53 protein-coding genes and 2 tRNA genes (1 of these 55 running past the window's edge) are annotated in these 56996 nt (G+C 62.3%); 25 read left to right on the top strand and 30 right to left on the bottom strand.

Annotated features, from left to right (window positions below; genetic code table 11):
- The 7 genes from Q8R81_RS01265 to infA form a co-directional block, all read right to left on the bottom strand.
- Positions 1-236, bottom strand: the start of a protein-coding gene (locus Q8R81_RS01265; protein ID WP_305615387.1) for a nucleotidyltransferase and HEPN domain-containing protein. The gene continues 712 nt to the left of window position 1, outside the view; only the first 236 of its 948 coding nucleotides appear in the window; it begins with the start codon at positions 234-236; its stop codon lies off the left edge, out of view.
- A gap of 95 nt (positions 237-331) precedes the next feature.
- Positions 332-1558, bottom strand: a complete 1227-nt coding sequence (locus Q8R81_RS01260) for an integrase arm-type DNA-binding domain-containing protein (RefSeq protein WP_305615385.1) — start codon at positions 1556-1558, stop codon at positions 332-334.
- 164 nt (positions 1559-1722) lie between these two features.
- Positions 1723-1798: transfer RNA gene (locus Q8R81_RS01255), tRNA-Phe, on the bottom strand.
- A gap of 218 nt (positions 1799-2016) precedes the next feature.
- Positions 2017-2181, bottom strand: coding sequence for a DNA gyrase inhibitor YacG (yacG, locus tag Q8R81_RS01250; RefSeq protein WP_305615384.1), 165 nt, complete (start codon positions 2179-2181; stop codon positions 2017-2019).
- The gene (locus tag Q8R81_RS01245) at positions 2178-3170 is read right to left on the bottom strand and encodes a ribonuclease E/G (protein ID WP_305615383.1); all 993 of its coding nucleotides are present in this window, start codon (positions 3168-3170) and stop codon (positions 2178-2180) included. The genes yacG and Q8R81_RS01245 overlap by 4 nt, the downstream gene beginning before the upstream one ends.
- Positions 3171-3173: 3 nt before the next feature.
- Complete coding sequence (locus Q8R81_RS01240; protein ID WP_305615382.1) at positions 3174-3782, bottom strand: nucleoside triphosphate pyrophosphatase; 609 nt, start codon at positions 3780-3782, stop codon at positions 3174-3176.
- Positions 3782-4027, bottom strand: coding sequence for a translation initiation factor IF-1 (gene infA / locus Q8R81_RS01235; RefSeq protein WP_039338683.1), 246 nt, complete (start codon positions 4025-4027; stop codon positions 3782-3784). The genes Q8R81_RS01240 and infA overlap by 1 nt, the downstream gene beginning before the upstream one ends.
- 308 nt (positions 4028-4335) lie before the next feature.
- Here infA and Q8R81_RS01230 point away from each other — a divergent pair, with 308 nt between their 5' ends.
- Both Q8R81_RS01230 and Q8R81_RS01225 read left to right on the top strand, forming a co-directional pair.
- Complete coding sequence (locus tag Q8R81_RS01230) at positions 4336-6879, top strand: TonB-dependent receptor domain-containing protein (protein WP_305615397.1); 2544 nt, start codon at positions 4336-4338, stop codon at positions 6877-6879.
- Between the two features lie 127 nt (positions 6880-7006).
- Positions 7007-7408: a hypothetical protein gene (locus Q8R81_RS01225; protein WP_305615381.1), complete on the top strand. Its 402-nt coding sequence runs from the start codon at positions 7007-7009 to the stop codon at positions 7406-7408.
- Positions 7409-7583: 175 nt separating this feature from the next.
- Here Q8R81_RS01225 and Q8R81_RS01220 read toward each other — a convergent pair whose 3' ends face one another.
- On the bottom strand, positions 7584-7991 hold the full coding sequence (locus tag Q8R81_RS01220) for a PilZ domain-containing protein (protein WP_305615380.1): 408 nt from the start codon (positions 7989-7991) through the stop codon (positions 7584-7586).
- 125 nt (positions 7992-8116) lie between these two features.
- Here Q8R81_RS01220 and uvrC point away from each other — a divergent pair, with 125 nt between their 5' ends.
- The 3 genes from uvrC (at position 8117) to Q8R81_RS01205 (ending at position 11483) form a co-directional block, all read left to right on the top strand.
- On the top strand, positions 8117-10054 hold the full coding sequence (gene uvrC, locus Q8R81_RS01215; protein ID WP_305615378.1) for an excinuclease ABC subunit UvrC: 1938 nt from the start codon (positions 8117-8119) through the stop codon (positions 10052-10054).
- Positions 10055-10248: 194 nt separating this feature from the next.
- Positions 10249-11034: a hypothetical protein gene (locus Q8R81_RS01210; RefSeq protein WP_305615377.1), complete on the top strand. Its 786-nt coding sequence runs from the start codon at positions 10249-10251 to the stop codon at positions 11032-11034.
- Complete coding sequence (locus Q8R81_RS01205) at positions 11031-11483, top strand: hypothetical protein (RefSeq protein ID WP_305615375.1); 453 nt, start codon at positions 11031-11033, stop codon at positions 11481-11483. The genes Q8R81_RS01210 and Q8R81_RS01205 overlap by 4 nt, the downstream gene beginning before the upstream one ends.
- On the opposite strand, the gene Q8R81_RS01200 is transcribed toward Q8R81_RS01205, so the two are convergent.
- The 5 genes from Q8R81_RS01200 to thiL form a co-directional block, all read right to left on the bottom strand.
- Positions 11484-12383: an acyl-CoA thioesterase II gene (locus Q8R81_RS01200; RefSeq protein WP_305615373.1), complete on the bottom strand. Its 900-nt coding sequence runs from the start codon at positions 12381-12383 to the stop codon at positions 11484-11486.
- A gap of 54 nt (positions 12384-12437) precedes the next feature.
- Entirely contained in the window at positions 12438-13313 is an 876-nt protein-coding gene (locus Q8R81_RS01195) for a transcriptional regulator (protein WP_305615371.1), read from the bottom strand.
- Entirely contained in the window at positions 13310-14479 is a 1170-nt protein-coding gene (locus tag Q8R81_RS01190; RefSeq protein WP_305615369.1) for a GNAT family N-acetyltransferase, read from the bottom strand. The genes Q8R81_RS01195 and Q8R81_RS01190 overlap by 4 nt, the downstream gene beginning before the upstream one ends.
- Before the next feature lie 129 nt (positions 14480-14608).
- Positions 14609-16732, bottom strand: a complete 2124-nt coding sequence (locus tag Q8R81_RS01185; RefSeq protein WP_305615367.1) for a sodium-translocating pyrophosphatase — start codon at positions 16730-16732, stop codon at positions 14609-14611.
- 121 nt (positions 16733-16853) lie between these two features.
- Positions 16854-17729 (bottom strand): thiamine-phosphate kinase, encoded by an 876-nt coding sequence (gene thiL, locus Q8R81_RS01180; protein WP_305615365.1) that lies wholly within the window; start codon positions 17727-17729, stop codon positions 16854-16856.
- Positions 17730-17833: 104 nt separating this feature from the next.
- Here thiL and Q8R81_RS01175 point away from each other — a divergent pair, with 104 nt between their 5' ends.
- From Q8R81_RS01175 to Q8R81_RS01150, 6 genes are all read left to right on the top strand, one after another.
- Complete coding sequence (locus Q8R81_RS01175) at positions 17834-19006, top strand: acetyl-CoA C-acetyltransferase (protein ID WP_305615363.1); 1173 nt, start codon at positions 17834-17836, stop codon at positions 19004-19006.
- A gap of 31 nt (positions 19007-19037) precedes the next feature.
- A complete protein-coding gene (locus Q8R81_RS01170; protein ID WP_305615361.1) occupies positions 19038-19823 on the top strand; it encodes an SDR family NAD(P)-dependent oxidoreductase in 786 nt (261 codons plus the stop codon).
- 96 nt (positions 19824-19919) lie between these two features.
- Positions 19920-20792 carry a crotonase/enoyl-CoA hydratase family protein gene (locus Q8R81_RS01165; RefSeq protein WP_305615359.1) on the top strand — a complete coding sequence of 291 codons (873 nt, stop codon included), beginning with the start codon at positions 19920-19922 and terminating at the stop codon, positions 20790-20792.
- A complete protein-coding gene (locus tag Q8R81_RS01160) occupies positions 20789-21427 on the top strand; it encodes a TetR family transcriptional regulator (protein WP_305615357.1) in 639 nt (212 codons plus the stop codon). Before Q8R81_RS01165 ends, Q8R81_RS01160 begins: the two co-directional genes overlap by 4 nt.
- A 203-nt stretch (positions 21428-21630) precedes the next feature.
- Positions 21631-22089: a MarR family winged helix-turn-helix transcriptional regulator gene (locus Q8R81_RS01155; protein ID WP_305615355.1), complete on the top strand. Its 459-nt coding sequence runs from the start codon at positions 21631-21633 to the stop codon at positions 22087-22089.
- A complete protein-coding gene (locus Q8R81_RS01150) occupies positions 22086-23093 on the top strand; it encodes a fumarylacetoacetate hydrolase family protein (protein WP_305615353.1) in 1008 nt (335 codons plus the stop codon). Before Q8R81_RS01155 ends, Q8R81_RS01150 begins: the two co-directional genes overlap by 4 nt.
- 82 nt (positions 23094-23175) lie before the next feature.
- Here Q8R81_RS01150 and Q8R81_RS01145 read toward each other — a convergent pair whose 3' ends face one another.
- The 7 genes from Q8R81_RS01145 to Q8R81_RS01115 form a co-directional block, all read right to left on the bottom strand.
- On the bottom strand, positions 23176-24180 hold the full coding sequence (locus Q8R81_RS01145; RefSeq protein WP_305615351.1) for a type II secretion system F family protein: 1005 nt from the start codon (positions 24178-24180) through the stop codon (positions 23176-23178).
- Between the two features lie 16 nt (positions 24181-24196).
- Entirely contained in the window at positions 24197-25171 is a 975-nt protein-coding gene (locus Q8R81_RS01140; RefSeq protein ID WP_305615349.1) for a type II secretion system F family protein, read from the bottom strand.
- 66 nt (positions 25172-25237) lie between these two features.
- On the bottom strand, positions 25238-26515 hold the full coding sequence (locus Q8R81_RS01135; protein ID WP_305615347.1) for a pilus assembly protein CpaE: 1278 nt from the start codon (positions 26513-26515) through the stop codon (positions 25238-25240).
- 3 nt (positions 26516-26518) lie between these two features.
- Positions 26519-27178, bottom strand: a complete 660-nt coding sequence (locus Q8R81_RS01130) for a CpaD family pilus assembly protein (protein WP_305615345.1) — start codon at positions 27176-27178, stop codon at positions 26519-26521.
- Between the two features lie 14 nt (positions 27179-27192).
- Positions 27193-28773 (bottom strand): type II and III secretion system protein family protein, encoded by a 1581-nt coding sequence (locus Q8R81_RS01125; RefSeq protein WP_305615343.1) that lies wholly within the window; start codon positions 28771-28773, stop codon positions 27193-27195.
- A 44-nt stretch (positions 28774-28817) separates the two neighbouring features.
- Positions 28818-29831, bottom strand: coding sequence for a Flp pilus assembly protein CpaB (gene cpaB, locus Q8R81_RS01120; protein ID WP_305615341.1), 1014 nt, complete (start codon positions 29829-29831; stop codon positions 28818-28820).
- A 73-nt stretch (positions 29832-29904) separates the two neighbouring features.
- Positions 29905-30393 (bottom strand): prepilin peptidase, encoded by a 489-nt coding sequence (locus tag Q8R81_RS01115; RefSeq protein WP_305615340.1) that lies wholly within the window; start codon positions 30391-30393, stop codon positions 29905-29907.
- A gap of 75 nt (positions 30394-30468) precedes the next feature.
- Here Q8R81_RS01115 and Q8R81_RS01110 point away from each other — a divergent pair, with 75 nt between their 5' ends.
- From Q8R81_RS01110 to Q8R81_RS01100, 3 genes are all read left to right on the top strand, one after another.
- On the top strand, positions 30469-31467 hold the full coding sequence (locus Q8R81_RS01110; protein WP_305615338.1) for an alpha/beta fold hydrolase: 999 nt from the start codon (positions 30469-30471) through the stop codon (positions 31465-31467).
- A gap of 44 nt (positions 31468-31511) precedes the next feature.
- The gene (locus tag Q8R81_RS01105) at positions 31512-32573 is read left to right on the top strand and encodes an NAD(P)/FAD-dependent oxidoreductase (RefSeq protein WP_371135279.1); all 1062 of its coding nucleotides are present in this window, start codon (positions 31512-31514) and stop codon (positions 32571-32573) included.
- A 71-nt stretch (positions 32574-32644) separates the two neighbouring features.
- Positions 32645-32827 carry a DUF1508 domain-containing protein gene (locus Q8R81_RS01100; RefSeq protein ID WP_305615334.1) on the top strand — a complete coding sequence of 61 codons (183 nt, stop codon included), beginning with the start codon at positions 32645-32647 and terminating at the stop codon, positions 32825-32827.
- 120 nt (positions 32828-32947) lie between these two features.
- On the opposite strand, the gene Q8R81_RS01095 is transcribed toward Q8R81_RS01100, so the two are convergent.
- Complete coding sequence (locus tag Q8R81_RS01095) at positions 32948-33565, bottom strand: hypothetical protein (RefSeq protein WP_305615332.1); 618 nt, start codon at positions 33563-33565, stop codon at positions 32948-32950.
- A 427-nt stretch (positions 33566-33992) separates the two neighbouring features.
- On the opposite strand from Q8R81_RS01095, the gene Q8R81_RS01090 reads away from it, so the two are divergent.
- From Q8R81_RS01090 to Q8R81_RS01070, 5 genes are all read left to right on the top strand, one after another.
- Positions 33993-35426: a circularly permuted type 2 ATP-grasp protein gene (locus tag Q8R81_RS01090; RefSeq protein WP_305615330.1), complete on the top strand. Its 1434-nt coding sequence runs from the start codon at positions 33993-33995 to the stop codon at positions 35424-35426.
- Positions 35426-36373, top strand: coding sequence for an alpha-E domain-containing protein (locus Q8R81_RS01085; RefSeq protein WP_305615328.1), 948 nt, complete (start codon positions 35426-35428; stop codon positions 36371-36373). Before Q8R81_RS01090 ends, Q8R81_RS01085 begins: the two co-directional genes overlap by 1 nt.
- A gap of 11 nt (positions 36374-36384) precedes the next feature.
- On the top strand, positions 36385-37197 hold the full coding sequence (locus tag Q8R81_RS01080) for a transglutaminase family protein (protein WP_305615326.1): 813 nt from the start codon (positions 36385-36387) through the stop codon (positions 37195-37197).
- A gap of 83 nt (positions 37198-37280) precedes the next feature.
- Entirely contained in the window at positions 37281-38045 is a 765-nt protein-coding gene (locus tag Q8R81_RS01075; protein WP_305615324.1) for a proteasome-type protease, read from the top strand.
- Between the two features lie 263 nt (positions 38046-38308).
- Positions 38309-38929, top strand: a complete 621-nt coding sequence (locus tag Q8R81_RS01070) for a response regulator transcription factor (protein WP_305615322.1) — start codon at positions 38309-38311, stop codon at positions 38927-38929.
- 9 nt (positions 38930-38938) lie between these two features.
- Here Q8R81_RS01070 and Q8R81_RS01065 read toward each other — a convergent pair whose 3' ends face one another.
- The 3 genes from Q8R81_RS01065 to Q8R81_RS01055 form a co-directional block, all read right to left on the bottom strand.
- Complete coding sequence (locus Q8R81_RS01065; protein ID WP_305615320.1) at positions 38939-39625, bottom strand: extensin family protein; 687 nt, start codon at positions 39623-39625, stop codon at positions 38939-38941.
- A 114-nt stretch (positions 39626-39739) separates the two neighbouring features.
- Positions 39740-39815, bottom strand: a tRNA-Val gene (locus Q8R81_RS01060).
- Between the two features lie 46 nt (positions 39816-39861).
- Positions 39862-41613: a cation:proton antiporter gene (locus Q8R81_RS01055; protein WP_305615318.1), complete on the bottom strand. Its 1752-nt coding sequence runs from the start codon at positions 41611-41613 to the stop codon at positions 39862-39864.
- Positions 41614-41821: 208 nt separating this feature from the next.
- On the opposite strand from Q8R81_RS01055, the gene Q8R81_RS01050 reads away from it, so the two are divergent.
- The 4 genes from Q8R81_RS01050 to Q8R81_RS01035 all read left to right on the top strand — a co-directional run bounded on the left by Q8R81_RS01050 (position 41822) and on the right by Q8R81_RS01035 (position 47326).
- Positions 41822-43297, top strand: a complete 1476-nt coding sequence (locus Q8R81_RS01050) for a DUF4139 domain-containing protein (protein WP_305615316.1) — start codon at positions 41822-41824, stop codon at positions 43295-43297.
- An 8-nt stretch (positions 43298-43305) separates the two neighbouring features.
- Positions 43306-44838 (top strand): DUF4139 domain-containing protein, encoded by a 1533-nt coding sequence (locus Q8R81_RS01045; protein ID WP_305615314.1) that lies wholly within the window; start codon positions 43306-43308, stop codon positions 44836-44838.
- A gap of 179 nt (positions 44839-45017) precedes the next feature.
- Positions 45018-46583 carry a hypothetical protein gene (locus Q8R81_RS01040; protein WP_305615312.1) on the top strand — a complete coding sequence of 522 codons (1566 nt, stop codon included), beginning with the start codon at positions 45018-45020 and terminating at the stop codon, positions 46581-46583.
- A 56-nt stretch (positions 46584-46639) separates the two neighbouring features.
- Complete coding sequence (locus tag Q8R81_RS01035) at positions 46640-47326, top strand: SCO family protein (RefSeq protein WP_305615310.1); 687 nt, start codon at positions 46640-46642, stop codon at positions 47324-47326.
- A gap of 85 nt (positions 47327-47411) precedes the next feature.
- Here Q8R81_RS01035 and Q8R81_RS01030 read toward each other — a convergent pair whose 3' ends face one another.
- Both Q8R81_RS01030 and Q8R81_RS01025 read right to left on the bottom strand, forming a co-directional pair.
- Positions 47412-48455 carry a MarR family transcriptional regulator gene (locus tag Q8R81_RS01030; protein ID WP_305615308.1) on the bottom strand — a complete coding sequence of 348 codons (1044 nt, stop codon included), beginning with the start codon at positions 48453-48455 and terminating at the stop codon, positions 47412-47414.
- An 84-nt stretch (positions 48456-48539) separates the two neighbouring features.
- Positions 48540-49070: a murein L,D-transpeptidase family protein gene (locus tag Q8R81_RS01025; RefSeq protein ID WP_305615306.1), complete on the bottom strand. Its 531-nt coding sequence runs from the start codon at positions 49068-49070 to the stop codon at positions 48540-48542.
- Positions 49071-49133: 63 nt separating this feature from the next.
- On the opposite strand from Q8R81_RS01025, the gene Q8R81_RS01020 reads away from it, so the two are divergent.
- Positions 49134-49682 (top strand): hypothetical protein, encoded by a 549-nt coding sequence (locus Q8R81_RS01020; protein ID WP_305615305.1) that lies wholly within the window; start codon positions 49134-49136, stop codon positions 49680-49682.
- Between the two features lie 4 nt (positions 49683-49686).
- Here the strand turns inward: Q8R81_RS01020 and Q8R81_RS01015 are convergent, their stop codons facing one another.
- On the bottom strand, positions 49687-50976 hold the full coding sequence (locus Q8R81_RS01015) for an adenylosuccinate synthase (protein WP_305615303.1): 1290 nt from the start codon (positions 50974-50976) through the stop codon (positions 49687-49689).
- A 388-nt stretch (positions 50977-51364) separates the two neighbouring features.
- Here Q8R81_RS01015 and Q8R81_RS01010 point away from each other — a divergent pair, with 388 nt between their 5' ends.
- The gene (locus Q8R81_RS01010; RefSeq protein ID WP_305615301.1) at positions 51365-53104 is read left to right on the top strand and encodes a methyl-accepting chemotaxis protein; all 1740 of its coding nucleotides are present in this window, start codon (positions 51365-51367) and stop codon (positions 53102-53104) included.
- An 8-nt stretch (positions 53105-53112) separates the two neighbouring features.
- Here the strand turns inward: Q8R81_RS01010 and Q8R81_RS01005 are convergent, their stop codons facing one another.
- The 3 genes from Q8R81_RS01005 to Q8R81_RS00995 form a co-directional block, all read right to left on the bottom strand.
- Positions 53113-53568, bottom strand: coding sequence for a cytochrome c (locus tag Q8R81_RS01005; RefSeq protein ID WP_305615299.1), 456 nt, complete (start codon positions 53566-53568; stop codon positions 53113-53115).
- A gap of 13 nt (positions 53569-53581) precedes the next feature.
- Entirely contained in the window at positions 53582-55174 is a 1593-nt protein-coding gene (locus Q8R81_RS01000; RefSeq protein WP_305615296.1) for an NAD(P)/FAD-dependent oxidoreductase, read from the bottom strand.
- 967 nt (positions 55175-56141) lie between these two features.
- Positions 56142-56642, bottom strand: coding sequence for a hypothetical protein (locus Q8R81_RS00995; RefSeq protein WP_305615294.1), 501 nt, complete (start codon positions 56640-56642; stop codon positions 56142-56144).
- Positions 56643-56996: the final 354 nt, after the last annotated feature.

Below are 56996 nucleotides of genomic sequence, written 5' to 3'. Positions count from 1 at the left end.
TTGACGATGATCAGCAGGTCAAAATCAGACTTGTAGCCCTTTGCGGTGTGCGGCTCGTCGATCCAGCCACCACGCGCGTAGCTTCCGTATAGAATAACCTTGAGAACGCGCCCGGCCTTCTTCCGGCCTGCGGTTGCGCAGGCGGTAACGTCCTCGAATTCCTCGAAAATCAGTTGGACCACGCGCTCCAGTTCGCGCTGCTTGTTTGCTGGAAGATGATCGAGGTCGCGTCGCATCAGGCAATTACCCTGTCCCGCGCTCGCGGGGAACGCAAGCTTATACACCATCGCCGACCGGCACAGGAGGCAGTCGCGGCCCATCTCTGGCCCTGCTATGCGCGTTGGCCAGCTGAGAACGCAACGACGTCTGCTCCTACCCTCAACTGGTCGAGATAATCGGCCCACCATTGCGCCATTTCTACGCGCTCGTTCCAATGCGTGCCGCGATGATAGGCAGCTCGCACGGCGTCCCGGTCCTTGTGCGCTAGAGCTCGCTCGATGGCATCTGGAGACCATTTGCCTGATTCGTTGAGCAGCGTGCTTGCCATCGCCCGGAAGCCGTGGCCGGTCATCTCGTCATTCGAGTATCCCAAGCGGCGGAGAGCTGCGTTGACGGTGTTCTCCGACATCGGGCGCAGGTGCGTGCGGATCGACGGAAAGACGTACTGTCCTTCCCCTGTCAGCGCTCGCGTCTCGGACAAGACCGAGAGTGCCTGGCGAGAGAGTGGCACGACATGTTCCGCCCGAGCCTTCATCTTTTCTGCGGGAATGCGCCAGACCTTGGCGTCAAAGTCGACTTCCGACCAATCGGCGTAGCGAAGCTCGCCGGGGCGGACGAAGAGCAGGGCAGCCAGCTGAAGCGCACAGCGGGTCACCGGGTGCCCGTCGTACCCTTGGATTGCTCGAAGAAGCTGTCCGGCCTTCTGAGGCTCCAAAATCGCGGCGTGGTGCTTTGCTTTGTGACTTGTCAGCGCCCCGCGAAGATCGCGGGTCGGATCCGACGCCGCCAACTGATTCGCGATAGCGAACCTGAATACCTGGCTGGCGAACTGGATGGCGCGACGGGCGGCTTCGGTCCGGCCCGACGTTTCGTACTTGCGAACGGCTTCCAGCATTTCGAAGGGCTGGATCTCGGCGACAGGTCGTTGGCCGATCGTTCGTTCCAGAAGCTTGAGCAGCCACTGCTGCTTGTCGGTGGTGCGTTCCGACCTGCCTTCGCGCTTGCACTTCTCGATGTAGCTTTGCGCAACGGCTGCGAATGAGTTCGCAGCACTGATCTTCGCGGCGTGGCGGTCCTGCTTCTTCTTCTCGGCAGGGTCGATGCCGGTTGCCAACAGCTTACGGGCATTGTCGCGAAGCTCGCGAGCAGCTTTCAGAGACACGTCCGGGTAAGCGCCGAATGCCAGCTTCTTCTCCGTGCCAGCAGCGTTGCGGTACTTCAGGCGCCAGAGGCGCCCGCCAGCTGGCGTGATCTGGAGGTAAAGGCCCTTTTCGTCAGCGACGCGATAATCCTTGTCGCGCGGCTTCAAAGCTCTGATCGCAGTGTCGGAAAGGGGCATCTGGGGGCCTTTTTTTGGGGGCATTTCGAAAGGCCCCCGCAAAGGCCCCCAAGAGCGCCCGGCTATAGGCGAACAAGGGCGAGCATCGACGATCAGGCCGACGCTAAACATGGCAGATTTCTGCCGTTTTTTCAACTCTTGGCGGGTGGTGGCGGATAGGGAAATGGTGCCCGGGGACGGATTCGAACCGCCGACACGCGGATTTTCAATCCGCTGCTCTACCAACTGAGCTACCCGGGCATCGCCGCTGCTGCGGTGCCTTGCGGGACCGGCTAGCGATGGGAAGCGCGCCTATGGCGAAGCGGGGCGGGCTTGGCAAGTCCTGAGGCGCGAAAATTTTTCCCAAGTCCGCTCCCCCGCGAAGGCGGGGGCCTCAGGAGATTCGCGCGAGGGTTCCGTAAAACGCCTGAGGCCCCCGCCTTCGTGGGGGAGCGGGATGTTGGCAATTGCGGCGGCGGTCACTCTTCGGGGTCTTGCTCTGCCGCGCGGCCGGGCAGGGCATAGCCATCGTCCAGCCAGCGCAGCAGATCGCGGTCGCGGCAGCGGGTGGAGCAGAACGGGGTGTGTTCTTCCACGCGCGGTTTGCGGCAGATCGGGCAGCGGCGGATGGTGGGCGTATTCATGCGGGCACTGCCTGTGCGAATGCGCCATGCAGGGCCAGCGCCGCATCGGCCTTGCGCTGCACCGTGCGTCCGGTGCGCCGGGCCAGTTCCGCTTCCCACGCAGGCGTCAATGCATCCAGCACGCGGGGATGCGCGGTCAGCAGCAGCACGCCGGGTTCGGTCACCCGCTCCGCCTGCCGCAACAGCACGCGCGCCGCAGCAGCAGCGGGATGGCGGGCAAAGCGCGCAACCATCGAGGGCCGTTCCAGCCGGGCGACCAGTTGCACAAAGCCGAAGCCGTTCATACCGGTGCGCTCACCCGTCCAGTCGATCAGCGCGTCGGCCAGCGCCTTGTCCACGTGCTGGCGGTCCTTCTTGTCGGCCAATGTGGGGAAATCGATGCCGATGTTGCCGCCAATGTCCATGCGGTGCAGCGCATCGGCAATCGCGTCCACCGCCGCCAGCGCCAGCTTCAACGGAGGCAGCGCGCCGTCCACGTCGATCAGCGTCATCGCGGGTGTGGGGCTGACGATGATGGCGCCGCCGGGAAAGGCGATCTCGCCGGTCTGCGCCTGCTCCACCAGTTCGTCCCAGCCATTGGCGGCAAAGGCCTTGCTGGTGGCAGGCAGCACGCGCACGGTGGCGCCACTGGCCTCAATGTCTTCGCGCAGGCTCAGCGCATCGCGCGCAGCCTCGCCGGGGGCGGGCTTTGCCACGGGCAGTTTGGTGCGGCCCCGTTCGGCAATGGCCGCGCGCGTCACGCGCACCATCATGCGCACCCCTTCGGTGGCTTCCCGCGCAAGCTGGTCGATCAGCGCCTCTGCCCCATCGTCAAAGCGGACCAGGCCGCGCCTGCCACCGGCATGGCGCTTCACCAGCTTGGCTTCGGCAACAAGGCCGGGGCGCAAACCCTCGCCCCATTCGACGCGCGCGGACAGGATGCTGCCGCCGGACACCAGAATCGCGCGCTCTTCGCCGATCCCGTCTTCGTAAAGCCATTCAGCCGACATGCGCTATTTAACCTTCAGGCCAGCCGCTTTCAGCAACCGGCGCGTTTCATAAAGCGGCAAGCCGACCACGCCCGAATGGCTGCCCGAAAGCCAGTCGCAGAACCCTTCGGCGCTGCCCTGGATGGCATAGCCCCCGGCCTTGCCGTGCCATTCGCCGCCCGCGATGTAATCGTCCATCTCTTCAGGCGAGAGGCGTTTGAACCGCACGATCGTTTCCGACAGCGCCTCACGCAAGGTTCCGTCCGGCGTCATCACCGCAACGGCAGAGAACACGCGGTGGCGGCGGCCGGAAAGCAGCGCAAGGCAGGCCCGCGCGGTGGCCTCGTCTTCCGCCTTGGGCAGGATGCGCGCGCCAGCGCCCACCACGGTATCGCCCGCAAGGATCAGGCAGCCGGGGGCCAGCGCCGCCGCAGCGCGCGCTTTTTCAGCGGCCAGACGCACCGCATGGGCGCGGGGGCGCTCAGCCTTCAGTGGCGATTCGTCGATGTCCGTGGCAACGACACGATCAGGCGTCACGCCCAACCGGCCCAGCAGTTCAAGCCTGCGCGGGCTGGCCGATGCCAGAACCAGTGCCGGAGAATTTTGGAGGGCGGGCGAAATGTCGCCCACCATCAGAAGCCGCCGGGGCCGCCGCGACCGGGCATGAAGCGGTAGGTGATACGACCCTTGGTGAGGTCGTAAGGGGTCAGTTCGACCAGCACTTCATCGCCCACCAGCACGCGGATGCGGTTCTTGCGCATCTTGCCGGCGGTGTGGCCGAGGATTTCGTGGTCGTTTTCCAGACGGACGCGGAACATCGCGTTGGGCAGGAGTTCAACCACCTGTCCGCGCATTTCGAGGAGTTCTTCTTTCGCCATCGGCGGTTTCAGATGCCTTTTATCAGAGTGTGTCAGAGTATTCTGGGAAAGCGCAGGGACCACCGGGTGCGGTTCCATGCGCGCAAGGATTCTCGCCGCCCTTAGCCTTGCTTGCCGCAAAAGGGAAGGGGGCGCGCAGTTGGGCCATCTTTGGTTCAGGTGGTCACCGCCATGTCGCCAACTATGTTGCAGTGCGACAAACTGTTACCAAATGCGGATTGTTCCGCATGGACCGCTTCGCCAACACAAGCGTTGCAAAGGCCGGGCAAGTATCCGGCGCATAATAATCAAGGGTAGTGATCGTGAACATGAGAGCGGCGACATCGCTGGCAACACTGGCTTTTTGCCTTGTCGTAACCAACCCGGCGCGGGCGCAGGACGTGACCACCGGGACCGATGCCGAGGCTGAGGCCGAAGAGGAAATCGTGGGCGAACCCGGCCAGATCCTCGTCATCGCCACCCGCATCAAGGGCCAGGTCGACACCACGCAGCCACCCATCGCCGTGCTGGATGAAGAGGCCATCGCGTCCTACGGCGCAGGCTCGTTGCAGGAACTGCTCGCCTCACTCGCCCCGCAGACCGGCTCTGGCCGCGGGCGCGGCAGCGGCGGTCCTGTGGTGCTGCTGAACGGTATGCGCATTTCCGGCTTTCGTGAACTGCGCGGCATTCCGCCAGAAGCGATCCGCCGGGTCGAAGTGCTGCCCGAGGAAGTTGCACTGCAATATGGCTACCGCCCCGATCAGCGCGTGGTCAACTTCATCCTCAAGGACAGTTTCAGCAGCTTCGGCAGCGAAACCGAATTCCGCTTCCCCATCGACGGCGGCTTTACCGAACTGGAGCAGGAATTCACGCTGACCAAGATTGCGGGCGGCAATCGCATCAACGTGACCGGCAAGCTGGAAGACGCCAGCCCGCTGACCGAGGGCGAGCGCGGCATCGTGCAGCCAGCGTCAGCGGCTCCGCTGGTGGCAGGTGATCCCTTGGCTGCAGATTACCGCACGCTGATTGCTGACAGCAAATCGGCCCAGCTCAACGCCACCCTCGCCCGCGCACTGGGCGCAGGCGCGGGCCTCAGCGTTAACCTACTGGCGCAGCGTGACAATTCACGTTCGCTCAACGGGCTGAACGCGATCACGCTGACCGATACTACCGGCAGCTTCAGCCGCACCACGCTCGATCCCGCAGCGATTACCACTCGGCGGCAGACCACCACGTTGCAGGCAGGCGTTGCGCTCAACAAGCCGCTGGGCGCTTGGAACCTCGCCATCACCGGTGATGGCGGCCATGTCGAAACGAAAAGCACCATCGACAACCGCGCCGACCTTTCCGGCCTGCAGGCACTGATCGATGCCGGATCACTCACCGCATCGGGCAACTTGCCGGTCAGCGCGATCATCCCCGGTGTGGCCGACCGCGCCCTGTCCAAGACGGACTCGCTCACCAGCCTTGCCACGCTCAGCGGCAGGCCCCTGCGCCTGCCCGGCGGTGAAGTGGCGCTGACGGTCAAGGCCGGGTTCGATTATTCCGGCATCGAAAGCACCGACACCCGCAGCGCCGCTGGCACGATCAACCTGAAGCGCGGCGATGCGCAAGGCGGCTTCAGCCTCGATCTGCCGATTACCAGCCGCAAGGAAGGCTTCGGCGCAGGCGTGGGTGACCTGTCGATCAACGCCAATGCCGAAGTGCATCACCTGTCGGATTTCGGCACGCTCTATAACTGGGGCGGCGGCCTCACCTACAGCCCCACCGATAAGCTGACGCTGCAGGCCAGCTATGTGGCGGCGGACAAGGCCCCTGCGCTGACCGCGCTGGGCGGGCCGACCACCGTCACACAAAACGTCTCGATCTTCGATTTTTCGCGCGGGGAAACGGTGCTGGCCACGGTCATTTCCGGCGGCAATCCCAACCTGTTGAAGGAACGCCAGCGTGACTGGAAATTCGGCCTGAACTGGAGCCTGCCGTTCCTCAAGGACTCCAGCTTCATCGCCGAATACTTCCGCAACAACTCCACCAATACCACCAACGGCTTTCCGTTGCTCACCCCCGAAGTGGAAGCCGCTTTTCCCGGCCGCGTGATCCGTGATGCCGATGGGCGGATCATATCGGTGGATCAAAGCTCGGTCACTTTCGCCGAGGAAAAAGGCTCGCGCTTGCGCTATGGCCTCAACCTTTCCGGCAATTTCGGCACGCCTGATCCGGCTGCGGCGCAGCGTGGACCGATGGGCCGAATGATGGGCGCAGCCGGTGGCAGGCCACCCGGCGCTCCGGCGGGCGGACCTCCGGGTGCCGGTGCTGGTGGACCTCCCGTAGGCGCAGGTGGCCCTCCGGCAGGCGGCGGCGGGCCGCGGGGAGGCCCGGGCGGCTTCGATGGACGCGGTCGCTGGAACCTGTCGCTGTTCCACACCGTCCAGTTCCAGCAATCGGTGCAGATCGCTGCGGGCGGCCAGGTTCTCGATCTGCTTGATGGTCAGGCGCTTGATGGCACCGTGGCACGCCATTCGATAGAGATGGAAGGCGGCGGCTTCTATCGCGGCTTCGGCCTGCGCATGAGCGGCAGCTACACCGGCGGCTCGCGCGTCGACGCCAGCGGCCTGCCGGGATCGACCACCCTGCGCTTCGCTCCCATCGCCAAGTTCAACTTGCGCGTCTTCGCCGATCTGGGCCGCAAGGAAAAGCTGGTGGAAAAAGTCCCCTTCCTCAAAGGCTCCCGCGTTTCGTTCGCAGTCGACAACGTCTTCAACGCCCAACAGCGCGTCACCGACGATACCGGCGCCGTCCCCCTGCGCTACCAACCCGGCTACCTCGACCCGCGCGGCACCGTGTTCGAAGTGGAGTTCCGCAAGCAGTTTTGAGCGGTGGGGCGATGGCGCTTTGCGCCAAAACCTGCCGTTCAGGACACGACGCCGTTTCGGACGTGTCGTTTACTGGCGCTTCTGTTTAAGGTTAAGGCGATAGCCGCCGACTGGCAGAGTAAGAAATATGCAGACAATCACGATTCACGATTTACATGATGAGCGCAACGTCCTCGCTTTCGACCTGCGCGACCTTCTGGCGCTTCTTGCCCCCACATCATTGGAAGCAGAATGGACAGTGGCAGATCCTGCTTGCCAGGAGTTCTTCGCGACAGGTGAGGGCGGAGCGGCCCTTGAGAAGCTCGCTGCGGAAACAGCGATGGTCAGTGGCAAGGATCTTCTGGCGCTGGCAAATGAGACCCAACAAGTCATTTGGGGTGACTTCAGGGGAGCCTTCGAAAACAGGCCGGGACAGATTTGGACAATTATTCGTGCGGTCGATAGTTCATTTTATGAAATCACGACTTCCGACGGTGAGGTGATCGAAAAGGTGCAGGGTCACTTCAATGACGTTCGATTTGCTGAATGAACGATCAAAAGCCGACATTCAGCAATCCACCTAAATCCAGCCGTAGCTGCCAAACTTTCCATAGTCCAAAACCTGCCATCACCCACCACAACATTCACTGCGCTGGCTTTCGGCCTGCCCCAAGCTTGACCGGCGAAAGCATGGCGGGTGTGCGAACGCAGTACCGCTCGTCCCCTTAAAGCGTCTTCGACCGCCCCTGAACCCACGCCCGTGCGCGTTCCATGTTGCGTTCGCGTTCGTTGGTTTCAAAGCTGTCGGCGATGTGGCGTAGCGATACGACTTGCGCCAGCGGCAGCTTTTCATCGAACATCAGCCCGCAGCGGCCGTGCCGTGCCCAGCGGATTATGCCGAAGGCTTCGACGTGTTCGCACATCAGGATGCCGGAAGTGCCGGCCTCGGGCAGACCGTCCTGCGGGATGATCGCTGCGCCGGTCACCGAAAGGTCTTCCAGAAAGCAGTGCTGCGTACCCGATAGCAGCACAAGGCGCGCCGGTATGTGCAGGCGCACGCGCGCATCGGCGCGGCGGCCGGGCACGACGGCGCTGCTGCGCGTTCCAAAGGTTCCTGATGGTTGCCCGATCATTCACCAATTGTCGCGCAACCGGACTAAAACCCCCGAAACGGACCATGCGGGAAAACCCTGATAGAGCCGGGGAAACAGGCCCTTGGGCCATTGCCTCAGCCGTGGAAGCAACTATCTGCGGAAGCATGGCCCGCAAGCCCTCCGCCCCGCCCGACCGCGAAACTGACCGCTTTCAGGAGGAGCGCGCCTCCACCACGCTGCGCGGATCGGAAAAGCCGGACATCGAACTGGGCGTCTCGGTCATCCGCGATACGGTGAACACGCTGAAGCCCAAGCCCGGCGTGTACCGCATGCAGGATGCCAAGGGCGATGTGCTCTATGTGGGCAAGGCGCGCGCGCTGAAAAACCGCGTGGCCAATTATACGCAAGTCGATCGCCTGCCCAATCGCCTGCGCCGCATGGTCAGCCAGACGCGGTCCATGACCATCGTCACCACCAATTCCGAGGCCGAGGCGCTGCTGCTGGAAGCGCAACTGATCAAGCGCTTCCGCCCGCCCTACAACGTGCTGCTGCGCGATGATAAATCGTTTCCGTTCATCCTGTTGCGCGGCGATCATGCCTACCCGCGCATCCAGAAACATCGCGGCGCGCGCAAAGCCAAGGGCAATTACTATGGCCCCTTCGCCAGCGCAGGCAGCGTCAACACCACGATCAACGCGCTGCAGAAGCTGTTCCTGCTGCGCAGTTGCAACGATGGCTTCATGTCGCGGCGGGACCGGCCCTGCCTGCTCTACCAGATCAAGCGCTGCTCGGCCCCGTGCGTGGATCGCATAACGCCTGAGGACTATGGCGAACTGGTGCGGCAGGCCAAGGATTTCCTCGGCGGCAAATCGGGCGCGGTGCAGCGCGAGATCGAAGTGCAGATGCAGGCCGCCGCTGAAGCACTGGACTTCGAACGCGCTGCCATGCTGCGTGACCGCTTGCGCGCGGCCACGTTCATCCAGGGCAGCCAGGCCATCAATGCCGAGGGCGTGGGCAATGCCGATGTCTTTGCGATGGCGGTGAAGGGCGGGCAGGTGGCGGTGCAGGCCTTCTTCATCCGCGGCGGCCAGAACTGGGGCCACCGCGCCTTCTTCCCCAGCCACACCGAGGGTCTGGAAGAGGCCGAGGTGATGACCGCCTTCCTTGCGCAGTTCTATGAAGAAGTGCCCCCGGCGCGGCTCATTCTGGTGGACCGTGAACTGCCCGAGGCCGAGCTTCTGGCCGAGGCGCTGTGCGAAGGGGCGGGCGGCAAGGTGGAAGTCTCCGTCCCCCAGCGTGGCGACCGGCGTCGGCTGATGGAACAGGCGCAACGCAATGCGGTGGAATCGCTCGACCGGCGGCTGGCCGAAAGCGGCACCAAGGCGCGCACGATGCGTGAACTGGCGGAATTCCTTGAACTTTCCGAAGTGCCGCAGCGGATCGAGGTTTACGACAACAGCCACATTCAGGGCACCAATGCTCTGGGCGCGATGATCGTGGCGGGGCCGGAAGGCTTCATCAAAGCGCAGTACCGCAAGTGGAACATCAAGACCGCGCAGACCAACGACGATTTCGGCATGATGCGCGAAGTGATGACGCGCCGCTTCGGCAAAGTGCAGGAGGATGATCCTGACCGCGAAAGCGGCATGTGGCCCGACCTTGTGCTGATCGATGGCGGCAAGGGGCAGATGTCGTCGGTGAAGGAGGCTTTGGGCGAGCTCGGCATCGAGGACGTGCCGCTCATCGCCATCGCCAAGGGTCCGCATCACGGGCGTGATGGGCGCGAGGTTTTCCATTTTCCTGATGGGCGCGAAAAGATGCTCCCCGTGAATTCGCCGCTGCTGTTCCACTTGCAGAACCTGCGCGACGAGGTCCACCGCTTCGCCATCGGCGCGCACCGGGCCAAGCGCAGCCGGGCGATTACGGCCAGTCCGCTTGACGAGATTCCCGGCATTGGTCCGGCGCGCAAAAGGGCGCTGTTGCTGCACTTTGGCACCGCCGGAAAAGTGCGTGCGGCGAGCCTTGAAGACCTCCAGCGGTCACCGGGAGTCAGTTCGGCGGTGGCGCAGACGGTCTATGATTTTTACCATCCGAACGGGTGAAACGAGGGCATTCCTGAAGTGCACCTAGATGCACCTAGGCGCACCTGACTGCACCAAGCGGTGCCCAAAGGCCGCAGGGAAAAGGGTTTCTGGCCCTTTAACCGCACTTGTTTGCGGCTCCTTCAAACTCCTCCTGTCTGATGGATGACGGGACATTCCCCGCGCTTGGGAACGCGGGGTTGGAGACGGGATTTATGACTTCAGGAACCGGTCGGAAGACCGCAAGGATCGCGTTTGCCGCATGCCTGCTGCTGGCCGGCGGCCCGCTGTGTGCGCAAAGTTCGAACGGTGTCGGGACGCCGTTCGAGCTGACGTTCTGGCAATCAGTGGCAGGCAGCGATGATCCGGCGGTTTACGAGGCCTATCTTGCGCAATATCCGGCGGGCACGTTCAGCGGACTGGCGAAGGCGAAGGTCATGACCTTGCGCCGCGCGGTGCCGGTGCCGGTGGTAGCGGTTCCGGCTCCGGCGGTTGTTCAGCCCGCCGTGGCGGCGGCGCAACCCGTTGTTGCAAAAGCGGAAAGCGTTACTCCGCCAGCGAGCGATGCCGCGTTGTTGAGCGAATTGGCGAAATCGCAGGAAGCGGGTGCCGGGACGACGAAAGTCTTGGCAGCGCAAGGGTTTGCGCTTCCTGCGCGGCCCGCGTTGCAGGACGTTGCCGATCTGCCGCTGCCCACCACGTTCTGCTCAGCCGACCAGCGTAATGCCTTTTACGAGACCCGGTACAAGCCGGTGCTGGAACTGGCGCGGACCAACAATGCCGCCGCGATTGCGCACATGCAGGCCTTGCAGCAGGCCTATGACAGCCATCAGCTTTCGCGCGATCCGACGCCGATGAACGCGTTGGCATCCGAAGCGCGCGATTATCAGCAGCAGGTGGCGGCGGTGACATACAGCCGTCAGGCGGCGGTGGTGCGACAGTTCGATGCGGTGATGGCGGTTCCGGTCACATCATGCCAGCTTGCAGAGGCTTCGAAGTGAAGCGCCTGGCGGCGGCCATCGCCCTGATTTCACTGCCATTTGCGCAGAGCGCGCAGGCGCAGGGTTGCCTTGATGGACAGACGCTGGCGGCGGCGCGGTTGCACGAATTCGAAGCGATGATGATGACGGTAAGCCTCCGCTGTCGCGCCATCGGCGTGGATATTTCCGCGGGTTATGAGGCGATGGGAACTGCTCACCGGCCAGTATTCGCCGCGGCTGGGCGGCATTTGCGCACGTTCTTTGGCGATGAACGGCATGCCTATGATGCCTATGCCACACGGCTGGGCAATCGTTACGGCGGCGGGGCGACCGATCCGGCCAACTGCCACCGGTTCGAGGCCGTAGCGCGCGATCTGGCAGCGGCGCCGGGCGTGGCGGCGCTGGGCAAGGTGGCTTTCGCGATGGTGGCAGAGCCCCGCATCACCGGCGCGGCTTGCACAAAACCCTGATCAGGAAGGCTTTTTTGGCACGAGCGGGCGGATCAACCCCTCTTGCGCAACACTTGCCACCAGACGCCCATCGCGCGTGTAGATCCGTCCGCGATTGAAACCGCGCGCACGGCCCGCCCAAGGGCTGTCGCAAGCGTAAAGCAGCCATTCGTCGGCGCGGAAATCATCGTGAAACCAGATCGCGTGATCAAGGCTGGCAATCATCATGTTGCCGCCGGCCCAGCCTGCGGCGTGGGGCATGGTGGAAGTGCCAAGCAGCGTCATGTCGCTGGCATAGGCCAGGACGGCGCGGTGGATACGCGGATCGTCGGGCAGAGTTGATACTGCGCGGAACCAGCTGTGGGCCACCGGCGGCTGCGGTTCTGACCCCATCCAGTGTCGCGGTTCGAGCGGGCGCAGTTCTATTGGCCGGCGTTCGAGCATGAGATGGCGACGCTTTTCAGGTATGCGATCGGCATATTTGAGGCGCAGGTCACGCTCGGTGGCAAGGCCTTCCGGCCCGACAACATCGGGCATTTCTGCCGCATGTTCAAAGCCTTCTTCACGCTTGTGGAACGACGCCGCCATGTTGAGGATCGGTTTGCCAAGCTGGCTGGCAACCACGCGGCGGTTGGAGAACGATCCGCCATCCAGATCGCGCTCCACCTTGAAATCAGTCTCATGATCCTCGCTGCCGCCGCGAAGGAAATAGGCGTGGAGTGAGTGGACCGGGCGATCATCGGCAACGGTCCGTTCGGCACTGGCGAGCGCCTGTCCGATCACCTGACCGCCGAATACGCGGCCCACCCCGCCGATCTTGCGGCGGCCCTCGAAGCGGTCACCGCCGTGGTCTTTTACGTCGAGCAGGTCGAGCAGCCGGGTGACAAGTTCCTGCGGCGTCGGGTCTTCATGGTCGGTCATGGCAGAGCCGATGAACCGAGTTTCCGTTTGCGTCAACGGGTTGGCTTTTGACGTTTAACCCCGGACCCGCCGCACCAGCCGCCATGCAAAGGCCTTGGCGCGGTTGGCAGCAGGCCAGCGTCCGGGCGCGCGGGGTTTGAGACCCAGTTTGCGCAGCACGCTGTTGAAGGCGCGGGCGTCAGCTTCGGCAAAGCTCCATTCGGACCGCCACGTGATCGACAGCGACACCGAGGGGGCGGGGCCGTTCTGCACGAAATGGGGCGACATGACAGGGACGTAAAGCGCCTCTGCGGGTGACAGCGACCAGACTTTGCCGTGGGGACGCAAATCATCGTGCCAGAACAGATCGCGCGGGCCGCCGGTGTGATAGCTTTCGTGGGTTTCGTCGGGGGCAAAGCGGGTATCACCTCCGGGAAACATCGTCAGCTGTTTTGATCCCATGATCTGCAACAGGATATTGTGTTCAGGATCAAAGTGATAGGGCGTGACGCCATCGGGGCTGGTGACGAAGACAAAGCCCTGCGGTTTCAGCATCGCGCCGGTGCGCGCCTCTATGGTCGGACGCAGTTCTTCCAGCAGTTCCATCAGGAGGTCGGCATAGACCGGGCATTGTTCGATGTTCTTGAGCGCGGCCCAGCTGCCTGTGGTGGCGATGTGCCGGATTGTTTCTCCGATACCGATGCCGTTGGCGGGGGCTTTTTCACCATTGAGGCCGAGCGGCAGTGCGGCGCGGTTATATTCGACAGACGCATCGGGAAGCATTTCGGCCAATGTCGCCAGCGCATCGAGTTGCATTAGTGGATGCTGGCCGAGCCGGTGGACCAGTTTGTGCGGCTTTTCCGGGTAGCAAACGGCAAAGTTTGCGCGCGAGGTCTCGTCGAACGTATCGAGCGGTAAAGCGCCTGAAAAGGCTGGGTTGTGCTGATTCATCTGCCTAATCCTGTTGGATTCCGCCGAAGTTCAATGGCGAGGAGTGTTTCGAAGATCGTGCGGCGCAACCGTCCGCCAAGCGCCACGGAAATGCGGCCGATGGGGCGGCGTTCAGTCCACAGGCTGTCGATCATGGGATGATCGGGCGCGGCGCAGCTATCGCACCATGCAATGCCGGGGCGTGAGAGCAGCGCCAGATTTTCGCGCTGGAGCAGCACGCCCGGTGAGAAGCGGGAATAGGCTTCATCGAACGCGGTCTTGAAGGAAAAGCTGCCCGGAGCGGTGAGGAAATTGGCGAGCATGGCGATGGGCTGGCCATCGAGGTTGAGCGAGAGCCGCTCAAGCTTGCCAAGCGCAGCGGCGCTGGCGAGCGACTGGCGAAACAGCGCTGCTGTGCCGGGGGCGCAGGCCATTGCGCTGTCGCTTTTGCCTTTCCAGCCGCGTTGTTCAAGGGAGAGAAAGGCTTCGGTCCATTCGGCAATGGCATTTGCATCATCATTGCGCTCAAAGGTGAGTTCGCCCTGTTCGCCCAGCCGGGTATGCTGCCGACGCAGTTCCTTGCGCTTCTTTCCGGGCAATGCGCGTTCGAGATAGAGTTCCGGCGTGAGCGGTGAATGCAGCAGCGCGCGCTGTTCGCGCATGACCAGCGCGGCAGTGCGGTGTTCGCGGTCCGCCACATCGAACAGGGCCTGCGTCAGCGGTTGTTCAAGCGGCATGGCGGGTAGGTGGAGGAACAGTGCGCGTGATGCAGAGCTGTCTTCGTCGGCCCAATCGAACAGGGCCTGCCAGAACAGCGTCTCGCACCCCGCTCGGACCAATGGTGCGCCGAGGAAGGCGTTGGGGTGGAGCCACGTGGCAAGGTGCGGCAATGGCCAGCGACCATAGCGTTTGGGCGACGTGAGCGGCAGGAGGCCGATGAGTTCTTTGCCAATTTCGAGCGTGAGGATTCGCGTTGCGCCTTGCGTATCAAAGGCTTCGCAGGCGGGAAGGAGATACCACGGTTCGAAGAACGGGTTGGGCGTGGTGGCTGCTTCGGCCAGTTCCTGCCAGCGCGTGCGGGGGTCGCCCGATGCCCATTTGCGCCACGGATCGAGGCGTGTGCGCACGGTCCCGCCGGGGACGGTCGGCAGCAGGCCAGTCAGCGATGGGAAGGGCGGCGCGTTCAAAATCTGGTTCTCCGCCTTCAGCCCTAAACGGCAAGGCGCGAAAACTCGGTTAACGTGAGGGCAAAAGAAAAACCCCGCCCGGATTGCGCCGGGCGGGGTCTCCTCTCCCCAACTTGTGGGTTGCGCCAGTTATCCGGCTGCGTTGCTTGCCAGCGCGGCCAGAAGCAGCAGCGCGACGATATTGGTAATCTTGATCATCGGATTGACGGCAGGTCCGGCGGTGTCCTTGTAGGGATCGCCCACGGTGTCACCCGTGACGGCAGCCTTGTGGGCTTCGCTGCCCTTGCCGCCGTGGTGGCCGTCTTCAATGTACTTCTTGGCATTGTCCCATGCGCCGCCGCCCGAGGTCATCGAGATGGCGACGAACAGCCCGCCGACGATCACGCCGAGCAGGAGTGCGCCAAGGGCCGCAAAGCCGTTGGCCTGGCCTGCGACGGCGGTGATGACGAAATATACCACAATCGGCGCAAGCACCGGCAGCAGCGATGGCACGATCATTTCCTTGATTGCAGCCTTGGTGACGAGATCTACGGTGCGGGCGTAGTCGGGCTTGGATGTGCCCGCCATGATGCCCGGATTTTCGCGGAACTGGGTGCGTACGTCGATCACCACGTCTCCGGCGGCGCGGCCCACGGCGGTCATGCCCATCGCCCCGAACAGATACGGCAGGAGCGCGCCGAGCAGCAGCCCGACGATGACGTAGGGATTTTCCAAGCTGAAGCTGACTGCGAGGTTCGGGAAGAATTCGCGCAAGTCAGTGGTGTAGGCGGCAAACAGGACGAGTGCCGCAAGGCCAGCGGAGCCGATGGCATAGCCCTTGGTCACGGCCTTGGTGGTGTTGCCTACGGCATCCAATGCATCGGTCTTTTCACGGACCGAATCGTCCAGACCTGCCATTTCGGCAATGCCGCCTGCGTTGTCTGTCACAGGGCCATAAGCGTCGAGCGCGACGACCATGCCAGCCAGCGCCAGCATCGCGGTTGCCGCATAGGCAATGCCGATGAGGCCGGCGAGCTGGTAGGCACCGATAATGCCTGCGCAGATCACCAGCGTGGGCATGGCGGTGGATTCAAGGCTGATGGCAAGACCTTGAATCACGTTGGTGCCGTGCCCGGTTTCCGACGATTTGGCGATGGAGCGCACCGGGCGGTAGCTGGTGCTGGTGTAGTATTCGGTGATCCAGATGATCAGGCCGGTGATGATCAGGCCGATCAGCGAGCAGTAGAACAGCGTGCGGCCGGTGAAGGTGACGGTATCAGCCAGCACGGTGTAGCTCATCGCCACCTCCATGCCGCCAAGGGCATAGTCGATGGCCCACCAGATCGCGCCGACAGACAGGATGGCGGTGACAAGGAAGCCCTTGTACATCGCGCCCATGATGTTGTTCGAGCTGCCGAGTTTGACGAAATAGGTGCCGATGATCGAGGTCACGATGCACACGCCGCCGATCAGCAGCGGCAGCGCCATCATCGGGGCAAGGGCCGCGCCCAAGCCTTTGAGCAGCAGCGCGGTGAGCACCATTGTTGCGCCCACGGTGACGACATAGGTTTCGAACAGGTCGGCGGCCATGCCGGCGCAATCGCCCACATTGTCGCCCACGTTATCGGCAATGACAGCGGGGTTGCGCGGATCGTCTTCGGGGATGCCAGCCTCAACCTTGCCGACGAGGTCAGCGCCGACGTCTGCCGCCTTGGTGAAGATGCCGCCGCCCAGACGCGCGAAGATCGAGATGAGCGATGCGCCGAAGGCAAGCGCGACGAGGCCATCGACCACGGTGCGATCATCGCCGCCCACGGTGTATCCAGCGATGTCGGTCAGGTAGTGATAGAACACCGCGATGGCGAGCAGGGCAAGGCCTGCCACCAGCATGCCGGTGATCGCGCCTGCGCGGAAGGCCAGCGTGAGACCTGCCTGAAGGCCGCTCTGTGCAGCCGCCGCCGTGCGGACGTTTGAGCGCACGGAAATGTTCATCCCGATGAAGCCCGCGACGCCCGAAAGCACTGCGCCGATGACGAAGCCGGTGGCGGAAATCGCGCCCAAAGTGGCGGCGATGATGACGGCGACGACCACGCCGACAATTGCAATGGTGGTGTACTGGCGCTTCAGATAGGCTTGTGCGCCTTCCTGAATGGCGGCGGCAATTTCCTGCATTTTGGCGTTGCCCGCCGGTGCGCCCAGCACCTGACGGCTGGTCACGAAGCCATAAACAATGGCCAGCAACCCTAGCAGTATCGATAATACGACAAGGTTCACGTTGGCATCCCCCTTTATTTGCCGGACCCCGAAAGGCCCGCACCCGTCGTTGCGGGTGGACGGGAAGCTATCGTTTTATTTCTGACCCGCAAGCCTTTCCATGACGTGGGTCAAAGGGTTTTTAATCGTGCATGTAACCCAGATTATTATGCGGCACTGCACCATCGACGATGATTGGGCTGCCCGAAGGTAAGGAGGCCGTGCCGATGTGGTGCGCCGGGATAGGGGGATTTGTGCCGGGGGGGAGCGTGAACAGCAGTTCGTAATCATCGCCCCAGCGCATGGCTTCGTCTTGCCGGGCGGGGGGGAGGCTGGCGGGGAAGGGGACGTTTGTGCTGTTGATGGCGAAGGTGATGGCGCTGGCCTGCGCCATGCGGGCGGCGTCGATCAGGAGGCCGTCAGATACATCCATCATCGCGGTGACGATGGGGGCCAGGGCGCGGCCTTCGGCGAGGCGGGGCAGGGGGCGGCGGAAGGCGGTGCTGCTGGCGTCGGTCTTGTCGCGTAACGCCTCGAAGCCGAGCATGGCTGCGCCGACAGGGCCGGTGAGCCAGAGCGTATCGCCGGGACTGGCGCCGCGACGGTCTGGCACAGGGCGGCAGGTGGCGCGGCCAAGGGCCGTGAGGCCGAGGCTGCGCGGGCCGTTGGCGCTGACGGTATCGCCGCCGAGCAGCGGGACGGCAAAGGCGGTGAGGGCTTCGTTCAGGCCGTGGAGGAAGCGCGTGTCATCCTCGCCCAGCGTGAAGCCGAGCAGGACGCCTATGGGTTCCGCGCCTTTGGCGGCGAGGTCTGACAGGTTGGCGGCGACGAGTTTCCAGGCGACGTCGGCCATGTCCTGCCCGGGCAGCCAGTGGACGCCTTCGACCATCATGTCGTGCGTGAGGATCATGGTTTCGCCGCCGAAATCGAGCACGGCGCAATCGTCCTGCAATCCGCGCGCGGCGGGGTGCGGGGCCAGCGCGCGCAGGGCGGCGATGAGGGCGGATTCCTTGCTCACGTGCGGGTCTATGCGGTGGAGGGGCGTTTGGCACAAGTGTGCTTGACCAGTGGGCACAGGCTGCTTAATCGTTCGATTAAAGGTTTCTGAGAGGAGTCGGAATAATGGCAACCGCCTATATCGTCGATGCCGTGCGCACGGCTGGAGGACGCAGGGGTGGCAGGCTGGCAGGCGTGCATCCGGTGGATTTGGCCGCGCGCAGCCTTGATGCGATCATCGCGCGGGTGGGGCTTGATCCGACCGTTGTTGACGATGTGATCATGGGCTGCGTGACGCAAGCCGGACAGCAGGCGATGCAGGTGGGGCGCAATGCGGTGCTGGCGTCAAAGCTGCTGCCGCAATCGACGCCTGCGGTTTCCATCGACCGGCAGTGCGGATCATCGCAGCAGGCGATCCAGTTTGCGGCGCAGGCGGTAATGTCTGGCACGCAGGACGTGGTGATTGCGGCGGGTGTGGAAAGCATGAGCCGCGTGCCGATGGGATCCAACGCCACGTTCCACATGAAGGAAGGCCTTGGGCACTACAAATCGCCGGGGCTGGAGGAGAAGTATCCGGGGATCATGTTCTCGCAGTTCGTGGGCGCGGAAATGATCGTGAAGAAGCATGGGTTCTCCAAGGACGACCTCGACCGCTTTGCGCTTGCCAGCCACCAGAAGGCGATTGCGGCGACCAATGCGCAGGCTTTTGCGAACGAGATCGTCGGCGTTGAGGTGGAGACGCCCGAAGGCCCGGCGATGCACAGCGTGGACGAGGGCATCCGCTTTGACGCGACGCTGGAGAGCATTGCGGGGGTAAAGCTGTTGCAGCCTGAAGGTTCACTCACGGCGGCAAGTTCCAGCCAGATCTGCGATGGGTCGAGCGCGGTGCTGGTGGTGTCTGAAGCGGCGCTCAAGGCCTATGGGCTGACGCCGCTGGCGCGCATTCACAACCTGACGGTGACGGCGGGCGATCCGGTGATCATGCTGGAAGAGCCGCTGTTCGCCACTGACCGTGCGTTGCAGCGGGCGGGGCTGAGCATGGCCGACATCGACCTTTACGAGGTAAACGAAGCTTTCGCTTCGGTGCCGATGGCGTGGCTGAAGCATACCGGCGCGGACCCTGAAAAGCTCAACGTCAATGGCGGCGCGATAGCGCTGGGCCATCCGCTGGGCGCATCGGGGACGAAGCTGATGGCAACGCTGGTCCATGCGCTGCGGGCGCGGGGCGGCAAGTATGGTTTGCAGACGATGTGCGAAGGCGGCGGTGTTGCCAACGTGACGATCATCGAAGCGCTTTGATTTTTAGTATTCAGGAAGAAGGACTTATCTGATGAAGCTCGACAATACCGTAGCAGCCGTGGTGACCGGCGGCGCTTCCGGCCTTGGTGCCGCCACCGCCCGGGCGCTTGCCGCCAAGGGCGTGAAGGTTGCCATCTTCGACTTGCAGAAGGACAAGGGCGAGGCAATGGCCGCTGAAATCGGCGGCGTGTTCTGCGAAGTGAACGTGACCAGCGATGAGAGCGTGGACGCAGGCTTTGCCAAGGCGCGCGCGGCGCATGGGCAGGAGCGCGTTCTGGTCAACTGCGCGGGCACCGGCAACGCGATCAAGACTGCAAGCCGTTCCAAGGAAACGGGCGAGATCAAGCATTTCCCGATGGATGCGTTCAACTGGATCATCCAGATCAATCTGGTGGGCACATTCCGCTGCATCGCAAAGTCGGCTGCGGGCATGATGGCGCTTGATCCGTGTGACGAATTTGGCGAGCGCGGGGCGATTGTGAACACGGCTTCGGTTGCAGCTGAAGACGGACAAATGGGGCAGGCAGCCTATTCCGCATCGAAGGGTGGCGTGGTGGGCATGACCTTGCCGATCGCGCGTGATCTGATGGCCGAGGGTATCCGCGTGAACACGATCCTGCCCGGCATTTTCGATACGCCGCTGCTGGCAGGTGCCCCGCAGAACGTGCGCGATGCGCTGTCGGCTTCGGTGCCGTTCCCCAAGCGGCTCGGTCAACCGGCAGAATATGCCAATCTGGCGATGTGCATGATCGAGACGAGCTATTTCAACGGCGAGGACGTGCGCCTTGACGGTGCGATCCGCATGGCGCCGCGTTGATGTGACAGAGGGCGCGCACTCGCAACAAGCGGGGCGCGCCCTTGGCCTGAGGCCCCCGCCTTCGCGGGGGTGCGGAGGGTTTTCGGGAGAGTTTTGTTGGCCGATTACACGCAGATCAAGCTCGACATCGCCGAAGGCATCGCCACGCTGACGCTGCACCGGCCCGAGAAGATGAACGCCTATACCGGCACCATGATGGCCGAGATGATCGATGCGTTCGACCGCACCGATGCCGATGACAGCGTGCGGGCGGTGATCGTGACGGGATCGGGCGACCGGGCGTTCTGTGCAGGCGCGGACCTGACGCCCGATGATGGCAAGCACGTTTTCTCCAGCGGCGATGCGGTGGAGGACTTGTCTGACCCGCGCGTGCGCGATGGTGGCGGGATGATTACGCTGCGCATCTACGAATCGAAAAAGCCGGTGATCGGCGCGATCAACGGCGCGGCAGTGGGTGTGGGCGTGACCATGCAATTGCCGATGGACATTCGCCTTGCATCCACGAAGGCGCGGTTCGGGCTGGTGTTTGCGCGGCGCGGGATTGTGCCCGAGGCGGCTTCGAGCTGGTTTCTGCCGCGCATCGTGGGCACGGCGCAGGCGCTGGAATGGTGCATGACGGGCCGCATATTTGATGCGCAAGAGGCGCTGCGGGGAGGGCTGGTGCGATCCTTGCACGAACCGGAAGATCTCATGCCCGCAGCCGTGGCGCTGGCGCGCGAAATTGCCGACAATACCAGCGCGGTTTCGGTGGCGATGACGCGCGCGATGCTGTGGCGCAACCCCAGCCTTTCGCACCCGATGGAAGCCCACCGGGTCGATAGCCGGGCAATCTACACGCTGTCGCGCGGGGGCGATGCCGCCGAAGGAATTGCCAGTTTCCTTGAAAAACGCGCTCCCCGCTACCCGGGACGCGTTTCTTCGGATATGCCGTCGTTTTATCCGTGGTGGAGCGAACCGGGTTGGGAATGAGTGTGGACGTGGAAAAAGGGCCAAGCCTGGAGACGCCGGGCGCGCGCGATCTGCTGTTGCAGACCGCATCCAACATCATGCGTGAAGGCGATGTCGTCGACATTTCGCTTTCGGAACTGAGCCTGCGATCCGGGCTGAATTCGGCGCTGGTGAAATACTATTTCGGCAACAAGGCCGGGATGCTCAAAGCGATGCTCGACCGGGACATGGCGAACATCGTCCATTCGGTCGACGCGCTGCTGGCCAAGGACGACATGAGTCCGGAAGACAAGCTGCGGCTGCATATCTCGAAGTGCATCGATACCTATTACACATACCCCTACCTCAACCGCCTGCTGATGCGGTTGGTCCGCGACAGCGACGAGGCCGAGGCCAAGCGCATTGCCGACAAATATCTGCTGCCGCTGCACCGGGCCTATAACCGCTTCATCGGCGATGGGGTGAAAGCGGGCGTATTCCGGCCGATCAACCCGCAACTGTTCTACTTCACCGTGACTGGTGCAGCTGACCGATTCTTTTCCGCGCGGCTGGTGCTGAAACATTGCTTCGATCAGGACACGCTGACCGAGGAATTGCGCGACAGTTACCGCGAGCATACCGTCGATTTCATCATGACGGGCATTCTGGCGCGCTGATCGCCGGTTGACCGGCGGACCTTGCAAAATGGGCGCAGCATGGAACGATGCTGCGCCCATTTTCCTGCAATAGGTTTGCGAGGGCCGGATAAAGAAAATTTCGTCTGGCCCGCCCTCCGGCAATGAATTAACGCTTCGCTTGCCGCTTGGTGACACTTTATTTCGCCCTTGCAAACCAAGCTGGTTTCATGTGATACGAAATCATGCCAGGAACACAGACCCGCCTTACCGACTTCATGCCCTATCGCATGGCCATCACCAGCAATGCGGTGAGCGGGCTTATTGCGGGCGAATATCGCAGCGAATTTGGCCTGAAGATTCCCGAATGGCGGATCATGGCGGTGCTGGGCGATGCCGGCCCTTTGACCCAGCGCGATCTCGTCCGTGCCACCTTGATGGACAAGGTGGCAGTGAACCGGGCGTGCAAGGTGCTGGAGGACAAAGGTTTTTTGCAGCGCAGCCCAAACGAGAACGACGGGCGCTCGCATCACCTGGAATTGACCGCAGCGGGCTGTGAATTGCACGCGCAGATCTGGCCACAGGCGGTGGATATGTACCAGAAGATCTTTTCAGCCATCACCACGCGCGAGCAGGATAAGCTGCGCAGCATTCTCGAAAAGCTGCTCAAGGCCGCACGCGCGCTTGAAGGCGACGAGAAGTGAAGCTGGCTTCGCTGCCACAGGGGCGGGATGGGCGGCTGATCGTCGTTTCCGATGATCTGGCATGGTATGCCGACGCCGATCATATCGTGCCGACGCTGCAGGCGCTGCTGGACGATTGGGACCGGTTCTATCCGCTGATCGAGGCGCTGGGCATCGAACTGGCGCATGGTGCAATTCCGCGCAAACGCTTCCACGAACGTGAGGCCTGTGCCCCGCTGCCACGTGCCTTTCAGTGGGTTGATGGCAGCGCTTACGTCAATCACGTTGAACTGGTGCGCAAGGCGCGCGGGGCGGAATTGCCCGAAAGCTTCTGGACCGATCCGCTGATGTATCAGGGCGGCAGCGACGATCTGCGCGGCGCGCGCGATCCGATCCGGCTGGCGGATGAGGCGTGGGGCTGCGATTTCGAGGCGGAGATCGTGGTGGTGACGGGCGACGTGCCGCAAGGCGTTTCTGCCGAGCAGGCACTGCGCCATATCCGGTTGGTCGGGCTGGTAAACGACGTGTCGCTACGCAACCTCATTCCCGGCGAACTGGCCAAAGGCTTCGGCTTTGTGCAATCGAAGCCGGCCAGCCATTTCTCACCTGTGTTTGTCACGCCCGATGCCTTGGGCGACGCCTGGGGCGGCGGCAAGCTGTCGCGGACGTTGATGGTGGACCTTAACGGCGAAGCGTTTGGCCGGATCGAGGCGGGCGAGGAATGCACGTTCGATTTCGGCGTGCTGATCGCCCATCTGGCCAAGACCCGCAGCCTTGGCGCAGGCTCGCTGATCGGGTCTGGCACGGTATCGAACCGCGATCCGGATGGCTCACCGGGCCGTCCGGCGGGGCAGGGCGGGCGCGGCTACGCCTGCATTGCCGAACAGCGGATGGTCGAAACGATTGCAGCGGGCGCGCCTGCCACGCCGTTCCTGAAGGCCGGAGACACGGTGCGGATTGAAATGCGCGATGCCAAGGGGCGCAGCATTTTCGGGGCGATTGACCACGCGGTCGTAGCTGGCTGACACCTAGTTGAAGGTAATTGAAAAACCCCGCAAGGCGCTGGCCTTGCGGGGTTTTTCTTTTGCGGATCGTGCCTGCTCGCGATCAGGGCTTCTTGTTGATCAGGCTGTCGCTGATCGAGCAGGATGCCGGACCGAGAATTACGATGAACAGCACGGGCAGGATGAACAGAATCAGCGGGATCGTCATGATCGCTGGCAGACGCGCGGCCTTTTCCTCGGCACGCATCATGCGCTCGTTGCGGAATTCGGCAGACAGTACGCGCAACGCAGATGCGAGCGGAGTGCCATAGCGTTCGGTCTGGATCATGGTGGTGACCACGCCTTTCACCGAATCCAGATCGACACGATAGGCAAGGTTTTCGAAGGCATTGCGGCGTTCGGTCAGGAACGACAGTTCGATGGCGGTCAGCGCGAATTCATCGCCCAGTTCCGGGTAGGCACGGCCCAGTTCGCGGGCCACGCGGTTGAACGCGGCGTCGACGGTAAGGCCAGCTTCGGCGCAGATCACCAACAGGTCGAGCGCATCGGGCAAGCCTTTGCGGATTTCGTTGGTGCGTTTGTTGACGAGGTTTTTGACAAAGATGTCAGGCGCTTTGTAGCCCAGAATGAGGCATGCGGCAAAACCCATGAACCGCTTGAACGGGGTCCATTCGGGGAACATGTCGGACATGTAGAACATGAGTCCGCCAATGATGCCGAGCACGATCGGGCCGATCAGGCGGCCCAGAATAATCGCAACCGCCCATTCCTTCTTGCGGATGCCAGCCTGCGCCAGCCGCTGCTGCGCGACCGAAAGCTGGCTGTCCTGCAGCACCTTGAGGGATTCGAGGAAGCCGCGAATCTGGTCGGTCGTCTGGTTGCGGCGGACGATGCTTGTCCGCTTGCGCGCACTGCTGGTGACAATGCCGGCCTTGAGCTGCTCACGCCGCTCGTTGAGCGCCTTCACGCGCTTGGCCATTGGATCGCGGACGGTGATCGCGGCGTAGATGGCAAGCAGGACCGCAGCGGCAGCAATGCCAATCAGGATCGAACCGAGGAGGTAAACGTCGAAGCCGAGGAGTGTCGGTCCGGGCGGGTTTTGTATCATGGCCTGTCCCTTTTCCTCAGATTTCGAAGCTGACCATCTTGGCCATGATGAAGGCCCCGATGCCGAGCCAGGTAAGCCCGCCTGCGCCTGCGATAATCAGACGTTCGTCGATGAAGAACTTGCCAAGATATTCGGGGTTGATCGTGTAGATCAGCGCGAAAACGATGAACGGCAGCGAGCCGACGATGTAGGCCGAAGCCTTGGATTCAGAACTCATCGCCTTGATTTTCAGCTTCATCTGCGCGCGTTTGCGCAGCACGTCCGAAAGGTTTGCCAGCGTTTCAGCCAGATTGCCGCCGGTTTCGCGCTGGATGGCGAGCGTGATGCAGAAGAAGTTGAATTCGGGCAGGTTGAGGCGGTCTGCAGTGTCCTGCAGCGCATCTTCCATTGTGCGGCCCACTTTGATGCGGTCTGTCACCAGCTTGAATTCCTCGCCCACCGGGCCGGGCAACTCGCTGGCGACAACGCCGAGCGTTTCGGTCACCGGAAGGCCTGAGCGCAGGCCGCGCACCAGCAGGTCCAGCGCATCGGGAAGGCGCGTGACGAAGTTGTCGATACGTTTGCTGATGGCCATGCCAACAACCAGATGCGGAAGCCCGGCACCGATCAGAACCCCGGCCGCCAGCGCCAGCAGCGGCGCACCGCTCTTTATATAGACCAGCGCGGTGATCCCCAGCGCAATGCCGCCGCTGACATAGAGATACTGCGAAAGGGTCCAGCCCTTGCCTGTGCGCTTCAGCCGCAGTGCGAGCGCTTCCAGCCGCGAGCCGGAACCGGCAAGCTTCATCGCGCCCGGTTTGCGGTTTGCAACCGTCTTGCGATACTGTGCTTCGACCTTGTCGACGGCCTTGTCGGAGTGGCGGAAGCGCACCGATTGCAGGCGCCGTCCGCTCTCCTTCGAGGCGGATGGGCCGGCAAGGGCAGCATAGCCCAGCACCATCGCCAGCATCAGGCCAACTGCCATCACCACTAGCTGCAGAATGCTCGTCATTGCCGGTGCCTTCCTGTCATCTCAAACGTCTGTTTCGCCAATTGCATTACCCGTTCAGGGAAAGGTTCAGGCGTTGGCTTTTGTTTTGGCCTTCGGTTTGGCCAGCATCTTCTTCAGATCGAACTTGCCCAGCAGTGAAGCCTTGCGTGTATCAATGCCCGCATCCGCAGTTGTGCTGCCGTCATCGTCAACCGAACCGATCACTGCGTGTGCGATGTCGCGCAGCAGGCCACCGGCCTTCGACGCGCGGTTGGCCGCAACGAATGTCTGGCCCAGTTTGGCCGCGTTCGAGGCACCCTTGATGTCGTAGGGCACCATGAAGTTGATCTTGCGTTCGATCGAGGCTTCGAAGTCGGCCTTGCTGATCTCGTTCGCCCCGGCCTGAACCTTGTTGGCAACGATAATCGGACGGGCATGCGCTGCGTTGCTCTTGAGCCATGACAGCAGGCGGATCGCATCGCGCGCGCCCGAAAGCGTCAGTTCGGTGGCCAGCACCACCACGTTCACATCAGCCAGCAGGTGCGGGAAATTGATCAGCATGTTGCGTGGCATGTCGATCACGGTCATCTCGAACGCCTGCCGGAATTCCTCCTCCAGCTGCACGAAGGCGCTGCCATCGGTCATCAGCGGCGAATTGATTGGCGCTTCGGCCGAGAGGATTGCCAGATTGTCGTTCGCCCGGATCATCGCGCGTTCGATGAACAGCCCGTCGATGCGGCTGGGATTGTCGATGGCATCGGTCAGCCCGCGTCCCGGCTCGAGATCGAGCGTGAGTGCGCCGGTGCCGAAGTGCACGTCGAGATCGAGCAGCGCGGTGGGCAGCTTGTGTTCGGTGCTGAACAGCCACGCCAGCGAGGTTGCCAGCGTAGACGCGCCAACTCCGCCGCGTGTGCCGACCACGGCCATCGAGATGTGCTTTCGCGCACCCATCGGATCGTGGCTTTTGGGCGCGGCAAAGATCGTTTGCGCCTGCACCATCGCATCGCGGATCTGGCCGGGGTTGAGCGGCTTGAGCAGGTAGTCCTGGATGCCCGAAGCGACCAGATCGCGATAGAGGCGCACGTCATTGACCTGGCCCACCGCGATGACAACCGTGCCGGGCTCGCACACTTCGGCCAGCGCATTGATATCGTTGAGCGGATCGCCGCTTTCCGACAGATCGACCATCAGGATGTTCGGGCTGGCAGTGATCGAAAGCGACTGGATCGCGTTGCGCAGGCCGCCACGGTGGCACTTTTCCGGTGCCCAGCCCATGTCGACCACGACCGAGCGGAGCACGTCCAGCGCGGTTTCGTCGCACATGAAGGCGGCGAAGGCATCGCGTGTTGAGTTCTTGAGGCTCATGGCTCAGTTCCCTCCTGCGCTAGAGGTGTTGTTGCTCTTCAGGCCAGCTTCGCCGGTGGGCTTGGCTGCGCGGTAGCTGTCGATGGCCTTCGTGCCACTCATCACCACGGTTTCGCCGGTGCCGGCTGCGCCCTGGATGAGGTGTTCCTTGTCGGCGACCATCGCGGCAAGATTGCTGTTGATGGCGCAACCAAAGTTCGTGCTGGTCTTGTTGCTCATCGAGAAATCGGACTTTGCGGACCAGTCGGGGCATCCGGGGACCGAAGCCTTGGCACGGGTCACGACAATGCGCGCACCGCCTGCCGAGACATAGCCCGGCGTCATCGGTGCGGGGCCATCGACGTACATCCCCCAGCGTCCGGCCACAGCGTCAATCGACGCCACGGTGGCTTTGGACTGGAGCGGATCATCGAGTGCGATCTTGTCGCCATACTTCAGACCGAGGCTTTCGAACCAGCCTGCGAGGCGGCGCTGTTCGGTTACCGAAAGACCGCCGCCGGGCAGGGTTTCGATGTCGAAAACAAAGCGGTCACGCTCTACCACCGGCTGGTGGACCGAGTTCAGCATGCGGTTTTCAGGCGTGTTCGCCGAGCAGGCTGAAAGCGTCACGGCAAGCGAGAGGGCGAGCGCTGCGGTGGTGCCGCGATTGAGAGTGTTACGCATGACTGGTCCCTTTCTCACTGGACGCTGAAGCCGGGCTGCACGCTGGCAACCTGCTTGTCCTTGCGGCGGTCTGCATCAAGAGCGCCGAGTTTTGGCCCGGACTGGACAGAGCCTTCCTTCTCGGTAGGCTTTGGCCGGTCACCGCCCGTCACCCCGTCCTGATCCATGTGCCCAAGCAGGCGCTGAAGGTCGTTGGGGCTTTGGAACCCGTCGGTCGGCAGTTTGATGTCATTGGCGTTGACCGGATTGACGAGGTAAGGCGTCACCACGATCACCAGTTCGGTCTCGCCCTTGCGATAGCTGGTCGAACGGAACAGCGACCCGAGGATCGGAATGTCCCCCGCGCCGGGCATCTTGGTCAGCGTGTTCTGCGCGCTGTTGCTAAGCAGCCCCGCGATCATGAACGACTGGCCCGAGCCAAGCTCCACCGTGGTTTCGGCACGGCGCACGGTCAAAGCCGGGATTTCGATGCTATCCAGTTTGAGCGCGCCGGTGCTGGAAAGCTCCGACACTTCAGGACGCACGCGGATCGAGATGCGGCCATTGGCCAGAACCGTCGGCGTGTAGGCAAGGCTGACGCCGTACTTCTTGTATTCGATGGACGTCGTGCCAAGCCCTTGCGACACGGGGATCGGATATTCGCCGCCTGCCAGAAAGTCTGCCGTCTCACCCGAAATCGCTGTGAGGTTCGGTTCGGACAGGGTTGTGACCAGACCGAGCGTCTCGCCCGCATCCAGCGCGCCCAGCAGATCAAGGCCGAGCAGCTTGCCCATGCCTGCAATCGTGGTGCCCGAAGCCAACGAACTTACTGAACTACCAGCTTTTTCCACAATGCCCGTCGGATTGGTCGCGGTTATTTTCGTGGGGTCGATAGTGTAGCCGATGGTGGAGCCGTTGCCTGCGCCCACGCCAAACGGCAGGTTCGGATCGGTAGTGAAGTTACTGCCGATAGCGCGGCCTTGACCAACGCCAAACTTGATTCCGCCGGTGCCATCAATCGTCGTCAGGTTGACGCCGATGGTGCGCACCAGCGAGCGGCTGACTTCTGCAAACTTCACGTGCAGGCTGACCTGCAGCGGCGTTGCCATTTTCAGGCGGCTGATCACATTGGTCTTGTCACCGACGAATGCCTTGACCAGACGCTCGGCCTCGGCAGCATCTTCAGGAGCGCCAACTGTGCCGGTAAGCAGCACCGTGCCGTTCATCGTGGCCACGTTGACGCGTGCCTCGGGCATGGCGAGGTGCAGCATCTGGTCGATCGAGTCGAGGTTGTTGCCGACGCGGATGTTGGCAGACCACACCACCGCTCCCTGAGCGTTGCTGGCATAGACAGTGGTTTCGCCACCGGCCTTGCCGAACACGTAGAGTTGGCTGGCCGATTTGACCTGCACATCGGCGATTTGGTCGTTGGCGACGAAGACGTCGGCCATGCGGCCCGGAACGGTTACCAGTTCGCCACGTCCGATCGAGATTGTGACGGTCCGCGCAGGGCTGGTGCTGCTCTGTGCATGAAGCGTGGCGGTGGTCGGCACCAGTGCCAGCGGCGTAGCGATCATCGCAGCCGAAACAAGCGTGGTGGAAAGACGGCGTTTCATGGGTGTGCCCTTCAAAGTCGGGTTCAGTCGTGACGCGCTCATGGTCAGTTACCCCCCAGCGAGACGTCTTCGGTCTTGTCACCGCGCGTTACCCGCACCACCGGACCGGTCTTGACCGGAGCGGCATTTCCGCTCGACCGTGGACCTTCGTAAGATCCGCCGCCCGAAGGAGCCTTCGCCACGGGTGCGGTCGAGCGCTGGAAGCGCGAAACATCGGCACCGGTCGAGAAGCTGGACTTGGCGGATTCGAGCGGACGGCTCATCGCCTGCTTCAGCAGCGCTTCTTCCTGCTGCTTGGTGGCGCCAGCAGGGATCTTGATGTCGCCTGAAGCCAGTGCCTGTTCCAGCTCCGCCGAATTGTCGGCCAGCGAGCGCAACGAGAGGCTGATCGTGCCGATGGTCTGCGAAACCGCGATTTGCTCGGCCATCTTCGGCGTCACTTCCAGCGTTACGGTGCTGAAGGTGCGGACGCGGGTCTTGCCTTCAACCATGACCTGTTCAGCCGACTGGTCGGTCGCGAGTACACGCAGGTTCTTGATAAAGGTTTCAGAGGCCTTGAGCGGCAGGCCATCGCCCTGGCTCTTGACGGTCTGGGTCAGCACGAGGTCGATGTGATCGCCCGGGAAGACGAAGCCGGCAACGCCGGTGCGCGCAGAAACCGGGATCGTCACGGCACGCATGCCAGCGCCGAGTGCTGCGGCAAGGAAGCCACGGTCACCGGGGGAGACGAGGTTGCCTTTGGTCACCGGTTCGCCTGCCGTGATCGGGTTGCGCACCACGGTGCCGAGCAGCTTTTGCAGGTCTGCCTCGCCTTCAAGGAAGTAGGCGTCCTGCACCATGTCTTTGGGCCAGGGCTGGAAGTTGATGGAATCGGCCGTGATGATCGTGCCGATTGGCAGCGCGCGCTGGGCGACGAGGACTTTGGCCCCCATCGGCACCTTGGCCGCAGCTTCTGCCTGAGGCGACCCTGCGCCGGCGAAAAGGCTCCTGGCCGCGAAGGCCGTGCCGATCGCGACGATCAGCGCCCCCACCAGCAGCATCAGCTTCCTCTTGTCCATGACTACTTGTCCCGCCCGTTAAAGTCCCGCCCGCATGTCTCGGGCAAAATGGTTAAGATTTGTGATATTGCGTTCATGCGCCTGTAACCGAACGCCATCCGGCCTCCAGCATGGGAGCCAGCGTGATCAGGCCCGCAGCGGCGATGGCGACGCCGTAAGGGATCTTTGCATCGCGGCGGCGTGTCACCATGAAGTGCCACATCGCCATCAGAATGGTGAGCACGCCGCCGATCAGCGACATGATGACGAGCAGCTTCACAAAGCTCATCGGGGCCAGCCACAAGGCCAGCGCGGTCAGCAGCTTCACATCGCCGCCACCCATCAGCTTCAGCGCGAACAATCCTGCCAGAACCACAAAGGCCAGAAGGGCCACGCCCACCATCATCGCAACGTCCGGCCACAGCGAAAGACCGGCCGCCCACCAATAGATGGGCGCGCCAAGCGCAATCGCGGCGGTCAGCCAGTTGTCGATCTGGCGGCGGCGGATATCGGTGAAGGCGGCAACCAGCAGCGCGATTGCCAAGGCCCCGACCAGTCCGTAAACGATGAAGTTCCCCTGCATGCTTCTGGGCATACGGGACAATCACTTACCAAACGGTAACCAAACCTTGGCGCGGATTTGCGCAGGAGACGGCGCTTGGGATTCGATAGCAATACGGCAGGACACATTGATCGCCGGGCGATTCCGCCTGCTGCAACAGAGGCGCTCTGGCATGCAGCCGATGGCGCGGCGATCCGGCGGATCGATTGGCCGGGGCACCCCGGAGAGCTGGATGGCGATGGCCCGCGCGGTTCGTTGCTGTTCTTGCCGGGGCGGGGTGATTTCTATGAAAAGTATCTGGAATCACTGGATTACTGGCACGGTCAGGGCTGGCGCGTAACCGCGCTGGACTGGCGTGGGCAAGCAGGTTCCGGTAGACTGACCGCTAACCCCAATACCGGCCATGTCAGCGACTTTTCGGTGTGGGTTGATGACCTCGCGGGGTTCTGGTCAGACTGGGTGAAGTCCACCCCCGGACCCCATGTCATCGTCGGCCATTCGATGGGCGGGCATCTGGTTCTGCGTAGTGTCGCGGAAAAAAGAATTAACCCTGTTGCCGTGGTTTTGAGCGCGCCAATGCTCGGCTTCCTCACGCCGGGGCCGAATCGGGTGCTGCACAAGGTGGCCGAAGCGATGTGCCGATTCGGCGATCCCGAACGCACCGCATGGAAGATCAGTGAAAAGCCGGGGACCACGTTGGCCGCGCGCAATACGCTGCTGACTCATGACGAGGCCCGCTATGCCGACGAGGCGCACTGGAAGGCGGCGCGCCCGTTCCTTGGGCTGGGGCCGGGATCGTGGCGCTGGGTCGAGCGGGCTTACGCTTCGATGCTGGTGCTCGATGCACCGGGGATGCTTGAGCGCGTTGAACAGCCTGTGCTGCTACTTTCTGCCAGGTACGATGGTCTGGTCTCGTCGCGCGCCATTGAAAAGGCGGCGCGCCGTCTGCCGCGCGCGCAATTGACCGTCTGGGGGCGGGAAGCGCGGCACGAACTGCTGCGCGAGGTCGATGCTGTGCGTGACAAGGTGATCCGCACCATCGACGATTTCCTTGATCGGTTGGCCCCTGCGCTTGGGGAGTCCGAAATCGCGTGAACGGACTGGTTGGTGATTTTGATATTGCGATCATCGGGGCAGGGATGGCAGGCGCCAGCCTTGCCGCTGAATGCGCGCCCCACGCGCGTGTGCTGGTGGTAGAGGCTGAGGATACCCCCGGCTATCACACGACCGGACGTTCTGCCGCGTTCTGGGAAGAGACTTACGGCGGCCCTGCCGTGGTGCCGCTGACGATGGCGTCGGGACACTTTCTGCGCGAGGGTGGCTTTCTGGCCCCCCGTGGTGCGCTTAACATCGGGCAAGCGGCAGATCGGGACAAGGTAGCAGCGTTCATCGAAACGTATACAGCGCTCGGCGCGACGCTGCATTTGCAAAGCCGCGCAGAGATTGCGGAGCGGGTGCCGGGCTTGCGCGCAGACTGGGTAGTCGGCGCGTGGGAACCGGGCTGTGCCGACATCGACGTGGCAGGCCTCCACCAGCACTATCTTGCCGCATCGAAGCGCACCGGCAGCGTTCTGCGCGTTCGTGCGCGGGTGGACCAGATCGAGCGCGAGGGGGCTGGGTGGCGCATCGCTTGGGCTACGGGTGAGGCGCGCGCGGGTGTGATCGCCAATGCCGCCGGGGCTTGGGCCGATGAACTGGCAAAGCTGGCAGGCGCAAACCCGCTCGGCATCGCTCCCATGCGCCGCACAATCGTGCAGGTCCGCACCGATCCTGCGCCGCAAGACGATCTGCCGCTGGTGCTGGGCATCAATGAAGACTTCTATTTCAAGCCGCAGGGCGGCCGCCTGTGGCTTTCCCCGCATGACGAGATCCCCGATGTGGCAGGCGATGCCGCGCCCGAGGAACTGGACGTTGCCATCGCCATCGACCGCTTCGAAAAGGTGGTGGACTGGAAGATCGCAGCGCTGGAACGGCGCTGGGCAGGCCTGCGCTCTTTCGCGCCCGATCGCCTGCCGGTCTATGGCTTTGATCCGGCGGTGCCCGGCCTGTTCTGGTTTGCAGGCCAAGGCGGCTTCGGCATCCAGACGGCGCCCGCCGCTGCGCGTCTGGCCGCGCAGTTGCTGCTGGGCCGTCCGCGCGATGGGTTGACCGCAGAGATAGACGCCGCCGTCTATTCCCCCGCCCGCTTCACCGCCGGATAGGACCGGATTGGCGCTTTGCCACGCGATTTTGCGTGATAGGTTCCGGGCGGGATCAACCAAGGGGAATCACGATGGCCCACCGTTTCGAAATCCGCGCCAACAAGGCCGGAGAGTTCGTCGCCTATTTCTGCCACAACAGCGAAGCGATCTTCTGGACTGAAGGCTACAAGAGCAAAGCCAGCGCCAAGAACGCGATTGAATCGATCCTCAAGAACGGTCCGGGTGCGGAAGTGGTGGACACGACGGACGATTGACGGCTGCCCGCGCCGCGTCACGGGCGTGGGTCCACCTCGTGACGCGGATGTTGGCCAATCGCAAATTCGGCCCAAAACTTGCCGGTCCGGATACGACGCCGTTGCGGACGTAGACACAAGCTATTTGGCGTTAGTAGGTGCTGCTAGTTCACCTTGTGCCCAGCAGTAGGTTTGGTCGGATTTTCGTATGACCTGTTGCTTGAGCAGCAAGGGGATCAAAGCTGCATCTTCCACAGAGTGTTCATCCACAAAATCTCCACACAGCTTGGCGAACGGGGTCGCACTCAGGCATGATCTGAGAAGGGCCAAGTTCAGAACACCAAGTCTTTTCGCAAAAACCTCAGTTCGGGCATCACTCAACTCCTGAAATCTTTGAGAGAAAGGGTGCCCGGACGATCGAAACCTGTGCAGCTTGACAGGATCACTTATCACTTCTGGTTCTGAGCAAGACGGAAGCCATTGTAGGATCAGCGGTTGGACAGCAGATGTATGTTGTCCGAACGAGTATACCAGTTGAGGCTTCAAAGGTCGGTCTTTTAAACCATAGACATAACGTTCGCGGCGAGATTCATAGAAAACATCTTCAGCCAATATCTTAAGTGCCACATTTTTACGGCTATTTTCTGCGGTAAAATAGAACATCCAAAGACTGCTAACTATGGTAAATAGTGCAGGTATAGAAGCTATGCAAAAAATTAGGATAATGACCTTGGTAAGACGTTTGATACTTCCGGTCATTTTGATTACCATAGTTTGCGTGTAAAAGCTGGTTAGCACCTGGGGGGCGACACGGCGATAGCAAAAGCCGCCATTCCGCTTCCCACCCAATAACCCCCGTAGCAGCCTTCTCGTCACAGACCCGAAATCGGCCATTGATTTCGGTGGAATGCGGACGGCGGACACGGCCGCTTGTGTGCATGTAGCGCGTAGATTGCTGGCAGCATTTTGATGCGGACATTGGATGTGTCCTTTTCGGAACTAGCTGTCTCTTTTCCATCGTCGTCGATACGCAGCACTGCGCCTCAGTCGCCGCGCAAATGCGTGTCAGATTGCCGTCGACAAACCCGTGGCCAATTTGGCGCAAATTTATTTCGCAGGTGCAGCATGCCGCCGCTTGGCAAAGCCGCCGCGTTGTGCAAGCTTCAAATTCCAACGGGATGAGCCTATGACAAAAACCTCGCCCTCGTCTTATGACGAGATGCTCCACGCCGATGGATCGGTGCGTTCTGCCTATGCCGGTTACTGCCAGTGGCATGATGAGCAGCCGCCAGACCTGCTGCGGCGCAAGGGGAGCGAGGCTGAGGCTTTCTTTCGCCGCACCGGGATCACCTTCAACGTCTATGGGAATGAGGACGCTGAAGAGCGACTGATCCCGTTTGACATGGTGCCGCGCATCATCACCGCGCAGCAATGGCGCAAGCTTCAGCGTGGGATCGAACAGCGGGTGAGGGCGCTCAACGCGTTCCTGCACGATCTTTACCACCGGCAGGAAATCGTGCGGTCGGGCCGCTTGCCCGCGCGCCTGCTGAAGAACAACGAAGCGTTCCTGCCCGAAATGGTCGGCTTCACGCCGCCGGGCGGGGTCTATACGCATATCGTCGGGATCGATCTTGTCCGCACGGGCGAAGATGATTTCATGGTGCTGGAAGACAATGCCCGCACGCCCAGCGGCGTCTCCTATATGCTGGAGAACCGCGAAACGATGATGGCGATGTTCCCGGAACTGTTCACCCGCGTGCGGGTGCGCGAGGTTTCGGACTACCCACGCCGTCTGGCCCGCAGTCTTGCCGCCTGTGCGCCTTCGGCGTTTGGCGGGAACAAGCCGGTCGTCGCCGTCCTCACGCCCGGCATCTACAATTCGGCCTATTTTGAACACGCGTTTCTGGCAGACCAGATGGGTGCCGAACTGGTCGAAGGCAGCGATCTGCGGGTGGAGAATGGCCGCATCGCCATGCGTACCACGCGCGGGTATCAGCCGATCGACGTGCTCTATCGGCGGGTGGACGACGAATTTCTCGATCCGTTGACGTTCAACCCCAACTCGGTCCTCGGCGTGTCGGGCATCATGGACGTCTATCGCGGCGGCGGCATAACCATTGCCAATGCGCCGGGCACCGGCATCGCCGACGACAAGGCGATCTATTCGTTCATGCCCGAGATCGTCGAATTCTATACCGGCGAAAAGCCGATCCTGCAGAACGTCCCGACATGGCGCTGTGCGGAATCGGACGCGCTGGCCTATGTGCTCGACAATCTGGCTGATCTGGTGGTCAAGGAAGTCCACGGCTCGGGCGGGTACGGCATGCTGATCGGGCCAACCTCGTCGAAAAAGGAACTCGCCGCGTTTGAAGCCAAGCTGCGCGCCCGGCCTGAAAACTACATCGCGCAGCCCACGCTATCGCTCTCCACCGTGCCGATCCTGACCAAGGCGGGTCTTGCGCCACGCCACGTTGACTTGCGCCCGTTCGTGCTGGTCAGCCCCAACGGGATCGACATTACGCCGGGCGGGCTGACACGGGTCGCGCTGAAAAAGGGATCGCTGGTGGTGAACTCGTCGCAAGGCGGCGGCACCAAAGACAGCTGGGTACTGGACGATTGATGTTAGGCAGATCCGCAAACGGCATTTTCTGGCTGTTCCGCTACCTTGAACGTGCGGAGAATATCTCGCGCCTGATCGAGGCGGGTTTCCGCATGGCGCTTACCCGCGATGCTTCCGATGCTTCTGATGAATGGCGCTCGCTGATCGTGACGCTGGGTTTGCGTCAGGCGTTCGAGGCGCGGCACGGCACGGAATATACCGGGCCGCACGTGTTCAACTTCATCTTGCGGGACAAGGACAACCCCGGCAGCATCCTTGCCATTACCGAAGAGGCGCGGACCAACGCGCGCATGGTGCGCGGCGGGATCACGCGCGAGGTGTGGGAATCGGTCAACGATGGCTGGATGCAGTTGAAAGAGGCATTGGCCCGCCCTGTAACGGAAACGCGGCTCGGCGCGGTGCTCGATCTTGTCCGCCGCCAGTCCACGCAAGTGCGCGGTGCGATGGAAGGCACCATGCTGCGCAACGAGATCTACAACTTCGCGCGGTTGGGCAGTTTCATCGAACGGGCGGACAACACCGCGCGCATTCTGGACGTGAAGTATTACGTGCTGCTGCCGTCGGTCTCCTATGTCGGGTCCAGTCTGGACAACGTGCAGTGGGAAAACGTGCTGCGATCCGTTGCCGGTGAACGCGCCTATCGCTGGCTCAATGCCGGGCGCATGGACCCGCGCGGCATTGCTGAGTTCCTGATCCTCGACGGGCGCTTCCCGCGCAGCCTTGCGTTCTGCTATTCCAAACTGCGGTCGAACCTGGCCAGTCTGGCACGGGAATATGGTGGCGAAATGCACTGCCATGAAATTCTGCGCGATGCCGATTGCCAGTTCCACCATGCCACGATCGAGGCGATCTTCGAACAGGGCCTGCACGAATTCATCGGCACGTTCATCCGCAACAACACCGCGCTGGCGCTGCAGATTCAGCGCGATTACCGCTTCATCGATTAGGTCGAAACTCCATGCGCCTCGCCATCGACCACACGACGCATTACGTTTTTTCCGGGCCAGTCAGCCGCGGTTTGCAGCGGTTGCGCCTGATGCCCAAGACATCTTCCGGCCAGCGCGTGCTGGAATGGAACATGCATTTCGAAGGCGCGCAACGGCAGGTTGAGTATGAAGACCCCAACAGCAATCATGTTGCGCTGATCTCGTTCAATCCGGGCGTCAGCGAAGTGACGATCCGTTGTGAGGGTATCGTCGATACCAATGACGAGAACGGCATCATCGGCCGCCATTCCGGTTTCATGCCGATGTGGCAGTTTCTTGAACAGACCGATCTCACCCGCGCCGGCGCCCGCACCCGCAGCCTGCTTGGCGCGCTGGGCAACGAGACCAACACGCTGGCAACGCTGCACGCGCTGTCTGCGCATATCCGCGAGCGGGTGGAATATGCTGCCGGGCATACGGATTCGGCCACCACGGCTGAAGGTGTGCTGCTGGCGGGGCGCGGCGTCTGTCAGGATCACGCGCACGTGTTCATCGGCGCGGCCCGTGCACTGGGCTTTCCGGCGCGCTATGTCAGCGGATACCTGATGATGGATGACCGGGTCGATCAGGACGCAGGTCACGCCTGGGCCGAAGCTTTTGTCGAAGGGCTGGGCTGGGTCGGCTTTGATATTTCCAACGGCATCAGTCCCGATGCGCGTTACGTTCGCGTGGCCACAGGCCGCGATTATCGCGATGCCGCACCGGTAACGGGGATAAGATATGGCGCGAGGGATGAATCCATGCACGTGAAGCTTGCCGTGCAGCAACAGCGTGTGGAACAGTAAACCGCTCAACGGGCCTTGGATGGGGAGATTCGGCGCGTGCGCCGGGTGAATTCGTTTCAGCAAGGAAAAATCGGGGCAGGGCGATGACGTATTGCGTGGGAATGGTGCTCGACAAGGGCCTCGTGTTGATGAGCGACACGCGCACCAATTCCGGCGTCGATAATATCTCGGTCTTCCGAAAGATGTTTCACTGGTCGGTCCCCGGTGAACGCCAGATCACGATTATGACGGCTGGCAACCTTGCCACCACGCAGGCCGTTATCTCGCAGTTGGAAGAGCGGAACAAGGCACCGAGTGATCGCAGGCCCTCTGTTCTTGAAGCACCGACAATGTTTCAGGTGGCCACACTGGTTGGCAATTTGCTGCGCAGCGTGATCGAACGGCGCCAGGAAGGCGGCATGCAGTCTGAAGGACCGCGCTTTACCGCCTCGATCATCGTGGCAGGCCAGATCAAGGACATGGAACCGCGCCTGTTCATGGTCTACCCTGAAGGCAACTTCATTGAGGCCAGTTTTGACACGCCGTTCTTCCAGATTGGCGAGACCAAGTATGGTCGCCCGATCCTGCTGCGCGGCTATGATCGCACGATGTCTTTCGAAGATGCGGTCAAGCTGATGATGGTCTCGTTCGACTCCACGCTCGCGGCCAATCTCTCGGTCGGCTTGCCGCTGGATCTGATGGTGATGGAACGTGACCGGTTCGAGCCGTTGCACCAGCGCCGCATCCTTGCCAGCGATCCTTACTTCAAGTCGATCTCTTCCAGTTGGAGCGAAGCTCTGCGTCAGGCCTTCCACTCCCTGCCCGATTATACCTTCGCACAGGATGGTGAACAGGTCACTGAAAGCTGACACTGATTGACGGCTGCCAATGGCCCGCCGCGCCACCTGATATGCTTAACGCTATGTTACGAGAATCACGTGATTCTCTGCGAATTAGTCGCAATATTCCAAAAATGGCGCTGAGCATCCGTCGGAATGAAACGATTGCATCCGTTCCCGAAGCGATCTTCCTAAGGAAAAACGTGTAGCGCGGCCTGATTGGCGTTCAGTTTCGGTTCAATACGAAACTAACCTTTGTGGCGATATTTTGCGGCAGGCGCATAGCTGCACATATGGTTGATCGTGTAACACTCCACATCCTCGATGATGACTCTGCCCGCAGGGCGCAGCTTGCCAGGCTTGCGTTTGCAGCTGGCCATCATGCTGAAATCTATGCCTCGGCGGACGAACTGCTCGCCCATGCGCCGTCTGGTGGTCTTGTGCTTGCACAGGATGAACCGGTGGGCGAGGGCATACCCCGCCTGATCGCAGCGATGATGCATGCCGGACACTGGCTGCCGGTCATTGCCATCGCTGAAACGCCCGAAACAGCGGCGGTCGTCCGGTCGATCAAAGCGGGCGCGCTCGATTACCTTGCCATGCCATCGCAGATTGGCCCGCTCAACGAAGCCATCTCGCGCGCTGCCCGAGAAGCCGATTCGTTCCGAGCGCAGCGCGCCCGCGCGGCCGAGGCCCGCCAGCGTATCTCGCGCCTCAGCACGCGTGAACGCGAAGTGCTTGATCGCCTTGCCGACGGTTGCAGCAACAAGGCGATAGCCCGCGATTTGGATATCAGCCCGCGCACCGTGGAAATCCACCGCATGAAGATGATGGGCAAGCTGGGTGCGCGCCACGCTGCCGAAGCCGTTCGCCTGCGCATCGAAGCCACCGGGCTGGACGAAGTCGCGGCGTAACCCGTCGGCTCAGCGGCACAACGGCCTAAGGCCGCCCGGCTCCAAGTGAAAGTGATCGCGGTGCGCAGCGTTGTAGTCTGGCGTCAACACGGTCCCAAAGCGTTTGCACGCACTGTCCCGCACCGTGCGCAGGAACGCGCGCACTTGTGGCGATGAACTGTTCCAGTCTGAAATCACGCTGATTCGCCGTCCATCCGCCAGCCGGAAGGCGGCAACGTCCACCGCATTCGCCGTGGCATGGGCCGAAAGCCGGTTGGTCCCCGCCACATTGCGGCACGAATAGCTGCCCATTGTCTCAATCCGCACCAGCGGACTGCCCAGAATCTGCCGTGCCGCCCGGTCCACCCCAAACCGCGCCCATCCCTGCAGCGAGTTTGCCACAGGGCAGGTCAGCGGACCCAGGTTGGTCACGTCGAGCCGCCCGTCATCACCCTGCAACGCCGCCAGCCGCACCGCGCCCAGCGTCGAACATCCCGCGCCATAGTACTGATCGGCCAGCGGTGTGAAGTTGGCCTTCGTCGCGCCCAGATTGGCAAGGCAGGCGCGCGCCTGCGGAGATTGCGATAGCGATGCTCCCGTGCTGCGCGCAGGCTTGCGCTTGGGCTGCTCGGGCGTGCCGGTGCAGCCTGCCAGCAGTGCAGTCAAAGCCGCAACAAGGATCACGCGCCGGGACATGGCGCCATAATCGTATGTCATGGTTATCAGGAGGTTAACGCATCGCCACCGTCAGGCTCAGTCCGTCGCAAACGACGCACCACGTGCGCGGCCACGGCCATGCGTTTCTGCTGATCTGGGTGGCTGCCGGGAAAATGGTGGGCGCTGACGGGCTCGAACCGCCGACCCTCTCGGTGTAAACGAGATGCTCTACCAACTGAGCTAAGCGCCCCGGCGGGTGCGCTATTGCGCGGAATGCGCGGGCAGTCAACCGTGCTTTAGCTGTGCGACGTCTGCGGAGTGGTGATGATCTGGTCACGCGCCACACGAATGTCGCCTGCTTCGATCTGTAGCTTCAGCCGTTCGCGGTCACTCGCGCGGAACATATCCTCGCTGCGGGCGATGGCCTCGACCGAAAGCCCCGCGTCTGCCAATGCGATTCGCGCCATCTTCACCGCTGATTCCATAACCTCGCGCACCACGCCCTTCACCGGCGCATCGCGCAGGCTGATCAGCGCGCGCCGGTCAAACGCGCGGACATAGATCAGCGCGCGCGGGAAGGCCTCGTGGACAGCCTCGACCAGGTCGGGGCTGACCTGATCGCCGTCCATGCAGAAGAAAATCATCTCCGCATCGCCAGCGCCCGCCTGCCGCAACATGTCCAGCCGGGTGCCATCGCCGAAATAGACCTTGGACCCGAAGCTGGCCGCCACGTCGATCATCTCGATATCGGTATCGATCATGGTGACGGGGATGTTCGAGGCCAGCAGCATCTGCGTTACGCCTTGCCCGAACCGGCCAAAGCCCACGACGAGCGCATTGGCACCATCGGGCTGCGGCCCCTCGCGTTCACCCGGGGCGTTTTCCGCTTCGCGCCGGAACCTTGCCGTTGCCATCATCAGGAACGGCGTTGAGGCCATCGAAAGCGTGACGACTGCGCCGAACAGGCTGGCCGCATCGGGCGCAATCAGCAGCGCGTTCTGCGCCTGTGCAAACAGCACAAAGCCGAATTCGCCGCCCTGGCTCAGCAGCAGCCCCAGCGCCAAGGCTCCGCGCCATGCCATGCCAAACGCCATACCGATGCTGAAGATCACCACGCCTTTCACCGCGATCAGCGCCAGTGCCATGCCCGCCACGAACAGCGGCCGTTCCGCAATCGCTTCAAGGTTCAGCATCATGCCCACGGCAAGGAAGAACAGCCCCAGCAGGATCGAACGGAAAGGCTCGACATCGGCCTCCAGTTCATGCCGATAAGGGCTGTCTGCCAGCATTACGCCTGCCACAAACGCGCCCAGCGCGGTGGAAAGCCCGAGCAATTCCATTACCGCCGCCGATGCCATCACGGTGAACAGTGCCGCCACCACAAACATCTCACGCTCGCCCAGATTGCCGATCAGACGGAACAGCGGACGAATGACAAAGCGCCCCGCCGCGATCAGCCCCGCCAGCGCGCCCAGCGTGTAAAGCGCCAGCAGCCAGCCCGGAGGCCCCCCGGCATCAGCCGGATTGCGGCTCATCGCGCTGATAATCGTGATCAGCGGGATGATCGACAGATCCTGAAACAGCAGCATGGCAAAGGCGCGCTCGCCAAACGGTGTGCGCAACCGGCCCGAAGATTGCAGCATCGGCAAGACCTGCGCCGTGGACGAAAGCGCCAGCGGCAGCCCCAGGGCCAGCGCCGCTTCCCAACTGAACGGCGTGAAAAGCCCGATCACCGCCGTCACTGCCAGCCCGCACAGCACCACCTGCAGTAGCCCCAGCCCCAGAATATCACGCTTCATCCGCCACAACCGCGCAGGGTTCAGCTCCAGCCCCACCAGAAACAGCAGCAGCGTGATGCCCAGTTCCGCAATGCCCAGCTTCTGCTCTGCATCGCCCACAAGCCCCAGCACTTGCGGCCCCACCACTGCGCCTGCCACAAGATAGCCCAGCGTCGCACCCAGTCCCAGCCGCCGAAACAGCAGCACGAAAATCAGCGCAAAGCCCAGCAGGAGGAATCCGTCGCGCAACATGGAAGTGTGTTCGGCCATGCGCTTACCTTTAGGCGACCCGTGCGCGTCCGCAACTACCGTTCAGCTTGCGTTGATCTGCGGTCACGGAAAGTCTAGCCAGAGTTCGAGGTTGAAAACCCACCCCCGACCCCTCCCGCAGGCGGGAGGGCCGCGAGACTTGCTGAGCCGAAGGCGAAGTTAGTCGCAGCGGGGTGGGCATCGGCCCAGTGCAAGCGGAGGGGTATTCATGCGTAAAGTTCTGGCACTCGCGGTGGCAACGCTGCCCGCACTAGCCTATGCCCAGTCGACTCCGACGTCCGCCCAGGGCGACGTTTCGCTCACCATCTACAACAACGATCTGGCGCTGGTGCAGGACGTGCGGCAGATGACTCTGCCCAACGGGCGCACCCGGCAGGAATTCCCAGATGTCTCCGCCGCCATCCGGCCCGAAACCGTGACATTGAACGCTGGCGGCACCGGCATCGTCGAACAGAACTTTGACTATGATCTGCTCACCCCGCAAAAGCTGATGGACAAGGCGGTGGGGCAGACCGTCACCGTCGTCCGCACCAATCCCGCCACGGGCGCCGAAACCCGCGAAAGCGCCACGATCCTTGCGAACAATGGCGGCACGGTGGTGCGCATCGGCGACCGGATCGAGGTGCTCAACCAGTACGGCGCGCGGGTGATCTTCCCCAGCCTGCCCGCAGGCCTGCGCGCGCGGCCCACCCTGTCGGTCACGCTCGACACCACCACTCCCGGCGCACGCCCGGTCTCGCTCAGCTACCTTTCACGCGGCTTTGGCTGGAAGGCCGATTACGTCGCCCTGTTCGATGAAGCGGCGGGGAAGATCGATGTGCAGGGCTGGATCACGCTCAACAACAACAGCGGCACCACCTTTGGCCAGGCCAAAGTGCTGCTGGTCGCCGGAGCGGTGGGGCAGGAAAACAATGGCTACAACCAGAACTACCGCCCGCAACGTCAGGTCATGCCCGGCAACCGCCCCGGCACGCAGACCGCCAACCGCGAAAGCCTCGGCGATTTCTACGTCTATCCCATCGCGGGCCGCACCACCGTTGCCAATGCCCAGCAAAAGCAGGTGAGCTTCCTTGATGTGGCAGGTGCGCCAGCCACAAAGGCCTACCACTTCCGCAACGGCTGGCTGCAGAACCAGACCGAGCCGCAAAGTGCCGACACCGTGCTGCGATTCTCCACTTCGCGTGAGGCGGGGCTGGGCGATGCGCTGCCCGCAGGCACCGTACGCGTCTATATGCGCGACGCGCGCGGACAGCCGCAGTTCATCGGCGAAAACACCATCGATCACACCCCGATGGGCTCGGCCCTCGCGCTGAAAACCGGCGAGGCGTTCGATGTGAAAGTCCAGCCCATGCTGGAAAAGCGTGACCGCATCGACAGCGGCGAATGGGAGCGCACGGCGCGTTACCGTGTGACCACGCCCGGCAAGGCTGCCACCGAAGTCACCGTGGAGTCCGAAAAGGTCTTCTGGCGCACGACGATGACCTACAAGGTCACTAACGCCAAGGCCACGCCCGTGACCGTCGAAGTGGTGCAGGGCGGCCTCGACAACTCGTGGCACGATACCCGCGTCCCGTCCGAAAGCATCAAGGGCGAACAGCGCTCTGCCGATGAGCGGGCGTGGCAGGTGCCTGTTCCTGCCAATGGCGAGACCACGCTCACCGTCCAGTTCGACTCGCGCTACTGAGCCGCCCGGTGCGCCGCGCGTTCGCTCTTGCGTTCCTGCTCTGCGCCAGCGCGCCAGCGCTGGGGCAGGGCATGGTCACGTCCTCCGCGCCAGACAGCGTCTCGGTCAGCGTGTACCGCGCGCCTGATCGGAACAGCGACACTGCGATGCAGCTGAACTGGCTGCAAGGCTACGCGCTCGTCACCGAAAAGCGCACGGTCGAGATTCCGGCGGGCAAGGCCACGATCCGATTTGAAGGTGTCGCGGCAGGGCTGTTCCCCGAAAGCGCCATCGTCACCGGCTTGCCTTCGGGCCTGCGCGAGAAGAACCTCGACGCCGATCTCCTGTCCCCGCGCAGCCTCTACGCGCGCATGTTCGGTCGTCCGGTCACCTTGCGCCGCACGCTGCCCGGAAATGGCGGCATTCGTGAGGAGCGCGCGGTAATCCGCTCCGGCCCGGATGGCGCGGCGATCCTGCAAACCGCCGCCGGGTTCGAAGTCGCCAATTGCGGCGGGCTGGACGACGAAATCCTTTATGCCGAAGCGCCCAAGGACTTGTCCGCGCTCCCCACGCTTTCGATAGAGACCGAAGGCAACGCCCCGCAAAAAGTCACGCTCTCGCTGTCCTACCTCGCATGGGGTTTTGATTGGCAATCGAACTATGTGATCCACATGAACCCCGATGGCCGCACGGCGGACCTTGCGGCATGGGTCACGCTCGCCAGCAGCGATTCCACCAGCTTTGCCGATGCTGAAACCGCCGTGATCGCAGGCGAGGTGAACCGCGAGGATACGCAGCAGGGTGAAAAGCCATCTGGCGGTGAACTCGTTATGCGGTGCGAACTTTCCTCGATGCCGCCACCGCCTCCTCCTCCACCGCCCCCACCAGCGCCGGTGGCGATGTCTGCGCCAGCGATGGAGTCAGCTGACATCGTCGTCACCGGGCAATCCATGCGCGCCATGAAGATGAACGCCCCCGTTGCGGTCGTGCAGGAAGGGCTGGGCGACCTGAAACTCTACCGCGTCCCCGTGCCGGTCACCGTCGCCGCCAATGCGCAAAAGCAGGTGGCGCTGGCGCAAAAGGCAGGCGTGAAGATGGACGCGCTCTATCGGGCCGAAGTCTGGGAGGACGACGTGAGCGAAGTCCGCCAGATGCTGCGCACCCGCAATCGCAAGGAAGAAGGCCTCGGCCTGCCACTCCCCGGCGGACCGGTAACGGTGTTTGAACCGTTCGGGGAAACGACGCTGCTGGCGGGTGAGGGCGGATTGCAGGACCGCGCCGTGGGCGAGGATGTGGAAATTTTGCTCTCCCCGTCGACACAAGTCACCGCGCAAACCGAGGAACTTGACCGCAAGGGCCGCACCCGCACTGTGCGCCTCACCGCCACAAACGCCCGCCCCGTGCCCATCAGCTTCGAAGCCCGCATCGCGCGCAATCCCGAAACAGCCTTGAAGCCACAAGGTGCAAGGTTCACCCGCAAGGACGGGCGCGATATCTGGGCCGCTACCATCCCCGCCAATGGTACAGTTACGCTCACTTACAGGCTGACCGATCCCGAATAGGCACGCAGCAAGTGTTCGTGCCAAGTCGGCGTGAACTTGGGATCATTGGAAGCCCCCGTTGGTGTCGAGAGAAGTCAAGACACGGTGCGCCACGTCCAGATTTCGCTGAACCCGAACAGATGTTGATTTGACATCACATACTGTCATCATACGCAAAGTGCAGCGTGGGGGCGTCGGCGATGAAATTGGGGCAGTTTTGCAAGTATGTGGCTGGCTGTGCGCTTTCGTTCAGTGGCCTGTTTCTGTCCACAACTGCCCACGCCGCTTGGCGGGAGGCCTCGACCACGCATTTCGTCATCTATGCTGACGAATCCGATAGCGTTCTTCGCACCTTTGCGCAAAACCTCGAACGTTATCATTCCGCGCTGGCCCGCCTGACCGGGCAGGAAATGGTCGATCCCAGCCCGTCGAACCGCGTCACCGTCTATTCGGTCGGCAGTATCGACAAGGTGCGCAAGCTCTACGGCGACAAGAACGCGTCGCGCTATGTTGGCGGCTTTTACATCCCCCGTGCGGGCGGCACACTGGCCATTGTTCCCGATATCACCACAGAACGGTCGGCGGACTGGGATTCCTCGCTGGGGACGCTGCTGCATGAATACGCCCACCATTTCATCATGAGCACCACGCGTTTCCCCCTGCCGCGCTGGGCGAACGAGGGCATGGCCGAATATTTTGCCTCGGCCAGTTTCAAACGCGATGGATCAATCAGCATCGGCCGCCCAAACCCCGGACGGCTGATCGAAAATGCCTATGCCGTGGACGTTCCGCTGCCAGAACTGATGGACCCCACGCTGTACGAGGCGAAGAAGCGCACGGAGTATGATGCTTTCTATGGCCGCAGTTGGATGCTGTACCACGCGCTGACGATGGACAAGGCGCACGCCGGAAAGCTTGATCGCTATTATGCCGGGCTGGTTGCAGGAAAGCCTTCGATCGATTCGGCCAAGGCGGCCTTTGGCGATCTTGCTGCCTTTGACCGCGTGCTTGATGCCTATGCCCGCAAACGCAGCTTCACCACATATACGATCACGGCAGAGGCCCTGAAAGTTGGCCCGGTTACGGTGCGTGAACTGCGTGTTGGCGAAGCGGCGGTCATGGCGTTGCGCATACGCCAGAACCGCGGCGTTGATGATGACGCGGCGCAGGAAATCGTGGGTGAAATGCGCTCCTTCGCGCAACGCTATCCCAAAGACCCGGCGGTCATGGCTGCGCTGGCCGAGGCTGAGCACGATGCGGGCAACGACGAAGCCGCTGTGGTTGCTGCCGACGCGGCACTGGCGGTTGACCCGGCGGAGGTCGATGCTCATGTGCAGAAGGGTTACGCGCTCTTTGCACTGGCAAAAAAGTCAAACTTTGCCAAAGACTTCCGCGCTGCCAACAGCGCTTTCATCCGCCTCAACACGGTAGAAAACGATCATCCGCTGCCGCTGATCTACTTCTACCGCAATTTCATCGAACGCGGTGCCCCACCCACCGATCTTGCCGTTCAGGGCCTTGAACGCGCTTCGGAAATCGCGCCTTTCGATGATGGCCTGCACCTGACTTTGGGCAGCCATTATGCCAGTGCGGGCAAGGTTGATATGGCAAAGGCGCATCTTGTGCCTATCGCCTTTGCACCCCACGGCGGCAGACTTGCCGATACCGCGCGCCAGATGCTGCGGGATATCGACGCGCCTGAGAAAGCCGGGCAGGCTCCGCAATCGGCCCCACCACCATCTGTCCCCGCTGCCAGCCAGCACTGAAAGAAGACGGCAACAAAATCGCTGACGCCATGACGCCAAGATGATACCGAGCCGTCATGGGCGGAAACGGCGACGGAAATTCGGGCGGTTCATGGACTGGCGTAGCCAAAGCGCTGCTCCCCGGTATTGCGGTTCCGGCGGTCCTCTTCGCCCTGGTCACCGCCTTCATGATGCTCGCCACCGGCAGCACACAGCCTGTGCAGCCACAATCCGATGTCAATGCTGATGGCCGCTATCGTCTGGTCACTCCTTGGAACAGCATGTTCGACCGGGCGATGCTGAAGGGCCATCCCTATATCGTCTGGTACGGTTGCACCGAGTGTGCCGATGGCAGCGCAAAAGTGCTTGGCCGGATGGTGCGGCTGCGCAATGCGCTGGGACCGGCGGGAAAAGACCTGCGGATTTTGATGATCACGCTTGATCCGCAGCGCGATACGCCCGAGCGGCTGCGCGGTTTCGTCAACGCGATTGACGGCGGCGTTATCGCGCTTACCGGCAATGCCGAGGTGATCGCGCGCGTTGCCGACAACGCCGGTGTCTTTGTCCGTCGCACCCGGATGGCGGGGGGAGAGCTTCGCATCGAGCATACCAGCGGTGCCTATCTCTACGATGCCAATGACGAATTTTTCGGCACCATCGGTACGAAGGAAAGCGATGCCGAAGCGGCAGCCAAGCTGCGCGGTGCCATCGCCGTCGGGGATGGTCCCAAAGCGCTGATTCAGACAGGGCTACACACCGAATAGGCGCACGCAGGTGGCGCTTAGGTGCATCTAGGTGCTGTTAGGTGTCGTTCAGGAATTGCGTTGCAGGCACACCAGATGCTGCATGTCAGAGCGCAAGCAGGTCGCTGCCCACTTCGGCAAAATAGCGCGCCATACCTTCTGTTGCGTTGTCGGAAAGGGCGATGAAGGCGCGGCGGCGGTCGGTTGCGTCTTCGGCGCGGCAGAACAGGCCGGTGCCGGTCATCTGCGTGATCCAGCGCAGCGCGGTGGTGGGGGGCACGCCCGAAGCGATGCACAGCGAGGTGACCGAAACGCGTTTATGTTCAGCCCGAGCGGCGGTGAGATCGAGCAGCATGTCCCAAGCCGGATCGGCGAAGAGTTCACCTTCGAAGAAACGCGCGCGCAACTGGCGCTGGCGGATGATCTTGCGGACAAGGCGCGGATCTGGGAGCGAAGCGCGGGAACTGCGCGCCAGCCGCTGGGTGGCGGGATCACGCGCATTGCTGCCATCGAAGGAAAAGGCCGATGCGCCGACGCGGTTGCCGCTACCATTGGCGTCATCGTGCGGGCTGCCCGACAGTTCTTCAAGCTTGTGGGCGATTTCCGAAACCTGCTGGGTAAGGCGCAGGAGCGACATGCGATCAATGTCGTTCAGTTCCCGCACCCGCGACCCCTGCCCACACAACACCTGCCCGATGGCAAGCACGCGGTCCGCCCGGCTGGGGCTGACGAGGATCTGCGCGGCGGATTGATCGAGACAGCCGAACACATCATCGAGCGAACCCATGCTGGTGGAAACCACCATTTGCGCGCCGCTTTGTGCCACACGCTGATCAAGCTGCGCCAGTGCCGCCATTCCCGCGCCTTCCAGCAGCGGGCAATCGACAAGCACAAGGTCGCCCAGTGCCGGATCATCAACCCCGCCCGCAATCGTGGCGAGATCCGCCGTGCGGGCCACGCGCAGGCCAGCGGCAGAGGCATCTTCGGCCATTTCCGTGCGCAGCCACGCGCGATCCGCAAAGATCGAGACGGACAGCGGCGACAGCGAACTTAAGAGTGCAACGTCACCGGCAGCGGCAAAATCCGGCCAGCGGTTTGCCGCATCACCAGCGTTGCCGGGATATTCAAACCGCGCCACTGCCTGTGCCATCGCTTGTTCCTTAGTAATCCTACCTATGGGAACAGGTGTGGAACAAATGCGGATCAGGTCAAGATTATTTACCTCGGTTTTGGATCAAGATGCGATGTCGATGGGCGTGCCATCACCCACAAGTGTCCACAATTCCTCGATTTCTTCATTCGACAGCGCAATGCAGCCATCCGTCCAATCGCCCGGAATGCGGCCACGGTCGATCCAGTTTGGTTGTCCGTGAATGAAGATCTGCCCACCCGGAGACCTGCCTTGCGATTCGGCAAAGGCGCGATCCGGGGCGTTGGGATAGGAAATGTGCAGCGATAGATGATAGGCGCTTTTCGGATTGCCGTAGTCGATGACGTAGCGACCTTCGGGCGTACGCTCATCGCCTTCAAACTGCTTGTGGCCCACGGGCGCATCGCCAAGCTGGATGCCTTCGTAGCGGCGCAGCACGCCCCCACGTGCATCCAGAAGCAACAGCCGACGCGCCGATTTTTCTACGCGGATCAATGCGATATCTTCGGCATTGACCGCGCTGGCGCGGACCGGGATCTGTGCCGGGCGCGCGCATCCCGCAATCGCCGCGCCGATCGCCAATACCATCGAAAACATGATCACTGCGCGCCGCATTGCGCCATCATACGCCAGCCGCGCGGCAAGGGAATGGCAACTTCGGCATGGCATTGTGCCGCAATGGCATTCGATACGCTGCAGTTCTGGGGACCGATACTGGCAGGCACTGGCGCCGGTGCGCTCTGCGCCGGGCTCGGCCGTGTGGTTGCGCCGCGCCGCAAGCCGAAGCCGGGTTGGGGGCAGGTCCGTCCCGGTGCGCTGCACTGGACCGGGCTGACGCTTTCGGCGGGTCTGGCCGGGCTGATGGCCTATGTCGGCGCGTTCATCGGATCGGCCCGCGCCGATGGGGCGACACAGATGCAGGTGCTGTGGTGGCTGATGGTTGCCTTTGCCATCGGCGCTGCATTCAGCCTGTTGCAAATGTACAGGATTGCGCGCGCCGACATCGTCTGGCGCGGCGGCAAGGTGCAGTTCAACGGCGCAGGCGGCACGCGGACCGAACGGCAGATCGCCGACGTGATGAGCCTGACCCGGAGCGCGAGCGGGTGGTTCGTCGCCATGTTTGACGATGGCGCAGTGCTGCGGATCGACCCCTATGCCAAAGGGGCCGAAGCGCTGATGGACCGGCTAGTGGAGATTGCCGGAGAGGGCGGCGCAACCGCCCTCTGACCGATCAATCGATGAACGGATCGCGCACGAGGATCGTATCTTCACGCTCAGGTGAAGTGCTGACCAGCGCTACCGGGGTTTCGATCAGTTCCTGCACGCGCTGGATATACTTGATTGCCTGTGCGGGCAGATCTGCCCACGAACGCGCACCGGCGGTGGTGCCGGCCCAACCGTCCATTTCCTCGTAGATCGGCTCTACTTCGGCCTGATCGGCAGCGTGGCTGGGGAAGTAGTCCAGCACCTTTCCGCGCAGGCGATAGCCGGTGCAGATCTTGACCTTGTCGAACCCGTCAAGCACGTCGACCTTGGTCAGCGCGATGCCGGTGACGCCCGAGATGGCGCAGGACTGCCGCACCAGCACGGCGTCGAACCAACCGCAGCGGCGCTTGCGGCCCGTGACGGTGCCGAATTCGTGGCCGCGCTCGCCCAAACGCTGGCCGGTTGCGTCTTCCAGTTCGGTGGGGAAGGGACCGGAGCCGACGCGGGTGGTATAGGCTTTGACGATGCCCAGCACGAAGCCGGTGGAATTGGGACCGAGGCCCGAACCCGATGCTGCGGTGCCTGACACCGTATTGGACGAAGTGACGAACGGATAGGTGCCGTGATCAACGTCGAGCAGCACGCCTTGTGCGCCTTCAAACAGGATGCGCGCGCCCGCTTTGCGCACCTTCTTCAGACGTCTCCACACAGGCTGGGCGAATTGCAGTACGTAGGGCGCGATGCCGCGCAGTTCCTCGATCAGGGCAGCGCGATCAACCGGTGGTTGGCCGAAGCCTGCGCGCAGCGCATCGTGGTGGGCGCAAAGGCGATCAAGCTGCGAATCCAGCGCATCAAGGTGGGCCAGATCGCACACGCGGATGGCGCGGCGGCCGACCTTGTCTTCATAGGCAGGGCCAATGCCGCGCCCGGTGGTGCCAATCTTGCCCGCACCAGCAGCCTGTTCACGCAGTCCATCCAGATCGCGGTGAAGCGGCAGGATCAGCGGGCAGTTATCGGCGATGGCAAAGTTTTCGGCGTTGATGTCGACGCCCTGTGCGGTGAGCTTTTCAATCTCGGCCTTGAGCGCCCACGGATCGAGCACAACGCCGTTGCCGATGATCGACAGCGTGCCGGTGACGATGCCCGAAGGCAGCAGCGACAGCTTGTAGACCTGATCGCCCACCACGAGCGTGTGCCCGGCATTGTGCCCGCCTTGAAAGCGCACCACGACATCTGCGCGGCTGGCCAGCCAATCGACGATCTTGCCTTTGCCTTCATCGCCCCACTGGGCACCAATTACGGTTACATTGGCCATGAATACACTCCTCCACCCTGCCCGGGTGGATCCTCACAACGCCCTTCGACAGGACTCGGCGAAACGGGATGGATGAACGGAGCAAGGCCCCGGTTTTCGGTCCGCGCCCTAGGAGGGTAAGGGGAGGCAAGTCAAGGCTGTTACACCGCGCTCGTGCGATCATGTGACATAACCGGCACCGCACCGGCGATCTTAACGAAGCCGATTGGGCGACGCCCGGTTATGTGTATGGCCAACATATGTGTTTTTCCCAAGAGCTGTGCGCGTCCTGTTAACGTGGAAAGGCCGCAGCTTGCGTGATTATCCGGTCACCCGAGCAATCGTATGCAAAACATACATCTCCATAAGATCAGGCCAATCGGGAACGCGGCATGAGGGAAATCACGCAATGATACGGGATAATGTGCGCAAGGGCGGAATCGCGCTGATTGCAGCACTGTTGGCTTTGTCCGTCGCGGCGGCATTTGGCATGAATGCCATCCGGCTGGGCGGCGAACTGCACCAGCGGCAATCGCTGACCAATGAATTCATCGCTGACATCATGCCGCCGCCTGCATATGTGATCGAGCCGATGCTGCTGGCAACCCGCATGATGCGGGATCCGGGCAGTGCTGGCGAGGTGAAGGAAAGTCTCGCCCGGCTCGAGAAGATCTACCGCGCCCGCGCCCGGTACTGGAACGAGAGCGCGCTGGACGCCGATTTGCTGGGGCAGATGCGAGGAGAAACCGAAAAGTCTGCCAATGCGTTCTGGGACGTCGTCAATCAGGATCTGATGCCAGCGGTTGAGCAGAACAACATGGTGGCGGCCGAGGCTGCCTACGCCGATGCCACCGCTGCGTTCGAGCGCCATCGCGGTGCGATTGAGGGCCTTACACTTGCCGGGGTAGAGCGCAGTGCAGATGCCACCGCTTCGGCAGTGACAGTGACCAACTGGACGCTGGCGGCGCTTGCCCTGCTGTGTATCGCCGTGATCGCGCTGGTCCACATGGGGTTCCGCCTGCTGATGTCGCGCGCGCTCGATCCGCTGCTTTCAGTGGCAGGGACAATGCGCGCGATGGCTGGCGGTGATCTAGAGCACGGACGCAGCCACGATCATCGCGACGACGAAGTGGGCGACATGACCCGCTCGGTCGAGATGTTCCGTACCGCTGCGCTTCAGCAGCGCCAGACCGAACAAGATCAACACGTGGTGGTGCAGGCCATCTCGTCAGGGCTGGAAGCGATGGCTGCCGGTGACCTGACCCACCGCATAACCACGCATTTTGCCGCCGCATTCGAAGGTCTTCGTGCGGCTTACAACCAGACCGCCGATGCGCTTTGCCAAGTGATGCGCGATGTTTCCGGCACAGCGGCGCGCGTTTCGACCGGGGCGCAGGAGATTGGTGCTGCATCAAGCGATCTTGCAAGCCGCAATGTGCACCAGGCGGCGCATGTGGAAGAGACGCTGGCGGCCATGAATCAGGTGTCTGCATTGATTTCGGGCACTGCGGATGGCGCGGCGCGGGCGCACGACACAATCGAGACTGCCCACGGCGAAGCCAGCGAGAGCGGCGCGATTGTCAGCAGCGCGATCACGGCGATGGCGGCTATCGAGACCTCATCGAGCCAGATCTCGCAGATCATCACCATGATCGATGGCATTGCCTTCCAGACCAACCTGCTCGCGCTGAACGCCGGGGTAGAGGCAGCGCGTGCGGGTGAGGCGGGGCGAGGCTTTGCTGTGGTGGCCAGCGAAGTGCGGGCGCTGGCGCAGCGAAGCGCCGAGGCCGCTGCCGAGATCCGCAGCCTGATTTCCGTTTCGGGAACGCAGGTTTCGCAGGGAGTTGGCCTCGTCAACCAGACCGGCGAGGCGCTCGGCCGGATGTTGCAGCGCATGGCCGATATCCGTAGCCAGATCGAGGAAATTTCGGCCGGTGCGAAACATCAGGCAGCCACACTCTCGCTGATCAGCGGGACCACGCGCGAAATGGACAAGGTGACGCAGCAGAATGCGGCAATGGCCGAGGAAGCAGACGCGGCGGCGCGCAGTCTGGCAGGTGAAGCGGGTCAACTCAACCAGTTGGTCGCACGGTTTCGTGTAGATCGGGCAGCGGATGAGGTCGACACAGTCATGCGGCGGGCCGCCTGAACCTGCGCTCAGCGCACGGCGCTGACCTGCGCTGCGGTTACTTTGTCGCGGTACTTGTTGCCGAAGTGGGTGCGGACGTAGTTCACCACTTCGGCGACTTGCGCATCGGTCATCATGCGGCCGACGCCGGGCATGCCATGCATCCCTTTGAGCACGACGTAGACGGCATAATCGCCCGAGGCGAGGTTCTGGTTGCCGGCCAGCGCCGGATACATGCCAGCGCCCTGCGCGCCTTTGGCATCGGGCATGTGGCACCCGGCGCAGACCCGCCGGTAGAGCTTTTCGCCATCGGGTTCGCTGAAGCTGCGGGCGTTGATGAAGGCACCATCGGTATCCCCGCCATGAACGCCGGTGGGCGACGCCGGGCCTGAAGCCTCGGCAGCCGATTGCGCGCCTGCCGAAGCCGCAATGGAGCCTGCCGCAACAGCCATCGACAGGGCGAGAATGGTGGATGTCAGCTTCATCTGATTGGCTCCCTTAACCTGCCATCACGCGCTGGTGCAGCCGCCCGATGGCATCCAGCGCCGAAGTGATGCCGCCTTCCTGCCATGCGGGAATGTAGGATGCATGTTCACCCGCCAGCATGATCCGGCCATCGATCTGGCACAGGTTCTTGTAGTGCTCAGCGCGCGCCTCATCGCTCCAGTTGCCAAAGCAGCCTTGCGTCCACGGCACGCGGTGCCAGCCCACGGCCACGCCGTTGACGAACTCGTCCTTGTACTGCGGGTGGATGCGGCTGCCCCATTCGACGGCGCGGGCGACGCGCTGGGCCGGGGGGAGCGAGGTGAATTCATAGGCGAATGCACCGAAGCCATAAGCACCGAGCAGCGTGGCAGGGCCGGGGGAGCCATAGCGGCTGCTGGGATAGCTGATCTGGCCAATGGGCAGATCGGTCATGGTGATGCCGCCGTAGATCTGCTCGTCCTGTTCCCAGAAGCGGCGCTTGAATTCGAGGCCGACCTTGAGCGAGGCTTCATAGGGCACGGCACCGATGGCGGCGGCCATGTCTGCGCCCACGTTCATGTCGATCTGGCTGAGGATCGAGAGCGGGATGGTGCAGATGCACCAGTCGGCGCGGGCGGTGCCCTTTTCGCCGGTCTTGGTATCGACATAGGCGGCGGTGACGCCGGTTTCGTCCTGCTTGATCGCGGTGACTTTGCTGTTGAGGCGCACCGCGTCGCCCACTTTGGTGGCAAAGGCGCGGGGGATCATGTCCATGCCGCCGACGGGCTGGAAAATTGCGGTGTGGTGGGTTGATCCCATGCTGTCCGAAATGTGGTTCCACATGCCTGATCGCAGCACGGATTCGAACGTCAGCGGTTCGGAGGCAACTGGCTCTGCCGAAAGGCCGCCGCCCGGACCCTTGGTCCAGCCGCGCCGCTCGCTCGATTGCTTGCCCGCGACATAGCGGAAGTTCTTGTCGAGCGCGCCCAGATCGCGCAGCGCTTCGAGCAGGATTTCGCCGTCCTCCTTGGTCACGGCATCGGCCAGCGCGTCTTTCTTGACCGCCTTGACCATCAGTTCGCTGACGTGGCCGAGGAAGTCTGCCTGAATGTGCCGGTAGCGCTGCGGGGTGCCGCCGAACGCCTTGGTGGAGTGGATATAGGCGTTGTAGTTCAACTGCATGAACGGTTCGAGCGCGACGCCGAGTTCATGGCAGTAATGCATGATCGCATAGTGATTGTGCGGGATGCGCCACGGGCCGGGGTTGATGTAGTTGCCCGGCGAAAACTGGCAGGTCTGGGTCGCTCCGCCCAGTTCGGTGAAGGTGTCGCCCCCGCGCAAAGTCCATGAACGGCCCCCGACGCGCTCGTTGTATTCCAGCACCTGCACTTTGTATCCGGCGCGGCGCAGTTCATAGGCGGCGGTGAGGCCTGCCAGCCCTGCACCAAGGATCAGCACAGAGGCGCCCTTGGCTCCGCCGTCCAGCACAGGAACACCCTTGAACGGAGAGGCCTGCGCCTGCCCCATGCCCGACATTGCGAAATACATGGCCGAAGCCCCGCCGGCCTTGCCGATCAGGGCGAGAAGATCGCGCTTGCTCATGGGAAGCGCTGAAGTGAGCGGCATCAAATGGTCCCCCCGCAGCCATTTGCTGCAGCGCACCCTTTTCAGCCGGTTCGATGAAGTTGAGCATACGTCGTTCGACGCATGAGGCGGCAAATACGCCTGCTGCTGCCTTTCAAGGCAGGTTGCTGGCTGGGGCGGCAGGAACCAAACCTAAAACGACGCGCCTGGCTAAAGAACTGAAATTTAGCCGTTTTTGTTGAGCGTCTACCAAAGCTGGTTACACTCATTGGCTGCATCTAGGCGCGTGATTTCCTTTCCACCGAGGCGACATTCCAGACCATCGCCAATGATCGCCGCTATGCCGATTATGCCCGCGCGATGGTGAACGGTGATCCGCGCGATCCCTGGCACTCTACCAAGCTCTTCCGTGACAAGGCAGCAACTTCAAGCAAGTCGCCGGTCAAAACTTACTCGCCACGCGAAGTAGCGGCTGACTGCGTTGGAATGGCGTCGCGAGACATTTGAACGCCGAAAACTGAATGGCATAAATTGGGTCGACATTCGCGCTGGCTCTGAGGCGTGTGGCTCACCGCCCGAAGCCGCCAGCAACCCAGACATTCGCGCTTCAATTTGACGTGATCGATTCCCGCCGTTGGTTCAGCACGCTTTTGGTAAGGACGGAAAGACTTGGCTTGGGACGAAGCCGTCGTTCGCGATCATGCGGGCAGCGGCGGGTTTCGGTTGACGCAGACGTTCGCGGTTCCGCGGCAATCGCCCCCGGAATGATCAGCCCTGGCCGATAGGAGACTGGCGACTTTCGGCATTGTGGCGCAAATTGCTGCCGATAAGGCATGTCGAAAAACACCACCTGAAGGGGTTTTCGATACTTTCTTCAATCCGACAGGGTTTGCCGTGCATTCGCCTCCACACAATGACTGGCGCGAGTTGTTTCTGGCGGATTTACGTGACTCCTTGTACGGAAACATGTGATTGCCGACGGGGGGCTATGACAATCGACCGTAGGTAATCAGCCGAGAAACCTGCTCAGTTTAGATTTGATACGCTGCTCTTGTTCAAGGTCTGCGATAGAGCGCTGAGGAGATCGCTGAGCAACGACCTTGCGGACAGCCTCATCATAGTCTTTCACGAAGCGTGAAATCATGTCCGCAGGCACACGCGGGCATGGATCGGCCCCTTGGGGAGCCAGTTGTGCAAAAGCCGTAGTGAGGTAGATCAGTCCGGTTTCACCGGCGGTTCCAAAAAAGGTGAAGGAAAGGCCGACTGGATTTCCCTCTATCCGGGAAAGGTCGCAAACCGTGGGATGGTCAATGTCACGAATCTGGATGAAGTTGATCCGATTGTCATCGTAATCCTTTGATCCGAACAAGGCCGTAAGCCTTGCGGCCACATCAAGAGGGTGCATCCCGGCAGACTGAGAAAGTATTCCGTCAAGCACGAGATCGAAGGGGGATTTCGTCACGGCAACACTGCGTGGTTCAACCGAACGAGTACCTTTACGCCCGAACATAACATCTCCCATCAACGTAAATCATCCCCAATTTACTGAGAGATTCTTAATTTACGACAAACAGGTGTTTTCCGACACAGCGGCTTTCAGGCTGCCACCTTTGGTCATGGAACGACTGGCATGGGGCGCATGGCTGCTGGGCGGCTTCGCGCGGGGCGAGTGACTGGTTCCGGTGGAAGCTGACGTCCAAGGGCTGATTAGTGAACGACCAACTCTGCGAAGGGTTTCGGGCGCTTGCGTACGAAAGCCTCCAGTGCAGGAACCCGCGGGCCCCACGCGCTGGTCTATGGGTAAAGCGGCTTTGGGATGGTTCTGGAGGGTAAGCGCTGCCGCTGCGGAAGTGCAGCTGCCGGC

The organism is Novosphingobium sp. (genome assembly GCF_030696665.1).
Classification (GTDB): Bacteria; Pseudomonadota; Alphaproteobacteria; order Sphingomonadales; family Sphingomonadaceae; genus Novosphingobium.
The sequence above is the reverse complement of the archived record's forward strand: the minus strand, read 5'-3'. Positions and strand labels throughout refer to the sequence as shown.

Bases quoted from the DNA above. Each gene is read 5' to 3' on its own strand.
- Q8R81_RS01260 (WP_305615385.1), bottom strand. From the start codon at position 1,558: ATGCCCCTTTCCGACACTGCGATCAGAGCTTTGAAGCCGCGCGACAAG.
- yacG (WP_305615384.1), bottom strand. From the start codon at position 2,181: ATGAATACGCCCACCATCCGCCGCTGCCCGATCTGCCGCAAACCGCGC.
- Q8R81_RS01245 (WP_305615383.1), bottom strand. From the start codon at position 3,170: ATGTCGGCTGAATGGCTTTACGAAGACGGGATCGGCGAAGAGCGCGCG.
- Q8R81_RS01240 (WP_305615382.1), bottom strand. From the start codon at position 3,782: ATGGTGGGCGACATTTCGCCCGCCCTCCAAAATTCTCCGGCACTGGTT.
- infA (WP_039338683.1), bottom strand. From the start codon at position 4,027: ATGGCGAAAGAAGAACTCCTCGAAATGCGCGGACAGGTGGTTGAACTC.
- Q8R81_RS01230 (WP_305615397.1), top strand. From the start codon at position 4,336: ATGAGAGCGGCGACATCGCTGGCAACACTGGCTTTTTGCCTTGTCGTA.
- Q8R81_RS01225 (WP_305615381.1), top strand. From the start codon at position 7,007: ATGCAGACAATCACGATTCACGATTTACATGATGAGCGCAACGTCCTC.
- Q8R81_RS01220 (WP_305615380.1), bottom strand. From the start codon at position 7,991: ATGATCGGGCAACCATCAGGAACCTTTGGAACGCGCAGCAGCGCCGTC.
- uvrC (WP_305615378.1), top strand. From the start codon at position 8,117: ATGGCCCGCAAGCCCTCCGCCCCGCCCGACCGCGAAACTGACCGCTTT.
- Q8R81_RS01210 (WP_305615377.1), top strand. From the start codon at position 10,249: ATGACTTCAGGAACCGGTCGGAAGACCGCAAGGATCGCGTTTGCCGCA.
- Q8R81_RS01200 (WP_305615373.1), bottom strand. From the start codon at position 12,383: ATGACCGACCATGAAGACCCGACGCCGCAGGAACTTGTCACCCGGCTG.
- Q8R81_RS01195 (WP_305615371.1), bottom strand. From the start codon at position 13,313: ATGAATCAGCACAACCCAGCCTTTTCAGGCGCTTTACCGCTCGATACG.
- Q8R81_RS01175 (WP_305615363.1), top strand. From the start codon at position 17,834: ATGGCAACCGCCTATATCGTCGATGCCGTGCGCACGGCTGGAGGACGC.
- Q8R81_RS01170 (WP_305615361.1), top strand. From the start codon at position 19,038: ATGAAGCTCGACAATACCGTAGCAGCCGTGGTGACCGGCGGCGCTTCC.
- Q8R81_RS01160 (WP_305615357.1), top strand. From the start codon at position 20,789: ATGAGTGTGGACGTGGAAAAAGGGCCAAGCCTGGAGACGCCGGGCGCG.
- Q8R81_RS01155 (WP_305615355.1), top strand. From the start codon at position 21,631: ATGCCAGGAACACAGACCCGCCTTACCGACTTCATGCCCTATCGCATG.
- Q8R81_RS01145 (WP_305615351.1), bottom strand. From the start codon at position 24,180: ATGATACAAAACCCGCCCGGACCGACACTCCTCGGCTTCGACGTTTAC.
- Q8R81_RS01140 (WP_305615349.1), bottom strand. From the start codon at position 25,171: ATGACGAGCATTCTGCAGCTAGTGGTGATGGCAGTTGGCCTGATGCTG.
- Q8R81_RS01135 (WP_305615347.1), bottom strand. From the start codon at position 26,515: ATGAGCCTCAAGAACTCAACACGCGATGCCTTCGCCGCCTTCATGTGC.
- Q8R81_RS01130 (WP_305615345.1), bottom strand. From the start codon at position 27,178: ATGCGTAACACTCTCAATCGCGGCACCACCGCAGCGCTCGCCCTCTCG.
- Q8R81_RS01125 (WP_305615343.1), bottom strand. From the start codon at position 28,773: ATGAAACGCCGTCTTTCCACCACGCTTGTTTCGGCTGCGATGATCGCT.
- cpaB (WP_305615341.1), bottom strand. From the start codon at position 29,831: ATGGACAAGAGGAAGCTGATGCTGCTGGTGGGGGCGCTGATCGTCGCG.
- Q8R81_RS01115 (WP_305615340.1), bottom strand. From the start codon at position 30,393: ATGCAGGGGAACTTCATCGTTTACGGACTGGTCGGGGCCTTGGCAATC.
- Q8R81_RS01105 (WP_371135279.1), top strand. From the start codon at position 31,512: ATGGCAGGCGCCAGCCTTGCCGCTGAATGCGCGCCCCACGCGCGTGTG.
- Q8R81_RS01100 (WP_305615334.1), top strand. From the start codon at position 32,645: ATGGCCCACCGTTTCGAAATCCGCGCCAACAAGGCCGGAGAGTTCGTC.
- Q8R81_RS01095 (WP_305615332.1), bottom strand. From the start codon at position 33,565: ATGACCGGAAGTATCAAACGTCTTACCAAGGTCATTATCCTAATTTTT.
- Q8R81_RS01090 (WP_305615330.1), top strand. From the start codon at position 33,993: ATGACAAAAACCTCGCCCTCGTCTTATGACGAGATGCTCCACGCCGAT.
- Q8R81_RS01085 (WP_305615328.1), top strand. From the start codon at position 35,426: ATGTTAGGCAGATCCGCAAACGGCATTTTCTGGCTGTTCCGCTACCTT.
- Q8R81_RS01080 (WP_305615326.1), top strand. From the start codon at position 36,385: ATGCGCCTCGCCATCGACCACACGACGCATTACGTTTTTTCCGGGCCA.
- Q8R81_RS01075 (WP_305615324.1), top strand. From the start codon at position 37,281: ATGACGTATTGCGTGGGAATGGTGCTCGACAAGGGCCTCGTGTTGATG.
- Q8R81_RS01070 (WP_305615322.1), top strand. From the start codon at position 38,309: ATGGTTGATCGTGTAACACTCCACATCCTCGATGATGACTCTGCCCGC.
- Q8R81_RS01065 (WP_305615320.1), bottom strand. From the start codon at position 39,625: ATGACATACGATTATGGCGCCATGTCCCGGCGCGTGATCCTTGTTGCG.
- Q8R81_RS01055 (WP_305615318.1), bottom strand. From the start codon at position 41,613: ATGGCCGAACACACTTCCATGTTGCGCGACGGATTCCTCCTGCTGGGC.
- Q8R81_RS01050 (WP_305615316.1), top strand. From the start codon at position 41,822: ATGCGTAAAGTTCTGGCACTCGCGGTGGCAACGCTGCCCGCACTAGCC.
- Q8R81_RS01040 (WP_305615312.1), top strand. From the start codon at position 45,018: ATGAAATTGGGGCAGTTTTGCAAGTATGTGGCTGGCTGTGCGCTTTCG.
- Q8R81_RS01035 (WP_305615310.1), top strand. From the start codon at position 46,640: ATGGGCGGAAACGGCGACGGAAATTCGGGCGGTTCATGGACTGGCGTA.
- Q8R81_RS01030 (WP_305615308.1), bottom strand. From the start codon at position 48,455: ATGGCACAGGCAGTGGCGCGGTTTGAATATCCCGGCAACGCTGGTGAT.
- Q8R81_RS01025 (WP_305615306.1), bottom strand. From the start codon at position 49,070: ATGCGGCGCGCAGTGATCATGTTTTCGATGGTATTGGCGATCGGCGCG.
- Q8R81_RS01020 (WP_305615305.1), top strand. From the start codon at position 49,134: ATGGCATTCGATACGCTGCAGTTCTGGGGACCGATACTGGCAGGCACT.
- Q8R81_RS01015 (WP_305615303.1), bottom strand. From the start codon at position 50,976: ATGGCCAATGTAACCGTAATTGGTGCCCAGTGGGGCGATGAAGGCAAA.
- Q8R81_RS01010 (WP_305615301.1), top strand. From the start codon at position 51,365: ATGATACGGGATAATGTGCGCAAGGGCGGAATCGCGCTGATTGCAGCA.
- Q8R81_RS01005 (WP_305615299.1), bottom strand. From the start codon at position 53,568: ATGAAGCTGACATCCACCATTCTCGCCCTGTCGATGGCTGTTGCGGCA.
- Q8R81_RS01000 (WP_305615296.1), bottom strand. From the start codon at position 55,174: ATGCCGCTCACTTCAGCGCTTCCCATGAGCAAGCGCGATCTTCTCGCC.
- Q8R81_RS00995 (WP_305615294.1), bottom strand. From the start codon at position 56,642: ATGTTCGGGCGTAAAGGTACTCGTTCGGTTGAACCACGCAGTGTTGCC.